We start from the raw sequence: 57,671 nt of genomic DNA, 5'->3' as shown, positions 1-57,671 counted from the left end.
GGTTTCCCACGCCAGCGATCTGTACCCCACTTGCATTTCCACCTACGCCATTGAAAACGCCTGCCATTTGTAGCCCCGTCATTCCTCCGAAATCACGGTTCCCTACACCAGCGAGCTGCACTCCACGCACATTTCCGCCCACCGCATTGAACACCCCAGCCATCTGCATACCCTGCATATCGTATTGATTGATATTAAATACGCCACCGAGTTCCATACCTTTTACGCCCGCCGTAGATCCACCAATGATATTGATGGAAAATTTATTCACAATTTGCGAGCGTATAAAACCATGCGTACTTAATCCTGGTGTCATCGAAATTTGGTATGGACTATACAAAAACATTCCTCCTAAATTCATACTTTGGATCTTCTGGGCAGGCGAGAGAAACACCCGTCCCCAAAACGATCGATAAAGACCATGATCTTCTTCATAACCCTCAAAATAGCCATAATCACGCGTCTTCTTTTCTCCAATTCGCGCTTCTATCGGAAAAATCACCATAACACTGGTATCCCGAAAAGCTTCCTTACTCACATTCACGGCAATGAGATTACTCCTTTTCTTTACATCTAGTTCAAAGTAGCCATTTTGATCCGTCAATGTAGACAGTAAAGCATTTCGATCAAAGATGCTCGCATTGGAAATCGGGCGGTTGGTTCGAATATTCTTGATATAACCTGTTATAACCACTTTATTCTTAGTGGGTGTTTGTACTTCAAAATCTACCGACATCCGTTGTGGTGTATATTGAATGATAATATGTCTGCCTAGTTCTTTAAAAGAATATTCCTTTCCCAAAATCCCATCTAGATAATCGTACAAATTTCCTTTAAAAGGCTTGGTATGAATAACACTGTCTGTCTGTAGGATATTTCCATTGAAGGAGAACAATACATCTTCCTTCTCTTTCAAAAGCTGAAAGATTTCACCTACTGTGGTCTCCGCAAAAGCAGGCATCTGAATCTCTACAGCAAGCTTTTGCTGTGCTCGTCCCGAATGGAACGAACACAGCATTAAAATGAAGAGGTAAAGCTCTATCCTTTTTATAAAAAATAGTATCATGTTGTTTTTATATACAATTTTGTTCCGAAAATATATCTATTTGTTGGCTCATCTCGTCAGATGAATCTCCCTATCTTTCACATGAACTTTTAATCCAAATGTGCTAGAAATGACTTTCAAAATTTCAGTTAAACTATTTTGTTCGAATTTTGCTGTCAATAACAATTTCTGATCAGGAGAATGATCTACAATAATCGTATAATCATAAGCTTGATTGAGCACCTCGACAACACGTTTCAATGGGGTATTCTGAAAATCAAATACACGATCCACATAGTATTTATAAAACTGATCTTTGACAGGTTCCTTTCCTACTTTTATCGTATCCCTGTCCCGGATCGTAATCATTTGTTGTGGCCGCAAAAAGACTTCCTTATTTGCATACCCCACTTTGACCAATCCTGTAGCAACAATAACTTCCGTCGCATCGGGTATCCGTCGCACATTAAAACTTGTGCCCAATACCGTGATTTTGGTTTTACCTGTTTCAATGACAAAGGGGTGCTTTTTATCCTTGTGAACCTGGAAAAACACTTCCCCTCTTTCCAGGGTCACGTTTCTATTTTTATTGGTCCAACGACTTGAATAAGCCAGCGATGTATTTTTATTTAGTGTAACAACCGAGCCATCAGGAAGGGAATCTTGGCGCACTTGATCCCTGCTCGAAAGAAACATTTCTTCACGATGCGACTGATCAAATACATAGAATCCTACTGCACAGAGTATCAAGATACTCGCGGCGAGCCACCAGCTCCATTGCTTCACAGGAGTCATTTTTTGGGGTAACGACGCAGCTTCTGACGCTCTTTTATCTCGTACCACTTTGAAGTCAGCCCAAGCCTTATCCACATCCACATCAGGAACATCTAGGGGTTTCGGCAAACTATCCCACATTTTTTTCATTTTTATGTATTCCTCCTTATTGTTGGCATCTTCTTCCAACCAATTTTTTATCATGGTATTCTCTACCTCGTTGGTCTCACCAACGATATATTTTTCTAACAGTTCCTTATTCATAGCCTATAGATAAGAAAGCAAATAATCAATGTTAAATAATCCACAAGTTCAATACGCAAATGTCGCAGCGCCTTACTCATATGTCCCTCAACAGTCTTTATCGACAGATCCAAGGTTACTGCGATATCCTTATACTTCATTTCCTGAAAACGGCTTAACTCAAAAACCGTCCGACTTTTTTCGGGTAATTCCGCCAAGGCAATCTGGAGCCTTTCGTCCAAATCCCGTGTACTTTCATCAACTGCAGGCGCAAAATCCTGTCTATGCTGCTCATGTGATTGATATTTTAGCTTTCGTTGCTCCTTTTTTAGCACATTCATACTTTCATTATAAATAGCCCGATATAAATAAGCTTTTAATGAAGTATGTATCTGCTCCTCCCAATCGCGTTCCCAAAGCCGCAAAAACACCTGTTGCACAACCTCTTCCGCCGCATCACTATCGCCTAGATACCGGTAGGCATAACGATGTAACTCTTTGTAGTGCGCCCGAAAAAGCTGCTCAAAATTCTTTTCTTTATTTTCCGACATTGATCAAATCTGTCTTATTGTTTAAATAATCCACTTTATTAGTAAGACACCCCAATAGACTATTACCCTTACAAATTTTTCACTTTTTTTTTATATCAACTTCGATACATCCGCCATATAGTTTCAAATCCCTTATTTATACCTATTCGTAATTCTTTTCGTATAGATGCTCAGGCGAGTACATGACATCCTCCCATCGGCCAATGATATTTACCAAAAAAACTTTATAAAAAGGCTTTTGTGACGACTAAAGGTAAGCCATCTATTTTATAAAATATTTTTTTTCTAAGGGTATATGGATTTTCCATTGTCATAAAGGAAAGAACAACATACAATTGATCACAAAAAATAATTTGACAATGAAAACAACATTCAAAGTAGCCCTGTAGGGATTGACATTATTAGGAATTGCAGGTACTACACAAGCGCAAGATATCACTTATGGTTTACAGGTCGGAAGCAACTATCATATGAGTTCCTTTGGCAACAAGTCTGTCAAAGATAATAATGGCAAAGTCGGCGTATCTGTAGCAGGATTTGCCCGTATTGGAGATCGCATTTTCTTCCAGCCCGGAATCGGTGCCAGTCTGTTGCGTAAAGAATATACCTTCGAAAACGGACAGAAAACACCTAAATTCTATCAAATAAATCTACCATTACAGGTCGGTTATAAATTTTTGGAAAATGGCGACTTCAACCTCCGTGGGCTATTGGGACCACAGTTAAACTATGATGTAAAAACAGTGAAGTCCAGCGCAAATACCGATTATAAGAAATTTTCATTTGATGGTAGAGTCGGGATCGGTGTAGATATCAGTCACCTTACATTAGATGCTTATTACAGCCATGGTTTTACGAGTATCGACAAGACCTTAGACGCAAAAAATAAAACAATCGGCATTATGGTCGGTTACAAGTTCTAATCAGCATCTATTAGCGAAGAAAAACGCCATTCTAAATCGGATGGCGTTTTTTCGTATTTACATTTTATTTTTTGTCAATAATTATTATTTTAGCCCTACCAAAAAATTATTCCAGGTAATCGTCCTATTTAAATACGACTTTCAATCAAATTGGAATAAACGGGATGTAGCGTAGCCCGGTATCGCGCCAGCATGGGGTGCTGGAGGTCGTCGGTTCAAATCCGGCCATCCCGACAATTAGACCTCTAAAAGTCGGTAAAACCCCTTAAATCGTATGATTTAAGGGGTTTTTTATTTTATTTCAATCCAAGTTATTCAAGTAAAACCAAAGAAAATGAGACCTATTCGGTTACCCATTTTTATTTCTTAGGTTTGGGTCACCAAAATCGTTGTAACTTACTGATAGTCAATTAATTGATTAATTTATTTTGACTTGTTTTGATACCTTTTGACACCTGTTTTTATCCAAATCGGTGACCCTTTTTTACGGAGCGTATCAAAACCATTCAAAAACATGCTTTTGTAAACATTTAATTGAATAGCTATGAGTAATACAAACAACACCTTTGGCGTTGCTTTTTACCTTAAAAAGCAAAAGACCAACCAAGCGGGAAAATCACCCCTTTACGCCCGTATCACTGTAAACGGCAAGCGGATTGAAATATCCGTTAAACGTTCCATTGAGGAAAGTAATTGGAACCCTGTTAAGGGAATGGCAAAAGGCAGCCGCGAAGAAATTACCAAACTGAATAAATACCTTGACCAATTTAAGGCCAGTGTTGTAGAGGGTTACCAGCAGCTTTTATTGCAAAAGAAATTTATTACCGCCGAACTTTTAAAGCAGAAAGTTACCAGGGAAGATCAGGCAGAATTTACGCTATGTAAACTGATGGAGTACCACAATACCGAGCAGTCCAATGTATTAGAGCCAGGCACCATGAAAAACTACTATACTACCCAAAAGTATATCAAAGAGTTTATCAGGGAACGGTTTAAGACAAGCGATAAATACCTGTCCGAGTTAAGTTATAAGTTTATTACGGACTTTGAGTACTATCTACGAAACAGAACGCCGGAGAAAGGCCAAAAGCCGCTAAATAACAATGGCCTGATGAAACACATCGAAAGATTTTGTAAGATGGTCAACCTTGCTGTTAGGCTGGAATGGATTGATCGCAACCCTTTTCAGGCGTATCAATTGAAATTTGATAAGGTTGAACGCGAGTATTTAACCAAAGATGAACTGGCAAGGATAGAAAACAAGCGTTTTAATATTGTCAGGTTACAGGTTGTGCAAGACCTTTTTATTTTCAGTTGCTACACAGGATTGGCTTATATTGATGTGTTTAATTTAACACCTGCTAACCTGATAGAAAAATCCGAGAATAACATTTGGATTGCCACCAACAGGCAAAAGACAAACGAACCTGTAAGAGTGCCTTTGTTACCAAAAGCTTTAAGGATTATCGAAAAATACAAAGGGCATCCACAAGCAATAGCCGAGGGTAAGGTATTGCCATCATTGAGCAATCAAAAGCTGAACAGCTATTTAAAGGAAATAGCCGATACATGCGACATAACAAAACCGCTAACCTTTCATATTGCCCGGCATACATTCGCCACAACCGTTACCCTCACCAACGGGGTGCCCATTGAAACCGTAAGCAAGTTGTTAGGACATAGTAAGCTAACCACCACGCAGATTTATGCGAAAGTGATAGAAAGTAAATTAGGTGATGACATGGCGCAGCTTAGTAAGCGGTTACGATCATGACAATGAAATATAAGCCCTTTACGGTTTAAAGGGCTTATATTTTTAACATCATTTGTTAACTAAGCCAATATTAGGCAGGACTAACCCAAACGGAATGCTATATAAAAATCAGTTTTATTATACAAAAAAACCCTCCAAAAAATGGAGGGCTTATAAAATCTTAGTCTTTTTTAAATCTAAAAAAATGTATGGATCTGTTTTAAAAATCGATTTCCTATAAATCTAATGTTTACCCATTCGGGTAACGATGCAAATATAAGGAATTTATTATTAGTATAGAACTAACACAAATAAAAATTTATTGTTTGAACTAAAACACTCAATTAGGGTCGAAGCCATTCATCATCAGGTTTAGCAATAAGCCGAGCATTATTGATAGCCATGTCTAAAGTTAAAATCGTCGAAGCGCGATAAATACTGTTTTCCTTTTCCACTACTAAAGCTAAATCTGCTATGCCTTTACTTTGAAGACATAACGGCAGAAGCAGCTGCAATTTGCCATTATAATATTGGGGAATAGCAGTTTTGTAGTTACGTTTAACTCTTTTCTTTGCATCATTAATTGTACCCTGTAGCAAATTACCTAATTGATAGGTATCCATGCTTTGCATACTTGTGGGAAAGCGTAATAAATTATCCTGAATGATATGATCGTAATTTACGCGCAGATCACAACGGGTATCATAAATGAGTTCAGTTGGATTATCAAAGTAGTTTGCCGTATCAGGTAAAACAGAAAAATTCAAAAGCTCTCGATCACTCTCTTTTCGCCAGCCGAAAAAAACCATGGAGATGAAGCGCCGGTACGTTTATTTTTCTGAAAGTAAGCGTATATGCCCTCTTGATTATTGGTTACTAAACCTGTATTAAAAGAACAGCTATCCCCATCTACTAATAGTTTATTTTCATTCTCTAACTTAGCAAATGTGTGATGAATATAATTAAACAAGATGGGATGTCCATTACCCACCGGAGTACTTGTATAATCCCAATTTTCGCTCATGGCTAATACAGCCAGTTCATTTAACCGGGTTTTAAAATCTGGCTGAAAAAAGCCAAAATTGAATAAGGGTAATTTATTTCCTGCCATAATTTATTTCCCACAAAGGTAAAAAGGAATAATTTTGGAGCTTGCACATAACGTTTCGCCGCTAACCGATCGGTGCGGAAAAAGTACCTGAGTACTTTCGGCTAACGTAAACAAAATTAGTAAATTATGACTTTATTTACCTAAAAACCGCACTGGCGATTAGCGGCTGTTAGCGGCTGGCCTTTTAAAAATCACTATTTTAATTTGTACTTTTTAGCTTCTTCATGAAATCTCCAAAGGCTGGAAAAAATTCTTCAAAAAGTGGATTATTTTTATTTTTTAATACTACTTCGCCAAACATTTTAATGCCTATTGCAAATTCTATCGAATGATTTTTTTCTTCAAATAGATTTTTTTCGCGCATAATTTCAATAATTTTAAAAATGTCGTCATGATTGTCAAATTCCACAATTATCGGATCTGATAATTTTGCATCTTCCTTCATTAAAGAAACTTGTTCTAATTTTATTCTGTATTTATTTGATTTTTTTGTCATGTTTGTAAACTTTGTTATTCTTTAAGTTATAATTTGGTTGTTAGCAGTTTTCGGGGCTTGCCGCTAACGTCCTCGCGCTAGGCGACGTTGCCAAGCAAAGCGGGCTGCGTTCTTTCGGTGAATATAAAACTTTCTCGTAATATTAAACTTCATTTTGCCTAACTCCTTGGCAATGATCGCTTAGCGTGTGTTAGCGGCAGGCATTTGGATAATGAGTTTCTTTATTTTACTCAAGGATTAAAATTCTCGGCTGTAATTTTAAGCAAATGCATATCTGGGAAACTGCCAAGCAATGAAAGTGCATGTTTGGCTAATTCTTGAGGAACGCGGCCTACAAGATGCTTTAAACGGCCACCATTGTCAGGAAAAACATCGAAAATGCCGTACTCATCGTTCGGTAGATGGATAGCAAACCAAGCTATTGTATCTTCTTCCGCCATGACCAAAGGCTGAGCATCTTTTAAAAATTGTATCACTTCCTGCTCGTGGCCCTCTTTTGCTTTAAGTGTGAGCAATAGTCCTTTTGTATTAGTTTCTGCTGGCGCTACGGATGGTAATTTGCTGGCGAGAATATCTATTTTTTGAATATCCGGGGAGGTTTCAAATAATTCATCTGCTTTCTGAATTAAAACGGTGGCAACTGCTCCTTTAAGATGTGCATCACGGGATGCTTCATCAGGGAAAAAATCAATGATGCCATATTCGGACCGGCCAAAACGGAGGGCAAACCAAGCTTTTGTTCCAGCCTCTTGCCGTACTAGCGGAAGGGCAGACGAAAGGAAATCTTCCACCTCGTCATCTTTACCATGTTTCGCTTCTAAACGAACTAATAATCCTTTAGTGATTGTCATGATTCATAATATTAAGTTGTTCTTTAAATTTCGCCTATTAAAGGTACGAAAAGAATCATCATAACAATCATCCAATATTGCTTATTGCATCAAACGAAGAAAAAAAGCGTCGAAGATAGACCGCGAGATAACAAACTGACAAAAGCAATGCTCGGAATAGGTAAGGCTTGAGAATTCAATAAACGTCATCCTGCTAATCAAAAAGTATTTTCTTTCACTAATAACTATTAAAAATAACTTAATCATGTCAAATAAATATTTTCAAGCCCTGTAACTTATTCGACCTTTTACTGAAAAATCGTCTATGGCATTCAAATTAAGCCCTTTACGGTATAGCGGGCTTTGTTTTGATTGTCATTTCTGTTAGATTTATACCTTACATTAATATCATGGCCTCAACTAATTTAACATTTACACAACCGGACGTAAATACAGGGCTTTTGTTAAATCAATTGAAAAATGGTAGTGAGCATGGGTATACCGCTGAGATTGATCAGACGTTCCGCGGCAACATGGAAATGTGTCCTGCCGATATTTGACCAGGGCTTTCCGGGAGACCTGATCAGGTATTCCGGGGCAAAACTGACCATGTAACACTCGTATGTAAAGCTCCCTTCCCCGATATTCCTGAGCGCTCTTCTAATACTGACTTACTATGGAGCTAAATTACCGCAGCAATTATTTTCTGACTCAGGTATATCATATCACAAATGGTGAATGCTAAAATAATTGGCATTTTGATTTTTTTTTGTACTTTAGTTTCTCAGTTCAACCTACATTATGACTAGTACTATTGATATTCCAGAGCCTAAGACATTTAAAGTTCTATCCATTGATGGTGGGGGCATTAAAGGGTTATATTCAGCACAAATTCTAAAACATTTCGAGGAACGATTTGCCTGCAAGATATCCGATTACTTTGATATGCTTTGTGGTACATCAACTGGAGGATTGATTGCCTTGGCGCTATCCTTACAGATTCCGGCGGCTGATATTTGTAAGTTTTACGACGAGCAAGGGCCAAAAATATTCCCCAAGTTCAGAAACAATTTGTTCCTCGGTAAGCGCCTTAACAATGGTACAATAAAGCAGTTAGTAAATGGAGGTAAATTCACCGACGCTAATCTGAAGGCCGCTTTAATGGAAATCTTTGGGGAGAAGAAGATTGGCGAAAGTCATAACCTTTTGTGTATTCCTAGTTATAATATTACGGAAGCTCGCCCTTTTATTTTTAAATATGACCACCCGGAGGGGCAATTAAACCGCGACAATAAGGCTTACTACGTAGATGTCGCTTTAGCAACAAGCGCCGCTCCTACATATTTTCCTATGGCACAGATAGATTACTATGATAACAAGCAATTCATTGACGGTGGCGTATGGGGTAATAATCCAACTTTGGTGGGTTATCTGGAAGCACTGCAATACTTTGTAGGTAAAGGTAAAGCTTTTGATAAGCTTAAGATTTTGTCCATCAGTAGCCTATCTCTTACTGGTGGTAAGCCGACAGGGTTGAAACGCAACCGTTCATTTTTGGACTGGAAGGATGAGCTTTTCGAAACATCCTTTACCGGGCAAAACTTTTTTACGCACTTTTTCATGAGCAAAATTGCGGGGTTGAATGATTTGGACGTGGATTACGTCCGAATACCGTCATCTGATATTTCCAGTTCGCAGGAAGAATTAGTGCAATTGGACGTGGCTACGTCTGAGGCTCTAGATCTGATTCGCGGGAAAGGCAACGATATGGGAGATATCTGGCGAAAGAAACCAGAGATTGCCGATTTTTTTAAACACGAGAAACTTTACAAAACTAGATAGATATGGCCAATTGTCACGCCCAATTTGAAGACTTTAATACCACAATTACACTCACGTCTGACCGCAAGCAGAAGCTTAAAACATCAAGAAAAAAATTACGCGATCGGGTAAGAGATGACTTCAAAGAAAATCATTCTGATGAAATTAAACCTAAATTCAGCGCACAAGGGTCTTCAGAAATGAAGACTGGGATTAATCCTATTGTTCGGGTCATTGATGAGGATGGTGAAGAAAAACGCTTAACCAAGTATGACACGGACGATGGAATTTATTTTATTGGACCTATTGATCAGCGCAGAAGTGTTCAGACCTACCACAATTGGATATGCAGCGCAGTAGATGGACATACCAGTATACCGCCGGTAGACAAAAATACTTGTGTCCGGACTCTGTTTTCCGATGGGCACCATATTGACCAACCTATCTATTTTATGGATAAGGATGATGATACCCATCCTTGGTTGGCACATAAGAAAAAGGGATGGATCGCCAGCGATCCTAAGGAGTTTTACAAATGGTTCAATGCGGAGGCTGCTAAGAATGAACAATTGAGAAGGGTGGTAAAGTACTTGAAGGCCTGGTGCGATTACCAAAACTATGAAGATGGTACTAAAAAAATGCCAACCGGCTTTGTGATGACTATTTGGGCGGTTAACCACTTTGTTGCTGATGAAAGGGACGATATTGCCTTGAAAAATTTACTTGAAAAAATATACAACAAGCTTTCATATAACTTTCAGTGTCTGCGTCCGACAACACCGGTAGATGAAGATGTAGTAGATGGATATAGTTATAAAGACTATTTCTTAAATAAATTAAAAAGTTTTCGCGATAGTGCTCAGCAAGCTATTAATGAAACAAACCCGAAAAATGCCTGCTATAAATGGCAAAAACATTTGGGGCCACGCTTCACCTGCTCTACTGCAAAAGACGAGGATGAGGGCGCAAACAGTTATTCTGCACCTGCTGTGATAACAAATAACGCAAAAAGTGCCTAAATAAATAGATGATAGATTTTGGCAAGGCTAGGGCGGCAGCATTTAAGCTCCTTGAAAGTACCAGGACTATTGAGCAAGTAAGTGAAGCGATAAAAAACCGTGTTGGCGGAACTACCACTAAAACCTTTTGGCGGGTAATAGTGGAAGTGCCAGTAGGTGATCGCATCAAGGATTTTACGTTGGAAGTATTTTTAAAGCAAGACTTTCCCCTATCCCTTCCGGAAATTAAACTTGCTGAACGGGACTATGAACAGACAAAGTACCTACCACACGTTGATACCCGTAGAGGTATATGCTTATTCGATCAGGAAAAGATCAAGCAAAATACGGCTGACCCTGCAGGAATCGTTAATGAATGCGTTAACCAAGCAGTCAGAATATTAGCCGATGGTCTTAATAAGTGTCGCACACCAGAGTTTAATGACGAGATTATTGCTTACTGGGAGAATACCTATCATTCCAATGATAGTGTTGCGCCGGCGTACTTAGGCAGCAACATGTCCAGCCTTGTGCCGGGACATGTTGTTGCTTACTACATACAACCGGATCATGGTAATGTTAACTTGTATGTAGGCAATGAAGAAGCGGAAACTGAACAATTACTTGAATTTTTCAAGTTAAGGGGGCACTCAGTTCAGCCTTTAGAAGCATATTATTTAGGGGAAACCGATGACTTAAATCCTCCATTCTATTTTACCAATAAATCTTTAATAGAATTTATTCAGCATCGTTTTAATGGAATTTGGAAAGAAGTCAAAGGTTATTTTAACCGTAGTCTACCTGTAAATAAGTTTGTAATCTTCTCAGTAATTTCTGGCACACAGCCTATTTTTATGGGATTCTACCTAAAGCCTACAAGAACAAAAATAAATGGGTGGAGAACGGGCGGACACCATAGTACGGTTGAGATTATGACAAGAATTAATCCTACACAACCGGTTGCTCGAATTCGCTTTATGGAGTTCCATCCTAGTAGGCTCCGTGCTAGAACCGACGGAGATAGCACGGCCCTGCCTGCTAAAAAGTTCATGTTTGCGGGGTTAGGAAGTATTGGATCTAATCTGCTGGCTTATTTAAATGCTTTTGAGGTTGAAAGATATATCTTAGTTGACCCAGAGGTGCTGGTTTTAGAGAATGTCAACCGGCATCTATTATCCTTTAGTGATGTCGGCCAAACCAAAGTTAGCGGTGTGGCTAGATACTTAAAGTTCCACAATCCTTTTGTTAATATTACAAAACATGCAAGTTCCATAGTTGATGTCATTCAGCGTGACCTCGAAGAAGTCAATGAGATGGATATGGTTTTTTGTGCTATTGGCAAAGACGCGATAGAAACTTATATCTTGCAGCAGCTTGCTGCTGGACAAATCCAGAGACCGGTAATATTTTTTTGGGTGGAACCTTATCTGCTCGGTGCACATGTACTATACATCAAACCCCAAACTACCTTTTATTTGAGTGATTTAGAGAATAACGGCTTTTACAAGTTTAACATTCTGGCTCCTGAAGCCTATCAGGATCCTGCTAAAAAAACGTCTTTACGTGAGGCCGGTTGCCAAGGCTCTTATATGCCTTATGGAAAAGCTGAAATTATACGTTTTATTTCAGCGCTTATGCCTTATTTGTTTGATTTTATACAAAACCCGCCTACGGACAATCTCGCAATTACCTATGCTGGTGACTTGAATACGGCAGCTACGTTAGATTTGCCGATATCTAATTTTGCAAGTACTATGCAATCTCACCAAATCCTTATACAAACTGTTTAATGAACCTTCAACTAGGACCATACACCATTGTGTTGCATGCACAACCGCTCGAGATACTAGAACGGTTTACTCAGCATAGTAAGAAAGCGCCCGAGTCAGGCGGAATAATGCTGGGTAAGCTCATCAATGGTGAGATCAACATTTTAAAGCTTTCTGTACCTACACCACTGGATAAAGCGTCCCGGACAAATTTCGAACGAAGTAAAGTTGGTGCACAGATTATCTTAGATTACGAATTCTATAACAGCAATGGCCAGCTTACTTATTTAGGTGAGTGGCATACACATCCTGAAAGACTCCCTACGCCGTCTTATACGGACCTGTACATGTTAAAAGATCAATTTAAACATAACAAATTACAAGAAGATTTTGTATTGCTATTGATTAAAGGAACAGAGGGGTTATATATCCGCTTAATGGATAAGCAAGGGTATTACGAAGTTAGAGTCTAAAAGGTATTCTCCATGTATATTCTTTTTGCAGAAAATTTCTTTTAATTCCGCCATTAACCCATTAGACAATATAATGATGGCCGCCAAGCCTCTTGATAAGTGGTTTGCTTTTTAGGTCTATATAATGACTATAAACAAACCCAAGGTTCTGTCGTTAAAAGCATAGTATGTTTTTCCACCGGCTACAACATTTCAGTCCGTATTCCGGCCATCTTTATGATGCCCTGAAAGTACCCTTTATCAAAAAGAGGGACGGGGTATATAGCCGTTCTGATAGCCGCTTTGACCTGATGGACAGGGAGGGCTATTTTCCGTTCCGGGAACTGATAAGAGACGGCCACGTGTATTTTATTAGCGACGAAGATTTGTTAGATTTTTTAAAGATCACTGAAGACACGCTTGATCATTATGAGGTGGATTACTGGCCGGGATGGAATATTGAATTTAAAGAGCAATTGGCAAAGTGTTTTACAGATGGCTACGAACAAGATAAAAGCGATTTTGAACAGAATTTAGGCATTACCTATACAGCACTAAAGCCTGAACAGCAACTACCTTACCTACGTGCCTTTTGCCTTTATTGCCTTGATTTTCTTTTTTTTGAGGGCGACCTGGTAGATACGCTTTTTTATAACTTAGGTTACCTGCAAGCAAGTTTATACCGGGGCTTTGTGGAGATCAACCATCTGCTGGCATTGTCGCCGGATGGCAATGCGGCTATACGCTTGCATTTTGATAGCTACAATTTATACCGGGAACTTGCAAAAAGAGATGAACCGCTGACACTCCAAAAGCAGTTGCCAACCAAACCGGAAACAGAAAAACAGCCGCAAAATAGTATTGAACTGCTTTGTGATATTTCAGAAATAAAAAAATTGTGGTCAGTACTTACCGAACCAATTAAAACGAAGAACGGCATAGAGGCAGCCGTATTTAGCAAAACCGAATTGCAGCAATTTTTAGGGTCGGTCTTTTCATCTGGCGCTTTTCCTGACAGCCTTAAAACATCTGATTATACAGCGGCCAAAATCACTTCACGCGGCGATATGCGCAACGTGCTTAACGCCTTGATGTATGCTACTTATAATATCAACCGTGAATTTAACCGCAGTGCTGGCCTAATCCAGTATGTAACTATTCTTAAAAGATACTTTGCTGTTTTTGCATGCTCCGGCACCGATAGTATAAAAAGCGTTATCGCTACCCACGCCCCAAAAGGTCTGGATATTCTTAAAGACAGCATTAGCGATAATCTCCATATCGAAGAAATGCTGCAAATCCTTAAAAAACATAAATTATTACATTAATGTCATTGCGATTTTAAGGGGTTTTGTACTATTCCTTTGTATCCATCAAACGCGAAATGTATGGATACAAAACAAAAAATTCTATTTACTTCCCTTTCAGAAAATGAGCTAAGCAGGCTCATGGAAGCATCCGTCCGTAAAGCATTGGAGACGGACAAAAGACCGCCGGAGCAGGATGTATTACTTACGACCCGGCAGGCATCGGCATTGATATGCTATAAGCCATCCACTATTTACGGACTGGCCAAAGAGAACAAAATTCCCCACGTCAAAGCGCGGGGCAAATTGCTGTTCTCCCGTAATGCGCTGCTCGAATGGATAGCATCCGCAAATCTTAATTATTCCACACCATTAAATTCAAACCAAAGCAAGGAGGCGACCGCATGAATTTCGAGTTAATCACATTACAAGACCTCAACAATTTAAAGAACGAACTATTAGGCGAGATCAGGGGCATCAAGAAAATGATACAGCCGGGAGGCATCGAACCGAAGCAATGGCTGAAAAGCTACGAGGTCAGGAAGCTGCTAAAAATATCTCCTGGTACGCTGCAAAACTTGCGTATCAATGGCACACTTCATTACACAAAAATAGGCGGCCTGCTCTATTACAAGTACGAGGACATCATGAACCTATTGGAACAAAACAATAAGTAAAAGCGGCAGGCTATGGCATATCGGTATATCTGCATAGACGGTAAGCCCATCCTGTGGGCGAAGAAGAAGCAAGTTTGTGTTTTTGGTACCCAAAAACTCCGTCCGCGCCTTCGGCGGGTCGGCAAACTTGCTTTTTGCTCCCGATGGTCGCAAAAAGATTTAAGGAAGTTCAGGCTTTTTAAAGACAGGATTTAAGTATGTCACAGGAACTAAAAGTAGCGATTAAACAGGAAACTGATAAGTCCAAACATAAGGGCGGCAGACCCAAGAGCAGGGTCAGGCGCGAAACGCATGTAAAGGTAAGGCTAACCGCCACCGAACATTTTATGATCAGTACAAAAGCCAGAGAAGCAGGGATGCGGGTAAGCGACTGGATAAGGGCAGCCGCTAAATCCGCGCGGGTAGTCGCCCGGCTAAAGCCGGAAGATTTACAGTTGATGCGGATGCTTTCAGGATTAGCCAATAACCTGAACCAATTAACGAAGCTTGCGCACCGGGACGGCATCCTAAGTATTGCCCGTAAAGCCGACAGCACCCTAACCGAGATTTTTGATGCCCTGAAATATTTCAACAGCCATGATCGCCAAGATACCTAAGCCCGGCAAAAGTTTCGGCGGCTGCATCCAGTACAACGTACTGAAAAAGGATGCAGCCATATTGTACGCGGACGGTGTACGCACCGGGCAGATTGCGCACACCATTGAGGATTTTAACGCGCAGCGTAAAATGAGCCCCGGCTTAGGTCAGGCGGTCGGCCATATTGCGTTAAGCTGGAGCCCGAACGATAAGGACAAGTTAACCGATGAAAAAATGGTCAGTATCGCCCAGGCATATTTGTTACGCATGAAGATACAGGACACGCAGGTTTTAATGGTACGCCATAAAGACCGGGAGCATCCGCATGTGCACATTATTTATAACCGGGTCAACCATAACGGTAAAACCATAGCCGATAACTTTCAACGGCAAAAGAGCATCAAGATTTGTAAGTCGCTCACCTTGCAGCATGGCCTGTTTATCGCGCAAGATAAGCAGCGTATAAGCTACTGTTGCCGTTTTATTCCTTTGATCAAGCCTAAAAGCGATCGCCCGAGATTGCTTATTGGCTGTTGTACTGTCACGCGGAGAAAAATCACCATTGTCAAAAAGCAACAGCTCACCAGTTTTTGTGATATGCGGTGCATGCTGGAAATAAAACAGTTCCTGGTCCTTTAATTTATAATCGCCACCCTTTCCCAATTTCCAGAGAATATCACCAGTTTTGGCATCAATTTTCCAGACCTGATTTTCAATTGGCGAAGAAGTCAAATAATTGTTGTCACGATCGAAGGAAATGGTATTAAAATGAAATCGGTCATGCTTCAGGCTGTCTAATTTTTTATCCTGCTGAATATCCCATTTTTCCCAGGGAGACCATTTCTTCAAGATATTACCTTTCATATCCATCGTCAAAATCGCATCACCCCAAAGGGTATCTTTTGGATGGTTGGGCCGATCGTCGATCCTAAAATCCCGCACGATACCGACAATATTATTGTTGTGATCCATCTGCACGTCATGGTGCATGATGATCCCTTTTTTATCCAAATCGATACGTGCTATTTCTTTACCCGTAAGATCAATTTCAACAAGTACCGTCCCACCGACAAATCCGATACGGCCGCTTCTTAAATAATAGCTTGCATTGGTCGATTTCTTGCTTGGCTGATTGGGTTTGTTGAATTCATCTTTACTCGCTGGAGCCAATAAGGCAAGGATAGTACCCCGTGGAGTCAAAGAAGCAAGACGCACGCCCAGCTTTTCGTCCTGCCAATACCAACGAATCGTCCCCTTACCGTCCACCATGGCCATGTAGCCCGGAAATCCGCGATAACATAATAATACCATGCCATTACCTAGGGCCTTTTCATCATGAGGATGGTCGGCTTTGATCCAGTCGTGCACCATCCATGGCGATTGCGCTCTTGTTTTAAAAGATTGTTCGCTCGATTTTATGGGAATAATCCGGTCTATGATAACCCGAAATTTATAACTCGTATTTGGTTCAAGCGTCATTAACGGAATGTTATGCTGAACAGCAGCATTTGAAACAGTTGTTTTATAAGACTGTTTATCTCCCTCTTTCCAATACTCCACATACACGGCTTCTGCGTTATTTAGTTTCACCTGAATAGCAGCATTGAGCGGCAAATTATTGGGTGAGCTCACTTCAATATTTTCAATGTCAACCTGATGTGCATAATAATAGTAAGCAGCAAATACCGCTATAGCCACCACAATCAGTGCAATAATTGCTTTAATTGGTTTCATCTTTAAATAATTTCAATTCCACTGGTCTATCAACAAAGCGCATTACGGTATATAATGCGCTTTAATTCGGGTTATTTAGGCAATCGCGATGGATTGGCTGTCGTCATTTCTTGATGCAAACGTGCTTCTTCCAATGGATAAGGGAAATAGCGCATGGCTTCAGTGACATTTTCTTTCAGTCCGCGGCCTTTCAAATAAGCATTGCTTACTTTTTCATAGCGGCCCAGGCGGATCAGATCCTGACGTCTTTTGTATTCAAAGACAAGCTCAAAACCACGTTCGTCAACAAGCGCATCAATCATTGCCTCCTTACTTGCAGGACTAGGAAAATCAGGATGCTTACCATATTCAGGTGCCCCAGCTCTCTTCCGGACTTCATTGATATAAGGCAATGCTGCAGCGGGTCCATTCAGTGCATTTTCAATCTCAGCCTTGCATAAAATAACATCCGCCAAACGGAGAACCTGAATCGTGCGCCCATCCAGATAGGAGTTATTGACCATATCATAAGAATACTTTTTCGTCGCAACATTTTGCAGGAATTTTACGGTATCACTTGGCGGAGTAGTCTGTCCTTTAGCAGGCAACATGTAAAAAAATCCATACTTTGTATTTTTGTCCCGTGCAGCCTTTCCGGTGTAATTATAATAGAAAAACTTTTTACGCGGATCGAGATCACTATATTTTCGCCAAAAATCAAGGGAAACACCATAGTACTGCCATCTATCCGGTACTTCAGGGTTGTCGGTCGGACCAAAGTGATTGGTAATCTCGCCTCCATTTAATGTAGGCTCATGCAAGATGCCAAATATCAGCCCCATATCCATTTTATTATTGTCGGACCACTCCTTCTTAAAATCTGGATTCAGCGTGTATACACCTTTATCACGTAACGCTAAAACCTGATCGATATACGTTTTTGCTTTTTCATAATTGTGCGAACGCATATACATCTTTCCCATTAAGGTCAACGCAGCGCCTTTTGTAGCACGGCCAATACCCAGTTCGTCCGACCATTTCTCCGGCAAATTATCGATTGCATACTGACAATCTTCAGCAATCTGTGCATCAATTTTCTCTACAGCAACCAAGGGTTCATTGTAGCTTTCCGTCGGATTCTTGACTGTCGTTATCAGTGGTACCGGTCCCCAGGCATCTGTAAGATCCATATAAGATAATGACCGCAAGAACCTGGCCTGTGCGATAATTTTCTTCTTGCGATCGTCGGGAATAGTTACACTCTCAATACGATCAATCAACATATTGGCATTGCTGATCACCTGGTACATATTCTGATAATTAAATTTAAAATACCTGTTATTATCATCATATGTAAAGTTACTCATCCGTGTAGGATCACCGGCCGCTGTAGAAAAGCCCATATCCGTTGCGTAATCGGTAATCATCACCAAATAACCCGCATAGTATAAATAGGCATCGCCCGGATAAGGCGATAAACTCGTATAGACACCCGTCAGGGCAGCATTGATATCGCTCTCTGTTGAGTAGGCATTTTTTGTCGTCAGATCACTGTATAATTTAGGGTCCAGCTTGGTACAGCTATTCAAGCTGAGGCCCAATACAGCGGCCAAACCCGCCATTCCCAAGATATATTTTATATTATTTTTAAACGTCTTCATGTCATTTCTGATTTAGATATTAGCTATTAAAATGTTGCACTTACACCAAAAGTAAACGAGCGCATCGAAGGATATGAATTAAAATCCAGACCTACCCCAGCATTGGCACTCTGATTATTTCCAGCTCTATTTTTAACCAGCGCATCATTTTCATATCCCTTGGTATCCACCTCAGGATCCCATCCAGAATAATTGCTAATCGTAAATAAGTTTTCCGCCATACCATATACCCGTATCGATTGAACCGCTTTTGTTTTCAATGGAATGGTATAACCCAGTGTCAGATTACGCAGCCGCAAAAAAGAAGCATTCTCAATAAAATGGTCATTGATATAGCCACCATAGTTCATGTAGTAAAATCCGTTTCTTGGAATCTCCGTATTGGTGTTTGTCGGAGTCCATCTATTTAAAGCTTCTGTGGTACGTTTCCACTCCAGATTCATGCGTGTCATATTAAGGAGATCGTTTCCGACATTTCCATAAATGAAGGCCGTCAGATCAAAGTTTTGATACGCGAATGTATTGGTCATACCAAAATTGAACTTCGGATAACCACGACCGATGATCGTCCGGTCCGCTGAATTGATTGTACCATCGCCGTTCACATCCGCGAACTTCGGATCGCCAGGTTTAGAATTTGGCTGTGGCGCATAGTTTTCTCCTTGTTGAATAACTCCCAGGTACCTATACCCAAATAAAGAGCCTAATGATTCCCCAACACGAATAACCGAATAAGCTTCTTCAGAAACATTACCCATTGGTTTTGAGGAAGTCAACAACTGTTCAGGCTCTCCACCCAAGCTTGACACCTTATTGCGGTTCATCGCTAAATTCAATTTTGTCTCCCAGGTAAACGCTCCGGTCATATTCTTACTGGTTACCGAAAACTCCAACCCTTTGTTATTCATCGTACCTAGATTGCGCTGTCCGGAGGTATATCCTGTGTAATAAGGCAATATACTCTTAATCAAAAGATCATTGGTTTTCTTATAATAGGCATCTACGGTAAAGGCTAATCGATTCTTAAAAAATGAAAAATCAAGTCCGACGTTATATTGCGTCGTGGATTCCCATTTTAATTTATCGTTTTCAGGATAAGTTGGGTTTTGTTTAACGCCACCCGAATTGGTCACACCATCAAACGTATAGTGCCCATTATCCATCAATCCATAAGAAGCATAATCCGCAACGCGATCATTACCCGTCTGTCCATAACCCAACCTAAATTTTAGATCCGAAAATAACTGCTGCTCTTTCATGAAATTCTCATTGTTGACCTTCCATGCAAAAGCTGCTGAAGGAAAGGTTCCCCAACGATGGTTGGGACTAAAGCGCGATGATCCATCACGACGTAAGGTTGCAGTCAACAGGTACTTATCAGCATAGGCGTAATTTACCCGCCCGAAAAAAGAGATGACCAAGTTCTCTGCTTTAGCAGAATTTACTCCCGTAATACTAGAGGCCATTCCTAAATTATTGTATTCCAGCAGATCCGTTGAAAAACCTTTCACATTGATCCCCTTATTGTTGCGCACGTATTTCTCATACGAATAGCCCCCCATCACACTCAAATTGTGTTTCTCATTAAACACCTTTGCATAGGTAGCATAAAAATCAATCAGGTTATGGGTTTCATTATAATCGGCCTGACTTGCCACACCATCATCTATCCCACCCTGATAAGAGTCTCTAGTCAGATAACTGCCCAATTGATCATGTGTTATTTCCGTTCCTGCATCCATGCGCAAGGTCAGTTCCTTGATCGGATTTACCTCAAGAAAAATATTTCCATTCAACTTGTCCCTTTGCACATCATTGATCCGTGACATCAGGTTGGCCAAGGGATTATCCCCCTGCCCTCCTGGAGGTCTTCCAAAACTACCGTCTGCATTGTAAACAGGTACCGTCGGATCATAGGTCAATATGCTGTATAAAACATTTGAATTCAGGATATTTCCGTCATACACCTGCATATTCGATTTTTCCCGTTGCGCGGATAGGCTCGCCCCAGTGCGGATATAATCGTTTACCTTTTGATCCACGTTGATACGTCCCGAAATTCGATTAAAGTCTGTCGTCTTCAAAACACCCTTTTGATCAAAATAACCTATGCTCGTCAACACTTTGGTTTTCTCACCACCTCCGGAAAACTGTAAATTATGGTTTTGCAAAATGCCGTTCCGCATGGTCTCCTTTACCCAATCCGTATTGACATCAGACTCGAGCTGTGATTTGGTATAGACTGCATATTCCTGATTTTCCTGCCCCTGAATCTCCTTATAAAGTGCATTGGCAAGATTCATATATTGCTTACCGTTGAGAAAGGTGAACGGTATAATCGGTTTCTGTGTTCCTATATAGCCACTATAGGTAATGTTGTTTTTATCCGTAAGACCACGTTTTGTGGTAATGATAATAACACCATTGGCACCTCTGGAACCGTAGATAGCCGTTGCCGAAGCATCCTTTAAGATATCCATGGAAGCAATATCATCAGGATTGATGTTTATTCCATTATTTGTTGGAAATCCATCGATCACATAGAGTGGATCATTACTTCCACTAATCGAATTGGTTCCGCGAATCCGAATAGACGTGCTACCACCCGGAGCCTTTGAATTCTGGGTTACAACGACACCGGAAGCTTTACCCTGTAGGGCCTGCCCTACATTACTCACCGCTCCTCCTTTCGTTAGTTCGTTGCTGGAAAGTGATGCAATGGCACCTGTCAGATCGCTTTTCTTTTGTTTACCGTATCCGATCACGACAACATCTTCTAGCTGATTCACCTGATCCTCCAAAATAATGGAAAGAGTGGTGGCTCCATCAGCGGAAACCTGCACATTTCGTTCTACATAGCTTTGATACCCGATGTATGAAAAAGTCAGTTCATACCCCTTTCCATTCGGTACATCAGCAAAACGAAAACTCCCATCACTCGCACTGGAAGCTGCTGTTGAAAAACTGCTGCCGGGATTTTTCAAAATTATACTTACCCCTGCCAGCCGTTGCCCCGACGAGTTTTTGATTACACCATTTATTGTTCCCGCTAGACATCGAAAAGATAACAGTGTCAAGACAAGAAAAACAAAAAATGGTTTCTTGGTTAAGTTGAAATTTACCATGATTCTATTTTTTAGGTTTGAGTATATATGTATTATGTTGTTTTTCAAGAATAAACGGATTCACCTCAACAATCAACTGCAGAATAGACGCCGCAAGATCCGTTTTGTCTTTCAGGTCCATTGTTGGATTCTTGCTAAACCGCCCCTTTATCCGATAGTTTTTAACGATTAATGAATCATAAGATATAGGTACATCAAGTTCATGATTGATATATTGAATAATATCGGATACAGCGGTTTCTTCCAATTGGAGCCAATTGGCGCTCTGGTGAATTGTAGCCGGATTGCGGTACGGTTTTTCCGTTGCGGAAAGCATAAGCTGGGCTGGTAGACTTTCCCTCGCGCTCATTTTTGGCGTACCTTTGAAATTTGAAACAAGCATCTTGTTCGCCCCGCCAAAATAAATCTGTTGGCCAGGTTTCAAAATGTTTGTCTCTACTACGGACGGTTCTATAGATTCAACGCGAACTTTCCCCTCAAATAATCGGATCAGAACATGTTCAACTGCCGCATTATAATCCACGATGAATTCTGTTCCCAGCGCTGTGGTCATCAACGTGCCGCTTTCGACGATGAAAGGTTTTGAAGGATCCTTTGCTACTTTAAAATTGACTCTTCCACTGAATAATTTAACCCGCCGAAAGTCAAGATCTGGTTTTATACCTAGCTGAATCAGTGCACCGGGTTCCAAGGTTAAAATAGAATTGTCTGCTGCAATAATTTCTTTAGGCTGAGCAGAAGGGTTGTAGTAAATTTCATGAATGAAACTTGCTGTTTGTATAGGTTTATCGGTTGACGTGCCCAAAAGATTGGATAAAACAAACAGGAAGCCAAACAGGACGAATACAGTAATAATTCTCAACAGGCTATCGCCACCACCTTTTGACTTATTTTCCTGATTGATATAGGATACCCAATCATCTTCCGAAATGAGATCGTCCAATAATGTCGGATCGTCATTCAGCCAGGTGAACACAAGTTTCGCTTCCTCAGCAGAACATTCATTCGCCAGGAATTTATTTAATAAGGATTTGCGATTCATAACAGTTTCTATCCTTTTAGCGGGATAGGTATATAACTGTTATACGAATAGGGATGGGCTTGTCCCCTATGACAACTTAAAAAATTTTTTAATAAATTTCAGGCCAATGCTAACGTGATTTTCTACAGTCTTCGGGGAGATAGACAATTTGACGGCAATTTCTTTATAACTCAATTCCTCAATTTTATGGAGATAAAAGACCTGTTGCCGCATAAAAGGCATTTGTGTAATCAGCTCTTTTACATATTCTAACTCTCCTTTATAGGCAATTTGTCGTTCAAGATCTTCATATTGGGTCAGTACAAATGGTTTCTCAAATGCTACATATTTTCTATTCAATGCACGCCGGCGCAATTCATCAATCAATTTTGTGCGCGCAATTTGGAAGAGCTGGGTACTGAATTGGATTTGCTGATTCGCATTATTTTTGCGTTCCCAAACAATTAAAAAAGTCTGTTGGACGACATCTTCGGCAAGATTCGAACATTGGGTCTTCTGATACAGAAAATAGTATAATTTCCTGTACCAATAACGATAAGCTAGAAAAAACTCTTTTTCGTTAGTAGGTGCCCGCTGTAGGATTTTATTAATCATAATCTACATTTAGATAATCTTGTTTCAATGCTGTTATCCTTTTCACAAAGAACATCGAAATTGGTATCTGACAGAATTTCAATTTGATCCATCAAAATGACCTATGCTTTTTGGCTAGTTATCCAGCTCTAAAGTGATTATTTTTTATCAAAAAAACAAGACAATATTTTTCAATAAAGCAATTGCTTCTATCTCTATTTTAAGCACCTTCTTTCCTAAAAGCTTTTTGGTCTCACAAGAACCAACTGTCATGAAAGTAAACTGCTGGTTCTTTCTGGTCAAAAGAAACGAATTGTAAGAAACGACCTGTTTCAAAAAAAGAAGGTATTTAGCTGATAAGAGTAAGTTCCTATCAGCTAAATACCTTTTAAAATAAAACGAACTTCTTGAAGTTGCTTGTTTTACTGATGCATATATAGCAAATTAATAACCCGTATTTTGCTTCAAATTTGGATTGACGGCAATCTGTTGGCTCGGGATTGGATAAACCAATGTTTTGGGATCGGCATCCGCAGCCTTTTCTTGCCAGGCCAATAAAAATTTACCAAAACGAATTAAATCCTGTCTTCTCCAGCCTTCCCAATATAACTCGCGAGCACGCTCATCCAATAAATTATCGAGCGTCAATGCCGTCAGGTTATTAACACCACGGTTCGTCCGAATAGTATTGACCAAACCGAGTGCCTCTGTTGCTGTTCCTGTTCCACCTCTCAGAATAGCCTCTGCTTGCATCAGCAATACATCGGCATAACGGAAGACTACCCAGTCGTTGTTTCGTTGACCAGTGACAGCATAATCAAAGGCATACTTCATTGGACGGATACCCGCTGTTTCCAATGTAGCTCCAGAGGTCCGGATGGTCACTTCACGCGTGAAGACCAAAGGTGCATTCGCTGGATTTCGCGCCATCAATGGTTTGTTTGTACTCCAATTGTATTGCTGTCCTGCAAAAAAACCTACATTTTGACGTTTGAATTCTTTTGTTCTGTTAGAAGTCGTATCAGCCGGATAATTATAGTAAATTCCTCTTCTTTCATCGGCATCCGAAAATTTATCGTAATAATCTGATAATGTACACCAACCGTTCCAGCCCCCAGGTCTCATATTATAATGCGCAATAGTATTCCAGGTACGATCCACATTTCCACCTCTATCGCCATTTTTATTATATAAAGTGAAAATATTTTCGGTAGACTTTTCGTCGTTATCGGGCGCGAAATTATCAAAGTACTTGCCCTTTGCAGAAACAGTATAGGATCCCGAAGCCGTAATTTCCTTGGCTAAGGCCACCACTTTATTCATATCTTCGGCAGCAAAAGAAGGAGCTTGTCTGTTTAAAAATGTTCCCTTATTCAAATAAATCTTCATCAGCAATGCTTTTGCCGCATTTTTATTGGCTACATAGGCTGCTTTCGGACCGTTTGCAGGCAAACTCGCTATAATTTCGTTGAGATCCTTCACGATATAATCAATAGCCGCCTGTGGCTGTAACACCTCTGGTGCGATTCTAAAATCTTCAAAAGAGGCTCCTTCCCGGACGGGTACTACGCCATAGAGATCCAACATATCGAACATGACCAACGCACGAATAAACTTCGCTTCAGCACCTTGCTGTGCACTCGGATTATACCGCAACACATTACCCGCATTATAGATGGCTGTACCAAGACTTACAAATGTATTGTTCATATAACCATTATCAGCATTCCAGGTATGTAAATGGATCGCACGATGCATCCCATTATCATCCCAGTCACCTCCCCGTGTAGGAGCCATGGCTGCGTCCGTTGATATTTCCTGCATCACCCAGCGCTGTTCCTGCTGATAAGGGGTATTCAATGAATTATAAGCTGTGATCAACAAGCTTCCAGGATCCACATTGGATGTCCCTTCCTCTAATTCTCCTTTAAATTCCTCCTTTAGTTTCGTACAAGAAAATGTACTTGTTACAATGGAGCCAATTATTCCGATATATAATAAAGTTCTTAATTTCATCTTTTTCATCCGTCTAAATTTGATTATTTATTCATCCATTTTGACTGTAAGGCATTCATACTGCCTTTGGTGTTTCATTTGTAATGAGGCGATCAGATTTATTCATTTTTATTCATTCACTAATACGTTTAAATCCATCTTGATGCTCTCCTCTTTTTATTATCTAATGATCTACAGTATACGCTTAAAGTGAGAAGTTAACCCCCAATAGGATATTTCTTGCCGGTGGATAGGGTAAATATTCGATACCCAACGAAGGAATACCATTTGTTGCACCATCTGTATTCACCTCTGGATCAAATCCTGTATACTTCGTGATGATGAAAAGATTCTGTCCAGTAAGGGATACATTTAAGTTCTTAAGTGTTCTACCTACATTTCCAACACGATAGCTTAAAGTAAGATTAGCCATTTTTAGATAATCACCTTTTTCAAGGAATCGCGTCGAAGGCGCAGCCGAATTGGAAGTAGACTCTTTTACAGCTGTATTAAAGAATGCTGAACCGATATTCCGTGATGACAAATTGCTCAATCCCAAAGTCGTCGCTGCCGTATTATTGAATAGATAATGTCCAAAAGCGCCATTCATATTGGCAGCCAAAGAAAACTGTTTATAATTTACATTGGTGGAGATACCCAATAATGTGGTTGGATTTGGACTGTTCATATAAAACTTATTAATTGCAGGATCGTTGGCCGTACTGATACTACCATCCTGTCCACGGTACATGCTCATTCCGGTTTGCGGGTCGATACCTTGGTAATCGGCCAAATACCATACATTCAATGGCTGGCCATTGACCATTCGTTGTCCCAATACACCAGAAAAACCTTGTCCGCGGAGTGCTCCTGTCTCATAATAACCAACAAGGCCACTTACACTATTCTTAAGAAACGTTGCATTACCTGTCAAATCCCAAGTCCAATTGTCATTTTTAATAATTGTACCTGTCAACGCGACCTCTACCCCTTTATTGACAATCTCACCGTCCAAATTTACCCAAATACGTCCCGCAGGAGCTGGCTGTGCAAGCGTTTGCTCAAATAGCGCATCTGTGGTCTTTTTATTAAAATAATCAATGGATCCATATAGACGGTTGCCCCAGATTCCGAAATCTATACCCGCATTGATCGTCGTCGAAGTTTCCCATTTCAAGTCAGGATTTCCATAGTTAGCCTGGCTTACACTCTGATTACCGAAGACCAATCTATTCAATGAGGCACCAGAAGGGAATTCTTGGTTACCTGTTTTTCCCCAACCCAATCGCACTTTCAATTGGTCAAAGATACCGGAAGACTTTAAAAACTCTTCCTGATTAACATTCCAGGCTACGGCCAACGAAGGGAACATGGCGTATTTGTTGTTTGAACCAAATTTCGTTGAACCATCCCTTCGCACTGTTGCAGTGAATAAATAACGGTCTAAGTAATTGAAGCCGCCCCGTAAAAAAAGCGATTGCAATTGGTTTGTTGGACTTCTATACGACGATATTTCACGCGTGGAAACAGGCGTATATTGTAGATAGTCAAAATAATCTAACCCCAGGTAGCGAAATCCACCGCCAAAGGAAATGTTATTATTATAATTATAATCCAAATACTCGTAGCCTGCTACCGCATTGACACTCCAATCTGAATTGATTTGTTTATTGTAAGAGAGCATATGCGTCATTTGCAAGTTGGTTTCTCCGTTATTGGAAATAAAGGCCTGCTCATTGTTCACAGCTGAAGGATCAATAAGTCCTGCGCGGTACATACCTTCACGGTTTCCAGTTTGTCGCATTGCACTATAGATAAAGCGATATTCCAAATCGTCTGTAATTTTATAGTATGGCGCCAAGTTGATTACCATGGTATTTGTTGTCGCCAAATCTTTAAAGGCGTCAATACTTGTCAATGGGTTTCGCGTAGTTGAACTGACAAAGGTTAAATTGCCTTGATCGTCCCGTAATGGTCGTGTCGGATTCCATTGTAAGGCTTGGGAAATCACATTTCCTTCCGAACCTACCATCGCATTGATCGGTGCGTATTTATTATCCATTTGCGTCAAAAAGACTGCAAAATCCAATCCCAATCGTTTGTTTTCCAGAAAACGGAAATTCCCGTTAAAATTGGCTGTGTATTTCTTCAGCTGTGATCCACGAATAATACCGTTTTGGTTTAAATATCCACCTGAAAGGCGATACTTACCATACTCGGTTCCGCCAGCTACATCAGCATAGTAATTTTGCGTGATCGCTTTTCTTGTGATCGCTTTAAAAGCATCCTCATTGCCACCGAAATCAGCATTTGCGACTTCAGATGGTGTATAATATTTCAACGCTTCTCTAAATCGAGCAGCATCTAACACATCAGGATATTCCCGCATGGTAGAAACACCTGCTGAGGCTCCTACAGAAACCTCGGGCTGCCCTACTTTACCTCTTTTCGTCGAAATAATGACAACGCCATTTGCCCCACGTGAACCATAAATTGCCGTAGCCGATGCATCTTTAAGGATGTCCATACTAGCAATGTCACCCGGATTCAAGTAAGTCAAAGGATTTCCTCTGTCGGAAGAAAAGCCTCCTCTTCCTTCAGGCAAAGGCGAATTACCCGACATAGGCACACCATCTAGCACAAATAATGGGTTGTTACTGGCACGGATCGATGAGTTTCCACGGATACGTACTGTGGTTGATCCGCCAGGTTGCCCCGTATTGTTAATCACCATAACCCCTGGTGTCTTTCCCTGTATTAATTGATCGGGGCTCGTCATGATCCCCTTATTGAAGTTTTTCGCTCCAATAGTGACCATAGACCCCGTGAGATCTTTTTTACGGGCGGTACCATAACCGATCACAACGACCTCATCTAGGCCCTGACCGGCACTAGGTTCCAGCGCTACGGTGATATCGTTTCCCACAATGGGTACTTCTTTTAAAGTGTATCCAATAAAGGATACTTCCAGCGTTTTCGCTTCACTGGGAACAGTAAATGTAAAGGAACCTTCCGTGTCTGTTGTTGTAGCCGCGGTTCCCCCTTTTACCTTAATTGTAGCTCCTGCCAATGGACCTTGAGTCTCATCTACAACCTTTCCCTTCAAGACTTTCGTCTGGGCAACTACAATAAAAGATACAAGCAAAAATGTAAGCGTCATTACGCATTGTGCAAGTAGTTTATTTTTCATACGCTTTTTGATTGGTGGTTTAATTGATTTTTATATCATGCATCTAGGATACACAAATGATACTAAGTGATTTTTAATGGTATTTTTTAGGCTCCAAAGCCCTTTTGAAATGCGTATAGTCTTCCCCAATAATGGCAAAGACGTAGCGCTCGGTATCAAGGCCTTTAAAGCCAAAATTCAAAACCAAAGCATCGTGAACATCATGTCTCACATGTAAAAACAAAAACCTAACAAACTGAAAAACAAGGACACAGGACTTACCTGTCATAATTCTAGGGCGAAACATACGTTTATATTTGGTTATTATTGTTTTATAAAAATGCGTAAATCCTTGTAGCTAGTCCAATCAGAGCGTCTCAATTTTATATCAAATCGTATCAGTAAAACTCTTTTTTATCTTTTAATTGACTATTTTTAGTTCAACGTAATCAGTTTTGAAAAGAATAACCACCATACTCCTTTTATATATCTTGCTAGCATGTATTAACGTGCAGGCACAATCGATCTATTTTAAAAATTATCAAACCCACGACGGTCTCTCCAATAGCACGGTCAAATGTATTACACAGGATGTTCAGGGTTTTCTATGGTTAGGGACAAGGAATGGTCTCAATCGCTTTGATGGCAATCAATTTAAGATATTTAGACACAATGCTTCAGACTCTACAAGTATCGGAAGTTCGTCCATTTTAAGTATTCTCACAGACAGTAAAGGAATACTATGGGTGGGAACCACACGCGGCACCTATTGTTACGATCCCATTAAAGAAAATTTTACACCATTCAGGGGTGTACCAATCGGTGAAGTAAATGCCATACACGAATACGCCGGTTTTATCTGGCTGCTTTCGAACGGAAAACTTTATCGCTATAATTCTTACACAACAGAAATAATTCCATTTGATCAGAACAAAAATACCATTGTAGCGATTACCAGCAGCAAGAAAGGCGGGTTGTGGACAACGGACAATAACAGTACCATCCAACGGTATCAGGTTAATACGAGCAAATTTGTCGAAGTTGACCTTAAAAAGATCGATCGAAAAGCATTGGCAAATACAAAAACCGTTTACGCCATCAATGATTCCCTATTGATGGTCGGGACAATCAATTCGGCTTATTTGTTTGATTTCAAAAATGGCCGGTTAAAAAATCTATTTGCAAGTCATTACCCCAATAAAGTCATCCAGGCAAACTGTATTATTCAACAGACGGAGTCAATATACTGGATCGGAACAGAAACTGGAATATATACCTATGATATTCACACGGGTCAGAGCCAGCACATCAAAAAAGATCTGCTCAATCCATTTGCCATATCTGACAATGCTGTCCTGAATTTCTATCGGGACCGTGAAGACAATATCTGGTTTGGAACATTTTTCGGCGGCTTTAACCAATACAGCAACCAATTCGACAATTTCAAAAAGTATCTATCCGGGTTCGGAAAATCGGCCCTATCAGGCAATATTGTACACGATATCAAAAAAGATCGCTATGGAAATTTCTGGATAGGAACAGAAGATGGCGGCCTGAACAAAATAGATGCTCAAACACAACAGATTCAGCATTTCCTTGCCAATGGAAAAAAAGGAAGTATAGCGCATAACAATGTTCATGGCCTGGCAACAATTGGTGACGATCTTTGGGTAGGCTCCACAACACATGGACTAGACATTCTCGACGTAAAAACCGGAAAACTAAAAAAACACTATGACCGTATCGGCAAAGGCCCCTTACAAAGCAGCTTTGCCGTATGCCTCTATAAGTCTAAAGACAACAGCATGTTTGTCGGGACAGACCGCGCACTATACCGCTACAACAAAAATAGCGACAGTTTTGACCTCCTTCCAATTACCGCATGGATACAAGGCATTTATGAAGATCAATATGGTATACTCTGGATCAACACCTACGGTAGCGGGGTCTACCAATATAACCGCAGTTCGGGAGAAATTCAGCATCTGTTATCCGAACAAGGTAAACAAAATACACTCGTCAATAATTACGTCAACGGTCTATTTGAAGACAGCAAAAATAACTTGTGGTTTTGCACCGAAAGCGGCCTCTCAAAATACCGTCGTGATGGGCACTTCACCAATTATCTGACCGAATCCGGTTTACCTTCCAATCAGGTATTCAAGGTCCTGGAAGATGACAACAGGAGCATCTGGATATCTACCGGTGGTGGACTGGTCAGACTGGACGAAGGTGTCCCGCGTAGGGTCATCTATACATCGAGAGACGGGCTTCCCGCAGATCAGTTTAATTATAATTCGGCTTATAAAGATAGCGACGGGACTTTATATTTCGGGACTATCAAAGGGATGGTAAGCTTCAACCCGACAAAATCCATTAAGAACAGCTTTATTCCACCTATGTTCATCAGCGGCATTCAGATTAACAATGTGAGCGTACCGGTTCGTGAAAATGGCATACTGAAAGAATCCATCTCCCTATCAGAAGAGATCCGACTGACCTACGACAATTCCAATATTAGCTTCAATATCGCCGCCTTGAGCTTTGTTTCCCCAAAGAGCAATCCTTATCGTTATATCATGGAAGGTTACGATAAAGACTGGACCGATATTACAGGCAATCAAAAAATCTATTACAATAAACTTCCTCCGGGCACTTATACGTTTAAGTTCAGAGGTGCAAATAACAACAGCGTCTGGAATCCGGATGAAAAAAAACTGCTCATCATCATTTCGCCACCCTGGTGGCAGTCAGGTTGGGCATACTTACTTTATTTTTTGAGCTTCGGCACCATTGCATTGCTCGTATTACGGTATTACTTTCTCCTTATAAAGGCCAACAACGCCCAAAAGATGGATAGTTATGAACGAAAAAAAGAACAGGAAATATATAACCTCAAGCTGGAATTCTTCACCAACCTGGCCCACGAAATTCGTACGCCACTCACGCTGATCAAAATGCCCCTTGAGAAAATAATCAATAACCATAAATTTACCGATCGCGACACAGCCAAAGACCTTGCGCTGATTGAAAAAAACACGGCACGATTAATTCGCCTCACCAACCAATTACTTGATTTTAGAAAAGCAGAAACCAACAATATGAGCCTTATTTTTACTAAAACGGATATTAATGCCCTCCTATCCGAAGTATTTCACGATTTAAATTATCTCGCAAAAGATAAACAGCTGCATTATGAGCTTAGCCTGCCACGTATCAGTCTCGCTGCTTATGTGGATGAGGAAGCCCTCCGAAAAATCTTTACTAATCTTATTCACAACGCCATCAAATATGCAGATGAAGAAGTCTATGTCAGGCTCCTCCCTTTTAATAGCGATGATATTATGTTCAATATCGAATTTAAGAATGATGGTGAGCTTATTCCTTATGAAAAAAGAGAAAAAATATTTGAACCATTTTATCGCTTAAATGAATCCGATAAAGATACGGGGACGGGAATTGGTCTTCCTTTATCCCGCTCCTTGGTCGAATTGCACCAAGGAAACTTATCCCTTGTACATCTGGAGGAAAACCGCAATATATTCCTGCTATCGATCCCAATTTTTCAGGAACAATCGCTCGACATCAAATCTTTTCAGGAAGATAATGACGATCATGTATTGCATGATAGATCCGATGAACAGGAGGAAGAAAAGCCGGTGATTCTACTCGTCGAGGACAATAAAGAAATATTGGCCTACCTCAATAAAGAATTGAAAACCAGCTACACTGTTCTACGGGCAGGGAATGGTGCCGAGGCCCTTGAAATATTAGACCAAGAGAATGTACAACTTGTACTAACAGATATTATGATGCCCATTATGGATGGTCTAGCGCTATGCAAACGCATCAAAACAGATATTCTGTATAGCCATATTCCCGTTATTTTTCTAACGGCAAAAAATGCGCTGGATTCAAAAATTCAGGGATTAAAAAATGGTGCCGATGCCTATATCGAAAAACCTTTTTCGCTTGAATTCCTCATGGTACAGATACGCAACATCCTCAAAAACCGTAAAATTATCAAGAATTACCTGACCAATTCTTCCAATTCCAACTTAATGGATATTAACGTTTCAGCACCCGACAAAGATTTTATCAGTCAGCTGAATACGGTTATTTATGAGAATATTTCAACGATAGATCTCAATGTGGATGAACTCGCCAAATTGATGCATATGAGCCGTCCAACACTTTACCGTAAAATCAAAGGACTCTCCGACCTCACACCCAATGAATTGATCAATATTTCACGGTTGAAAAAGGCGGCAGAACTACTCACCCAAAAAGAATATAACATCACCCAGGTATCAACGATGGTCGGTTATACCGTACAATCCAATTTTTCAAGGGACTTTCATAAGCACTATGGCATGTCGCCAAGCAGCTATATTCTTGAAAACAGCAAGTGATGAACACCAGTTCTAGTACCAGGAAGAATATTATTCCAATGGCGTAAAAACTGTTCCCGAGATGCCAAAAGAATATCGGCACTTGATAAAGAAAGAAACCGTCCCTAGGTAAAGAAAGAATCGGGGACAAATACAAGGAGCTCGAAAATCTTATTGAAAGACGCTAGCGAAGAAAAAAAACGTAGACGTAGAAGGTTTAGCCTACGTCTACGATAATGGCATGCACTTAATTCTTACGCGTTGGAACAAAGAATGCCGCCAGTAACATAAATATGCCGGCCAATAGCAAGCCATAAATGGATTGGCCATGAAAAAAATATTTGATGATCATGCCACCAAAAAATCCACATACAATCTGAGGTAGGGTAATGAAAAAATTAAATAGCCCCATATAGACCCCCATTTTACCCGTAGGTAAATGATCGCTCAAAATTGCATAGGGCATTGCCAAAATGCTTCCCCAAGCGATACCAATACCGATCATAGGAAGAATCAGTAGATTGGCATCTTTGATCAGAAATAATGAAATTAACGAAAGCCCACCAATGGAAAGCCCAAGAGCATGCGTTTTTCCACGCCCAAAATGTTTAGCTATCCGCGGAATAAACAAGGCATACAAGGCCGAGACTCCATTGTAAATGCCAAAAAGCACACCTACCCAATTGGCAGCCTCCATATAGAGATCCTGCCGATTTCCTTCCCGCAGGTAAAAAACCGAATCAGCAATAGCTGGAGTGGTATACACCCACATCATAAAAAGGGCAAACCAGGAGAAAAACTGAACCCAGCCCAACTTGCGCATGATCAATGGCATCTTACCGATATCGCTAAAGATAGAACGCAAGCCAAACTTTGGTGCCGCATCCTGTTCAATAGCAACCGTATCCGAAAAAGTCTGAAGTTCTGTAGGTGAGTACTCTTTTGTTTTGAACACAGACCATAACACCGTTAGAAGCAGGACAAAACCGCCTACATAAAAGGAGTAGATAACATTGCTCGGTACCTGCCCGGCTTCAGAAGTACCTGCTACATGAAAATACTTCGTCAACATAAAGGGAAGTAGCGAGCCAAGGACAGCGCCAATCCCGATTAAAAAGGTCTGTACCGAGAAGCCCAAACTCCGCTGACTGCTCGGCAGATTATCACCGATCAGCGCTCGAAAGGGCTCCATGGTCACATTGATGGAAGCATCCATAAACATCAATAAGCCAGCACCGATCCAAAGTGGCGCCAATAATGTTGTCAATAATGCCGCATTGGGCATTAAAAATAAAGTCAGGGTAGTTAACAGTGCCCCCACCAAAATATAAGGTCGACGCCGGCCTAGTCTATTCCAGGTTCGATCGCTATAATGACCTATAATTGGCTGTACAATCATCCCCGTGATCGGAGCAGCAAGCCAAAAAAGTGAAAGATGTTCCACATCAGCACCAAATGTCTGGAGAATACGGGAGGCGTTGCCATTTTGCAGCGCAAAACCCATTTGTATCCCCAGAAATCCAAAACTCATATTGATGACCTGGCTAATGCTTAATTCAGGTTTATTTCCCATAATAGGCTATCAAAATTTAAGACAAAATACAATTTAATTACCATTTAACCGTTATTTTCAGCAGCATAAGATAGGTTCTTTCACTGCTGAAAACTGGGGTTTATCTCAGCTGAAATACCTGTTTTTTGCTTTGCCCAGGCAGCACGAAAGCTTCGGTTACCGTCTGGATATGGACTGCAGTATCACTGACATTTTCGATCGTATAGCCATCGGCATCTACTGCAATCAGTAAAGTCGCTCCACGAAATAACACCCGGAATTTATAGCCTTCCCATTCTTTGGGCAACATCGGATCTAAATACAATTGTCCTTCCTTAATCCGCATTCCTGCAAAGCCCTCTACGATTGTCATCCAGGTACCCGCCATCGATGTAATATGTAAACCGTCTTCGGTATCGTTATTGTAATCATCCAGATCCAAACGCGAGGTGCGCAGATAGAATTCATACGCTTTTTCCGGCTTGTTCAATTTAGCCGCCAATATCGCATGTACGCAGGGAGAGAGTGAACTTTCATGCACCGTAAAAGGCTCATAGAATTCATAATGTCGAGCTAGGGTGTCCAGGTCAAATTGATCCTCAAGGAAGTAAAAACCTTGCAATACATCGGCCTGTTTGATATAACAGGAACGCAGAATCCTATCCCAACTCCAATGCTGGTTAATAGGGCGTTGAGAGGGATCAAGTTCTGCCACTGGAATCAGCTCTTTATCCAAAAAGCCATCTTGCTGCAAATACACATTGCGTTGCGCATCAAACGGATAATACATGTTATCGACAATGTGCTGCCATTTTTGTTGTTCTTCCGATGCTACGGCCAGCTTCCTTTTCAATACGTCAGCATTCCCGTCGCTCAGCTGCACCAACTTTTTTAAACAGTCCAGTGTATATTGAAGGCACCACGAAGCAATACGATTGGTATACCAGTTATTGTTTACGTTGTTTTCATACTCGTTTGGTCCCGTCACGCCCAACATAACATATTGCTGGCGATCGCCACTCCAATTGACACGCTGTGCCCAGAAACGGCTTATCGCAACCAAAACTTCCAATCCATGTGACCAGATATAATCCTGATCTCCGGTGTAACGGACATAGTTATAGATCGCAAATGCAATGGCTCCATTGCGATGAATCTCCTCAAATGTAATCTCCCATTCATTATGGCATTCCTCACCATTGATCGTCACCATGGGATAGAGTGCTGCGCCCCGATTAAAGCCGAGTTTAGCCGCATTTTCGATTGCCTTTTCCAATTGCTGATGACGATAAATCAACAAATTACGGGCAATCTTTGGTGACTGTGTTGCGAGGTAAAATGGAATACAATATGCTTCGGTATCCCAATACGTGACACCACCATATTTTTCACCTGTGAAACCTTTCGGACCAATATTGAGGCGCTCATCTTCGCCGGTATACGTCTGGTTAAGCTGGAAAATATTGTAGCGTATTGCCTGCTGCGCTGCAACATCGCCACTAATTTCAATATCACTTTCTGCCCAGATCGCTTGCCAGGCTGCTGCCTGTTGAGCCTTTAACTGCTCATAACTCAGCACATCCAATTGGCGTAGATTAGCCGAAGCAGCCTCTTTTAACTGAGCTGGCGGGTGATTCTGCGAGGTGACAATAGCAACACGCTTCTCAACACGACAAATTTGCGATTCGGCAAGATCCGTCTGATAGATCTCCGTCATACAACCCGGACTTGCGACGGTATCTTGCACTTCCACGACCGCTGTTGGACCTGCTACACTCGTTTTAAGCATGGCATAGACCTCAAAACCCGTTTTCTTGGTGCGCGCTACCACAAAGGTATTTTCACCATCCCTACCCTGCGCTTTACTTTCCCAAAATTGCTCGTCATAATTACTATCACGGTTAACGACTTCAGCATTTAACGGCGACCTGATCTCCAATGCAATTGGACCAGAAAGCGCCTGGATGTTGTACTGCAATGAAGCTGTTTCGGAAGCAAACAGATGATACATCCGGCTTGCTTCCACCTTAAGCTGTGCTCCATCGGGCATTTCCACGACAAAACTGCGGTATAAAACGCCATGCTGCATATCCAGTCGGCGTTCAAAAGATTTAACCGTAACTTTATTCAGATCGAGCACCTGCCCATTGACCAGAATATGCAGGCCTATCCAATCGATAGAATTGATGACCTTGGCGAAATATTCCGGATACCCATTTTTCCACCAACCTACACGTGTTTTGTCCGGATAATAAATACCGGCCAAATACGACCCTTGCAAGGATTTCCCGCTGAATTTTTCTTCAAAATTAGCCCTCTGCCCCATCCGACCATTACCAATAGCGAAGATACTTTCCGAAAATTCATTATGTTCGGGGCGAAATGTATCTTCGATAATTTGCCAAGGGTTATGTTTGATATATGTTTTCATCTTTTTATTGTTTTTCACTACATGATGGGAACCGAGGGCAAATAAATGATTGCCCTATTTACCGATACCATCTACATCATGCTTCCCGCTATTGAATTTCTCCTAAATTTTAAAATTTATCGACTAAGATCCCTAAATCCGCGACGACCAAATCCGCTCCCTTGAGATGTTCCTCCAGGCCTACACCTATTACCTGCATACCGGCTGCCCTTGCTGCATCTATTCCAGCCTGAGCATCTTCCAGCACCAGGCAGTGGGTCGGCTCAATCTCCAGCACCGCAGCCCCCTTAAGGAAAACTTCCGGATTGGGTTTAGAAAGCTGCACAACATTGCCATCGATCAGCGCGTCGAAATAGGTTATAATTCCAGTTTTTACAAGGATACCCATTGCATTCTTGCTGGCCGAGCCAAGTCCAATCTTAATTCCCTTTTCCTGTAGCTTTTTTAAAAGTTCCAAACTACCGGAAAGCAGGTCGTCAGGGCTCAGCTGTTCGATTAACTCCAGGTACCATTGGTTTTTAAGCACCAGTAAATCCGCTTTTTCAGCTTCGGACTTTTCCAGCCCAGCCCATTTTAAAATAAGCTCCAGCGATTCAATCCGGCTGACACCTTTCAGCTGTTCGTTGTCAACAATGGAAAACGAATAGCCCAAGTTTTCGGCCAATCTATGCCAAGCTTGAAAATGATAGATTGCCGTATCCACCAACACACCGTCCAAATCAAATATTACGGCTTTTACTGTAGTATAATTAATCATTGAAAAATGAATTCTATAGAATTTTAAATTGTATTAAAACTTAAGCTCCAGCACTTTAGTCTCATAAGCTTCCAATTTCAAGGTATTGTCAGCTGGAGTGGTTTCCTTTTTTTGGATAATATCTACATAGGATTTCACCTTGCTGTTTCTCTCCTTAAAACGATCCAGTTTGATCTCTTTCGCCGAATCGTTGCAATTCATTACGACCATAACCGTCTCTTGTTCATTGTAGCGGAAATACACATACACGCCATCTTCGGGCACATACTGCATCGTTTTACCAGTTTGTAATACAGCATGTTGTTTACGATAATTGGCTAGCGTTTGAACAAAAGTCCACATATCCTGCTCTGCCTTAGTCCTCCCGTCTGCGGTAAACTTATTCAGTTTGTCACCCGCGAAACCACCTTGAAAGTCTTCCCGTAGCAAGCCATCTGGATTGGAGAAATTCTTCATCAGAATTTCCGCTCCATAGTATAATTGTGGGATGCCCCTTGTTGTCATAAGCCAAGCCATTGCCGATTTATATTTCTGCATATTTTCACCGACAACGGAGAAAAAACGATCTTTATCATGGTTATCCAAAAAAAGCACATTTTGCTCGGGATGTGGGTACAGAAAGTCAGAAGCGAGGGTTGAATACAATTTGTTCGCTCCGGCGGTCCACTCAGTCTTTTGGTTGAGTGCATCACCTATGGCATAATTAAGCTGAAAATCCGTGACACCCATCAGCTTGGAATCGACCTCCTGGCCAACTCGTTTTCCGCCCAGAAAATAGGCCTGGTTCCCTACACCATGTACCCATGTTTCACCAAAAAAGGTGAATTTTGGATACTCCTGCAGAATGCGATCTGTCCATTTGGCCATAAAATCCAGATCATTGTACGGATAGGTATCAATTCGGAATCCATCTATTGCTGCGGTCTCGATCCACCAGATATGGCTTTGGGTCAAATAATTTTGAACGTATGGGTTTTGTTCGTTCATATCGGGCATTGTGGGAACAAACCAGCCTTTGACCATTTTCTTTTTGTCGTCTGCAGAGGCATAAGGATCAAAAACTGTCTGGTCTTTGTAAGATGTCTGTGTATAGGTAGGCCATTCATTGAGCCAGTCGGCCATCGGCTTGTCTTTCACCGTCCAATGATAACTTCCGATATGATTGGGCACCACATCAAAAATCAATTTCATCTGACGTTTATGCAGCTGTTCACCCAATTGGACATAGGTATCGTTGCTACCAAAACGGGGATCAATATGATAGGTTTCGGTGTTGGCATAACCATGATATGAAGCCTGCGGCATGTCATTGGTCAACACAGGAGTCAACCACAAGGATGTCACCCCAAGATCTTGTAGGTAATCCAGCTTTCCGATAATACCTTCCAGATCACCGCCATGACGCAGATACATCGAGTCTCGGTTTAAACTCATATCCAACATACCTTTCACCTGATCATTTTCTCTATTTCCATTGGCAAAACGGTCCGGCATGATGAGGTAGATTAAATCGGCACTATTAACCCCTTGAGCTTTTACTTTTTGGTCTCTTTGTTTTAACTCATAGCGATAGCTCAGTTTTTTCTTTCCCTGACGAAAGGTAAAAGTCGACCAACCAGGTTGAGCCGCAGCAGCAACCTTGACATCCAAAAATAGATAGTTAGGATTTTCTACACGATTGATTTTGACTAGTTCGATGTTCTTATCTTCGATCTGAACTTCACTTTTTCCTATCTCAGGTCCATAAACCACAAGTTGTAGCGTCGGATTTTCCATTCCGACCCACCAGTTTAAGGGTTCGACACGTTGAATGGATTGCCCCATCAAGGGGCTCCATCCAAGCACAGTTAGCGCCACCAATAGGGTGGTGATCTTCATATTTCTTTTTAACATAATCTGCTATTTCTTCGTCAACGTATAAGTATTTGCATTGAAATCCACGACAATATCATAGGTACCGGCATTGGCAACGGCGATATTTGCACCGCCAGCAGCCAAGGTGCCATTAGTCCCGCCAAAATTGGTTCCCCAATCGTGGTTTTTACGGAATTTGATCTCGCCTGCAGTCAAGCTCACTGTGAGCTTCCATACCTGATTGGCATTGTCGAATTTCATATCCGTATCGGCATCCCAGCCCTTAGGCGTGGCGCTACCAATAATGCCCCAATTGTGATCTTTAAATGAAATGGTATTTGCCGTCGTATTGACTTCTATTTCCAGATTTCCTGCACGGGGAGCTTTTATATTTCCACCGCCATTAAAAGCGAGTTTACCATCTGCAGTCTGTCCATAGGAATTTGCCCAATTGCGCTCAGGAGTCAGTTTAAAGGTCAATTTTTCTTCTGGAAAATTGATGATACCGGTATAGATCCCATTACTCGTCGGCGAAATCAACGATTCAGCATTGGCTTCAACCCAGTCCTCATAAGCCCCTATGGCATATAAATAACTTGTTGAAGCGAAGGGGATCGCCTTCAGACCAGCTAAAGCAGAATACACCACCGTAATTTTAGCGTTGATACTTGACTTTATGCGCACGTCAAATTCAGAAGTGGTCCCTGTTGACACACCCAAAGCAAGTAAATAGCTATTCAGCTCATAACCCGTAAAACCTACGGTGCTCCGACCACTAGGAATAACCACTTCCTTTACAGTTTTAAAATTGTCACCTTTAAGCCCAAACTGAAGGACATTGGTCACTGCAGCCTGAAAACCAAAGTCAGGCTGAATCATATTGAGGTGCAGTACCGTATCCTCTGCGTTATCTTTTGACAAGGTTACATTCGTTTTATCGAGGCTTAAAGTCGCCGGCTTTATGTCCTCCCCGCTAGCCAATATAGCGCGCGTCTCGTCTTTTTTACAACTTTGGAACGCCACGATAAATAGCAGCATGATTCCGATATAGTGTCTAATTTTCATCTGTTTAATTTTTGTTTTCAATAGCTGATGAAAGCCCGGGTAACTGACCATTCGCCAATGCGTCGAACAATAGATATTGCCCGGTTTCATCTGTCAACAATTGTCTTATTACAGGTAAGGCTACATTGACCGGAAGAGACTCGCCGTCTTCCTGTCCGATGCTGATTAATTATAGCCTGGATTCTGTACAAGATTGGAGTTCGCAATAATATCCGAAGCAGGAAGTGGGAACAGCGTCCTATACCCGGCAACTGCCTGACCTGCAAGCACACCACCTTTAAAAGGCCAGAGGTAATTATCACCCGTAAATTTGCCATAGCGGATTAAATCCGAACGTCTAAATCCTTCCCAGTATAATTCTTTCACACGCTCATTGAGAATATCATCCAAAGAAAGATTCATTAAGTTCCCACTGTTGTTTCCATAGGCACGTACACGCAGTTTATTGACATAGTCCAGCGCCTTGGCCAAGCTTCCGCCAGAGCCGCCACGCAATGTCGCCTCAGCATAGATCAAGTTCATCTCTGCCAGACGGATCAACGGGAAATCCACCGAAGCAACGAAACCTTCAGCTGCCGGAGGAGCAGTTTTTCCGTCCTTGTTCACATTGCGGAATTTGGTAACCGCCAGTCCTTGCTTATAGACGGCGATATCTTCAATTTTAACGCTCGTATTTAAGTGAAACATTGCCCTCTTGTCCGTTGCTCCGCTGTAGTCTCCGAAAATCGTTGCGATATTATCGCGTGTCCGATTTCCGGCCCAACCGCCGCCCGGTACACCAAATGAAGTGGGATCCATCGTTGCATCAATAGCTGCATTGATCAGATAAGTTGTACCACCCTTGCTCTGTGTTTTGGTTCCATCATAAGGTAGATAGAAAATAAATTCGGGGTTGTTCACATCATTATCCGCGTAAAAGAGCTCCCGATAATTTGTCCCCAAACTATAGCTCGAGTTCAGTACTTTTTCTGCGTATGTAATCGCTTCGGTATATTTCTTATTACCGGCACCCAGGTAAACTTCAGCGTTGAGGTATAAACGAGCCAACAGCCCCCATGCCGCAACTTGATCGACACGACCATATACATTCTGTTTGGCACCTTTTAGCTGGCCTGCAACTTCCAACAGCTCTTTCTCTACATACGCAAAAAGTTCAGGTCGTTTGATCTGAGGCGGCGATACTTTTCCGACAGGAGTTTCTTCGGTTACAAATGGTGGATTTCCAAACAAATCAAGCAGCACCCAATAATTATAAGCACGTAAGAATCTTGCTTCGGCACGATAATAAGCGATTTCTTTTTTATCGGCATCTGAAATACCGCGTTCGGCCAATTTAGCATCTGTACTTTCTCTTAAAAATTCATTGACAAGTGTGGCACTATAGACACAGCGGGTATAAAGACCACGGAGCATGGGATTGCTATCGTCAAAATCGAGGTAATCCAGTCCGCTAATCCCCGAATCATTGAGCCAGGCACAGGCGGCCTCATCGGTTGTAAGTTCCTGTGCGTTCCAAAAGAGGCGTAAAAAATCCGATGTACCGGCATCCAATCCTCCCAGATCAGAGTTATTCGGCCCCGATGTACTGGTTAAGGTCAATGATCCATATAATCTTGCGAAAGAGGAGGTATAGCCTTTAAAATCACTGTAGGCTACATCTGCAGTTACGTCGTTGGTCGGTTTTAGATCCAAATCCTTATGGCAGCTGCTCAGTGCTATAGCCAGCAAGCATACACCTATATATTTATTTAATTTTTTCATTGTTATATCGTTTAAAAACTCACATTTACACCCAATACATAAGTCCTTGGCCTCGGATAAAAGCGATCGTCTATACCGTTAGATATCTCTGGGTCAACACCTTTATAATTGGTGATCGTAAATACATTTTGTACAGTTGCAGAAATCGACATTGAAGCGTTACTATTCCGGATAAATTTTCCAAGGTTATAACTTAGGTTAACATTATCCATTTTCAAAAACGAAGCGTTCTTAATGTAGTAATCACTTCGGAGCTGTTTGAGCAGAAAATTGGTATTTAAAAAATCTACCGGCGCATTATTAATCACCAGAACGGCCTGATCGTTGATATTAGCTCCACTTCCCAAATTAGAGGAAACATTGTCGTAGACATAATTATCCAAATTTGCGCGCAATACCGTTGTTGCCGACCATTTTTTATAGCTGTATGCCGCCGTAAAACCCAAAAGATATTTCGGTAACGGTGATTTATACAGATAGCGATCGTTATCGCTGATAACGCCATCTCCATTACGGTCAACATAGACACCTTCGACAGGATGCCCCTGTTCATCATATACCTGTTGGAAAACATTGAAACTGTTTGGCATGAAATTAACCTTATGCGCCTGGATATTTCCGCCTGTTCCACCACGGATACCACCGGTCTCTACAATAAAGTTCGGATCATCACTCTGTGTCAGATTGGTTACTTTACTCTTATTATAAGTTAGGTTAAAACCGATGTCCAAGGTCGAATTATCCGTTCTTAGCGGGACGAAGTGTACATTAAACTCCAGCCCCTCGTTTTCCATGTTACCCACGTTGGTCAATAGGAAATTGCTAAAGTTAGAGCCTACAGGAACGGGAATCGTGCTGAGCAGGTCTTTGGTCTTTTTCGAGTAATAATCCACGCTACCATAGACCCGATTGTTGCTAAAGCCAAAATCAACTCCGGCATTATAGGTTGTTGTATTTTCCCAACGAATGTCTTTATCGTAGGCCACAGGTGAATTTAAATAGTAGTATTCATCACCAAAGCGATACATCGACTCGTTGCCGCTGATGGTATAATTAGGCAAATAAGAGTAGTTGGCGATGCCATCTTGCTGCCCGGTTTTTCCATAACTTAAACGGAGCTTCAGTTCGGACACTGCAGCTATATCTTTTAAAAAGCCTTCATTTTTGGCGCGCCAGGTGAATCCTACAGAAGGAAAATATCCCCAACGGTTATCAGGACTAAAACGGGAAGAACCATCCGACCGCAAGGTTCCCGACAGAACATACCGGTTGTCATAGGTATAAATCAGACGCCCATAATAAGAGATCAACAGATTTTCGGGTTTATCAAAAGGTCGCGTTGGCTCATTTAGGATCTTATCACCTTCCGCATTTGTACGGTTAAAATTATAAACCTTACTGCTATTTTTATAGTAGCCATAGCCCAACGTCGCGTCTATCGTACTTTTGATTGTAGGTAATTCCTTATCATACTTTAAATAAAACTCCAGCGTTTTATTGTTGATATCGGTTTTATATTGGGTTCTTTCACCCCCTTCATTAAAATTACGTGCAGCTATCGCTGGTGTAAATGTGTTCCCTTTCGAACGCGCCAGATCGTATCCAACGTTTAAGTTGGCATGCAGCTCCGGCAGGAAATGAAAACTATAATCCACCTTTGCATTTCCAATACTTCTAAACACATCGCCATTATCTTTGCGTAAATCCAACAAGGCTAAAGGATTTCGTGGTGCATTGGGATTAGGTTTCCCCCCTTGAATCCACTCATAATACCCGCCAAAACTATTTTTATCATCCACATAGACAGGTTGGGTCGGGTCGAACTGAATGGCTGCTCCGATTGCGTCTTGTGTCGCAAATTTCGATTTTGACCAGGTACCACGGACATTTACATCCAATGAAAGATGATTGTCCAGAAATTTAGGCGTTAATGCCAATGCAGCAGTAGTTCGTTTTAAGTTATCATTTTTCAATACCCCATCCTGGTTCATATAGCCCGCAGATATACGGTAAGGCATATTGCCCGCTTTGGAAGCAATATTAACGTTATTATCCGTTGTAAATGCATTGCCATAAATCACATCCTGCCAGTCGCTATTTGCTGTTCCCAACAACTTTTTCATGGCATCACTACCATTTGTATTGACATAATCGCGGATTTGATCGGCGTTGAGCAACTTTACTTTATTGGCTACGGTAGCCAATGAATTCTGTGTAGAGAAGTTGATTTGTGTTCCTGAGCGACTGCCTTTTTTTGTCGTGATCAAAATAACCCCATTCGACGCCCGCGAACCATAAATGGCTGTTGCATTGGCATCTTTCAAAATTGTAAATGTCTCGATATCATTTGGGTTAATCAAACTTAATGGGTTAGCTACCCCGGATACAGAACCACCTGCCAATGGAATTCCATCTACGACAATTAACGGATCGTTACTGGCATTCAATGAAGCTCCGGTACGGATACGGATGGTGCTTCCTGCGCCCGGCTGCCCCCCACTTGTTGTAATCTGTACGCCCGGAACTTTCCCCATAATGAGTTGCTCTGGCGAAGAGATCTGTCCTTTTTGAAAATCTTTTGCAGATACTGTGCTGATTGAACCCGTCAGGTCACTTTTCTTTTGTGTACCATAACCAATCACAACAACCTCTTCCAGTGTACTGCTATTGGATTTAAGGTAAAGGTTTAACGGATTCTGTCCATCGTTGACCTGGATCAAGGTATCCAGGGGCGCGTATCCGACCATACTTACTTTCAGACGTAATTTCCCTGTTTGTAGTCTATCCAAGCTAAAATCCCCATTCGCATTGGTAGACAGTGATTTTTGAATATCCTCGAAGCGCAGTGTAGCACCGACCAAGGAACTCCCCTTCTGGTCCATTACTCGCCCTTTTAGCGTTGCCTGTTGCGCGAATGCCGAAGCACTTACACCGAGTAGCATGCTCAGAGCCCAAAATGGACGTGATAGCTGTTTGTTCATAAAATAACTGTTTATTTATTTATTTAGTTTTGTTTTGCTTATTAATTGGTACTGCCCAGGTAGGAGACTCAATTTTGACTGGCCTGACCAATTGAGCTCTTTTCCCGTAAAATTATCGACCCACTGCCCCTGCAACGCTGCCGGCAAGGCAAAGTCCACACTTTCTACCCCAAAATTGCCAAGTACCCCTACTTGTTGTCCCTCCTTTTCGAGAACAAAATATTTAACGGCATCTTTCATAGCCGATGTGATAATCGTCCCGTTTTGGAAAATGCTATTTTTGGTTTTGAAACGTGTAAGTTTGGCATAGGTCTCAAAGAGCTTTTTGCGATCATTTTGTTGTAGATAGCTCCACAACAATGGTTTTTCGCCTGTGCGCCCATTTTCATCGATAGATACATCATAACCGTATTCACCAAACTGCCAGATCATCTTAGGTCCAGGCGAAGCCAATAAAAACACGGCGGCCTGTTCCATACGTTTTAATGCCGTACTGAGGTTCTTGACGTTATAGCTACCTGATGAATTGCCGTAATTCAGGCATTTGAACAGCAGCCGCTGTTCGTCATGGCTTTCCATATAAGACACAAACGAAGGTTGTGTCATGCCATGGCCCGAAGGGAATAATCTGCCTAAATCCGAGCCGTTGTTGGCATTCCAGCCCATTGCCGCCTCATTGAAGACCGCATTCATGTTGTTCCATAGCAACATCCCCGATTGCGCAAGTTCGGCCTCTTCCTGATCTCCGCCAAGATGTTCGAGAATAATATAACACGAGGGATCGATGCTGCGAATATGCTGCTGGTATTGCTTCAAGATAGCCACACGTGACGCATCGTAAGCATTCCATGCACTTAAATCACTTTCTGAGGTACCCGAATTTTTCTGTGTAAACCCTTTAGACAAGTCAAATCGGAACCCATCAATCTTGTACTCCTGCATCCAATAGGTCAAAACATCCTTAACAAAAGTCTGTGTATAGCTACTTTCGTGGTTAAAGTCAAAGCCAACATTGAACGGATGCTTGGCTACTGTATTGAACCAAGGACTATTGCTCGCAACGTTGCCCTGCTCAAAATAAAGCTGTACTAGCGGGGACTGACCAAAAGCATGATTAAAAACAACATCCAAAATCACGGCAATACCATTTTCATGACAAGCATCTACGTAGGCTTTCAAGTCGTTTTTTAAGCCGTAATATTTATCCAAAGCGCGGTGGAAAGAAGGATTATAACCCCAGGTCGAATTCCCCTCCGATTCCTGTACAGGCATAAGCTCTACCGCATTTACACCCAGCCTTTTTAAATAAGACAAAGAGTCTTGCAATGTGGTATATTGATGTTGTTTGACAAAATCACGGACCAAGAGTTCGTAAATAACTAAATCACCTTGAGCTGGCTTATTAAATAGCGTGGTTTTCCATGAGTAAGACTTGGCTGGGAGATCCAATACGCCAACCACTCCCTGCGCAGCAGCGGGATAAGCGGGTACAGCCGCCGCGGTCAGTCCGAGTACGGCATCGTTTTGCGGATCAAGAATCAGCTCAGCATAGGGGTCTGCGATATTCAGCTGACCGTCCACCAAAAACTGATAAGTCTGTTTTTTAGAGAAATCCAGATTCGATACGGTAACCCACCAGGTTTTGCCATCTGGTGTCTGGCTCATCGCATAGGCCGGTAACGCTTTATAGTTATTAAAATCGCCCAAGACATACACACTCGTTTTTAATGGTGCTGTGAGCGCAAAACTGACCTCTCCTTTTTCTCTGTTTATGGTTGTTCCGTTTGGATTGATGCCGATCGGGAGTGCGGCGATGGTAGGTTTTGATTGCACAAATAACTGTGCTTTACTGAAATATATTTTGCCCCCAGCCTCAAGACGTGCTTCAAGCTCGTGCAGGCCATTGCTCTGTAGGCTGAGCGATTTTTCTAATGACGGTACCGCAGAAGATTCAGCAAGCAATAAACCATTATCCCAGATACTGATTTTCCCGGACTGCGTTGCCTGTACTTTTAGCTTCAGATTATCTCCAACAGTGTACATCTGTTCCAGGGTAATTGGATCTGTGGGTTGCAGCGTAGGCGAAACAAAACGAATGGCCTGTGTATTGCTCGTTACAAGAGGAAGAAATAGATCTGAATTATTTTTGTTTCGTTGGACCAGCGACCCATCTCCATTGCGGACTAAAAGTGCCATCTGACCAAATTCTCCGCCATTAGTCAGGTTAAAAAATTTGGAGGGGGTAAATGTGAATGAATATAAACCAGCAGAAACAAATTTAAGTTTATAAGCATTGTCATTCTTTGACCAATCTGTTGCTACATGTTGCCAGCTGCCCCCATTGACAGGAATCAATCCGGCGTGTAGGTAAAGGTCGGTAGTGCTACCTTTTAAAGCCGCATTTCCTTTCGAAAGATCAAATTGCAAGGTGATTTCCTGATCCCAATAAATAAATGGGGCGGAAAGATTGAGCAAACCAGAACCCTGCTGTTCAATAACAGGAGGTTGCTCGACATCCACGATATCTTTCTTATTTGCACATGATGATAATAGGACAATCACCCAGAGATACCCTATTAAACGAGAGATATGCTTCCCCATCGATAATTAGCTTTACTTGGAATCTGAAATTGGGAACGTTCCCGAAATCAAGGTAAAAAGAAATCGCTTGTGGCGATTTGCTGGATTTCCCTATCCAATATTTTATACAAATTGATTATTTAAATACTTTCGGGAATGTTCCCGAAAGTATTCAAAGCTAAATAATGGGATTACAAAAAACAAATATTTTTTTCTTATTTCAGGCTAGATTTTTGAAAAATAAGCTTGGAATCAAGGTAAACCGAATTAGCAAACTTACTATTTTCAGGGTCTTCCATCTTATCCAATAGGTATTTTGTTACTAATTGGCCCATTTCATAAGCTGGTTGTTTCACTACGCTCAGTGCCGGGTCAATCAGATCGGCGATATCCAAACAAGAAAAACAAATGATTTTAAGATCTTCAGGAATCCGAATTGCAAGCTGCTTGGCAACCCGTATACTCGAAATAGCAAGACGCTCTACCGAAGCAAATATGGCATCGGGTTTCTCCTGCTCGATCAAGTCGGCAATATCTTTCATATTCTGATCAGCATCATTCACCGTATCCAAAATAAGCGCTGGTCTGATCGGAATTCCCACTTCCTGCAGCGCCTTTTCGTAGCCATCTTTACGCACCTTACCAATGGAGACATTCGGATTGATTGCAAGATAAGCGATCCGTTTACAGGCATTATCGATCAGGTGTTTGGTTGCCAGGTAAGCCGAATCAAAGTCATTACCCGTAATGTAGCCCCCCTTCCAATCGTCATAAGCACGGTCAAAAAACATGACCGGAATGCCGCGCTCTGCCAAAAGTTGTAAATGCGAATGGTCTTTACCCTCACCCGAAGCCGAAATGATAACGCCATCCACTCGTCCATTGGCCAGTGAACGTACGATTGAGGCTTCATTTTGCACCTGATGATCCGTCACATAAATCAAGGTATGATAGCCCTTGGAGCGCGCCACAGCCTCAATTCCTTTGATGGCCTGCGAGAAAAACTTATTGCCAAATTCGGGAATAATAATCGCAATGGTCAGACTTTTATTTGCCTTTAGACTACTCGCATAAACATTCGGCGAAAAACCGATTTCTTCGGCCATAGCCAAAATCCGAGCTTTTGTCGCTGGATTAATGTCCACGTTATCCCGAAATGCACGGGAAACGGTCGATTTTGATAAGCCGAGTTTTTTGGCCAGATCTATTATTGTTAATTGCGACATATCAAGAGTCCCTTTGTTGTTCGAATGTAATAATTGCTGGATACAAATAAAGCAATTATCTGTCCAGAATAGCAAATTTTCTTTTTGTCCTCTTTGTTTTAAATCAGCAGGCCATGTTTTTTTTATCTCCCGATAAGAAAAGCGATCTAGTGATCAAATCCTGTAAAAGATCATTCCAATATGCTTGCTTTCATCCGCTTTCTGTTAACAGAAAAACTTGTTTTATATGGCCTTTTGTGTCTACAGCGCTAATGCTGTCTTCGGGTTGTCTTCGTATTGTGTTCGTACCACCTTCGGATGTGGAGAGTCTTGCTACGGCTATTGATCGAAAGTTGACCAAGTAATTCCTGTTCAGGGTCTGGTCAATATCTGTTCAGCACCTGTACAATATCTGTATCCCATCCGAATAAGGTACGAAGCAGGTACGAATCTTTCCCCACTATTTGATCAAAAAATTGTGAGCAGGTGCTTAACAGGCTTAGCGTATTTTGCTAAGCCTGTCTACAATTAATCGCCCATTTTCTTTATTAGAACTTTCTAAAATCCCATTCCCCGCGATAAGGGCGACTGCGCATGAGATTAGCATAGTCATTGTCGAACTGTTCTTTTTGTGGATTCCATTTTAAATCCTTTTGAAGTTCATACGCAATATTGATGGCATTGCACACTGAGCTCGTCCGGTGACCTATTTCAACATCACAGATAGGCTTACTTCTTTTTTTGATCGCATCAACCCAGTCCTGATAGTGATTATCACTATAATACAAACGACGATCAGAAGCAGTCAGTTTAAGATTTGCCAAATTTTCCGGGTTCGATCGGATAAATTCCCGGCTTACTTCAATCTTACCTTTTTCACCGATAAATTGGATCGCATTATGTACTCCCCACTGCACATGGTTTACGCGAACGCCATTGGCATAGCTAAACGAGAGCCCGCTATTGCTGTTGGCCTCCTTGGGTGGATTAAACTGAACAGGGCCCGATTCATCCATACCCAAGGCCCATTGCACGATGTCAAACATATGTGCACCCCAATCGGTGATGTAACCGCCACCAAAATCGCGGTAACCACGCCACCAAGCCCATTTATCGTCCTCTAAAGGTGGGCTTAATATCGGATTATAACCCCGATACGGTGAAGGTCCTACCCACATATCCCAATCGAGATAATCGGGGGCTGGCATGGAGGGAAGGTCACATTGTTTGACCGGTTCGCCCACAGAAACATTGATTTCCTCGATTTTGCCGATATAGCCATTGAGAACCAGTTCTGCTGCCTGTCTAAAATTATAGGAAGAACGCTGCATGCTACCCGTCTGAAATACACGTTTATATTTTCGGGTTGCATCGACCATGGCACGACCTTCGGCAATGGTCAATGCAAGGGGTTTCTCACAATAAATATCTTTGCCAGCTTTAGCCGCATCAACTGCAATCTGCGCATGCCAATGATCGGGTGTAGCAATGACAACAGCATCAATATCTTTCCGATCCAATAGTTCCCGATAATGATGATAGGCCTTGATGTCGGTCTGTGCTTTTGACAATTCCGTTTGTTTTTTCGTTGTCGCAGCAATAAATGCTGCCAACTTATTACGGTCTACATCACAGGCAGCCAGACTTGCAATTTCCTTGCAGCGATTGAGGCCATTCATCAAGGTATAGGATTGTTTTCCGACACCAATAAATCCAAGATTGATACGATCACTTGGCGCAAGAAATCCATTGCCTCCCAACACAACGCGCGGGACAATTGTAAAAGCCAAAGAGGATACAATTCCCTTGGCTATAAATTCTCTTCTTTTCATTCTTTATGGATAGTTTATTTTTCTGCTCGTCTTTATTGGTACTTCCTCAGTCCTTGACGGCAAAATGGTTTATGTATGGATGATTTGTTCAGTTTTTCTTCTAAAAAGTTTATTCTTGAATCGGCACCAAAGTAATCGAAGCAATCTCTGGCAAAGTATCACCTTCGATGGCTGTAGCCTGCAAAATCACCTTGGTACTAGGCTCACCAATTACTTGCTGGGATACCTCAATGTTCCCCATAGCCACCTCCTTAAATTTAGCTTCCTTTTCAGCTACGAATGTCCATGGGAGCTGCTGTCCGAGTATCGAGAGTACAATTTTTCCGTGCTGATTGCTATTCGCCAGATAATTGACGAGCACACGATACTTCCCTGGTTTTTGAATTTTGATATCCCAAAAAACTTTATCCGCAAGGTCTTTCCATTGACCAATGGCGTTCGGGCGGTTTGGATCATGGGTATGTGCACCAATAATTTTTAATCCCTTTCCTTCCTGTAATTTTGCATTATTTGCGTTCATCACGATGCGTCCATCTGCCTGTGTTTGGGTCAGGCTTTCCTCAACAATTGGTTTTCCCTGGATTTCGACCACAATAACCTTCGGTCCCTTCTTACTGTCGAAGATATCAACAGGAATTGCTGGTCTTCCGTTTTCTAAAGTGGATTTTAACTTCATTGTAGGTGAAGCTAGGGCGTAGACAGCCGTCACTTTATTTTTGATGGGCAGATTTATTTTTCCATCGGCCGGACGATCAAAAACATGCAGATACAGCTTCCCATTTTTTTGGGTACAATACCCCCAATCCAAGGCCTGAAAAGGGCTCGCGGTGGTACCGTAAATAGATTCGCCATTGACCTTCATCCAATCCCCGATTTGCTCCATAATCCGCACCGCAGGTTCAGGAATGGCTCCGTCACCATCGGGTCCAACATTTAACAGGAAATTGCCCCCTTTACTCACCGTTTCCACAAATAATTGCATGATCTTGGGAAAACTTTTCCAATTTTGATCATGGGCGCTATAGCCATAACTTTCATTCATAGTATGGCTTACCTCCCAGTACATGCCCGGCAAACCTGTTGGTGGAATATATTTTTCGGGAGTTCCGATATCTCCGTTCTTATTTTCGAGTCCGTTCCAAAATCGATTATTGATAATAATATTGGGCTGCCATTTGATCAGATCTGTCAAGATATGCTTTGTGCCCCAGGCTTCTCCCTCCTGCTGTTTACTGCTGAAATCGGGCCACAGCATGTCCAGCCGCCCGTAATTTTGTGCAAGTTCTTTAATTTGGCCATAGAGATAGGCTTTGTAACGTTCATGATCTGGCTGATGCTTATCCACATTCGGGTTCAGCTGAAAGGCCTCATAAGAATCGGGATGTTGCCAATCCAGGAGCGAATAATAAGCTCCTACTTTCATTCCCTCCTGACGGAAAGCATCCATAATTTCGCGGTAAAGATCTCTTCCTTTCGGCGATAAATTTGCCGTACCCGTAACATCATTTTTCAAGGCATAAGGCTGTTGGCTATTGAACAGGCTAAAGCCTTCGTGGTGTCGAGAAGTCAGCACCATATACTTCATTCCAGTTTTTTTTGCAAGGCGTGCCCAGGATTGTGGATCAAAAGAACCTAAAGTAAATTTTGGTTTCAGTACCCCAGCATAGTGCTTACTGGGAATTTTCCCCCAGGTTTGTATCCATTCGGCATAATGCTGTGGATATTGTTTCCCTTCAAAAGAACCACCTGCTGCACTGTACAATCCCCAATGGATAAACAGTCCAAAACGGGCCTCTTTAAACCATTCCATACGTTTATCTTGCGTCTCCTGCCAACCTGCAACACCTTCATACGGTGGCGATTTGGTCTGTGAAATAGCAACATCGGTCATGCACAGCAACATTCCCACTGCTGCTGCACACTTCCACTTAAAAAAATTGATTTTCATCATGATATAGATTTATACATAAAAGTTCATTTATTCGGATTACAAGCTATCACCGATCAGAAACCCAACGCTTGAATTTCATCTTGAATAGCATCATATGCTTTGCTTGTATCTTCTATTGGAATTCCCTTGGATAGTCCAGGTCGTTTATGACCTGTATAGGTTAGCCATGCGTCTTTCATCATCGTCTGCCTTTGCAAAACAAGCGTATATAACTGGCGAAGTTTTGGCTGACTGTTCAAATTGTCATCCCATGCGCTTTCAATCGGGAAATCAGGCATCAAGTGCTGTACAATTTCCTTTGCCATTAGCCAATGCCCGAACTCTCCAGGGTGCACTCCATCCGCGGCCAGCTTAAACTGAGCATCTTTCTCGATTCTAGCTTCCAAGTAGCGACGCATGGGAAAATGCAGATCTATGACTTCCCAGGACTGCATTTTGGCATAGTCGATAAGCCATTCGGCATAGCGATCTAATACTTTATTGTAGCCATTGAGCCGAAGCTGCGGATCATCATGTACTGGAGGTGTCATCCATAGGATGCGTTTGACGCCCTGATCGACCAAACGTTTGTGCAGACGGATAATTCCATTTTTATAGGCTTCAAAACGGATAGCATCAAAAGGGAGGTAAATGCCGTCATTCATGCCATAACAGACGAAAACCACTTCAGGTTTGATTTTATCAAGCACATTGTCCAGTCGATCAAATAGACAGGGGCGTGGAAATTTTCCATCGGCATGATTCGGTTCACTGAGTCCAGAAACGGTCTCACTTGGTAACCCCGAATTAATAAACTGAGGTTTCCTTTTCGGGTGACTGCTCAGGAATAGACTTTCGGTCATGGCGACATATTGCCCCGCGTAAGTAATACTATTGCCTAAAAAAAGCACTTTTTGTCCATCACTCAAACTAAAGTCCTTAACATGACTTTGCCCCTTTACTTGCCTAGACAAAAGGCCTAAGCACAATAGCAATACAAAAAAACGAAGTTCGTTTCTACGAAATGATAAATTTAACATTGTGTAATATTGGATCAGTTGGACAAGTACCAAACCTTACATATCTCATTGGTTTAGGTTGATACCAATATGCGCAAAAGACTTATTAGATAACTATTGAGCGCTGTCCATAATTGATTATTTTGGTCATTAAATTAATCAATAAGCACATGAATTCAAATTAAATTACTGAAAGACAGAAGATTGTTACATTTACATCTTCTATTAGTTAGTTAAGAACTCTTGTTGATAACAAAAGGGCTGTCCAAAGGGCAAAAAAAAGCCTGTCCAACCAAGTCGGACAGGCTTATATTCTTAAGCAATTAAGTCTTATTGCATATTGAATTTGGAGATACTCAGTTCTTTAAACTCCAACTTTTTATCGCCCACGATACGCAGCTTGGTTATTGGCGTTTTTGGAAAAAATAAACCAGTCATTACCGTTAGCCCCTCGTCTGCAAAAAGTTCCACAGAGCTCACATCAACATACAAACTGAAAGAAAGTGCTCCCTTATTTAGCAGCCTTTGTGCCAAAGCCGTCTTTGGAAATTCTCCATTAAAAGACACTTCACCGGACTTAGAACGATCGATATAATAGGCATTTTGGTCTTCACGATAACCAATAACCAATTCGTCACCAGATTCATTCGATAAGATGACTTTAAAAGCCTGCCGTTTCAAATCTTTAAGGTCCAAACGGTACGCTTGTGGGAGATGTTGCTCGAACGAAACTTCCTTCGTTCCACCGCCATGGTATTTTTTTAGCGGACGAAATGCGGTTTCAATTTCTTTGGGAACAGTACTCGCAACGTAGAACGACTGTCCAACTTTTCCTAAAGATAAAACACGAGGTATGGTTGAGGAAGAACGCCATTTTGTGGTAGGAACCACATTGGCATATTGCCAGTTGCTCATCCAGCCAATCATCAGGTGCCTATCCCTTAGGTTACTCCAGGTTACTCCGGCATAGTTATCGGGTCCCCAATCCAACCATTTTATTTTAGTATCCGCTGTTCGGAACTGATGCCCATCAAAGTCACCCACAAAATATTGTGTTACGGAACCACCGTTGGGCCCACCTGGATTGATACTGACCAACAAGACCCACTTTGTAACTCCTTTGTAGTCCATGGGAATAAGATCGGGGCATTCCCAGACGCCTCCATGGGCTCCCACCTCTTTACCAAACTCACTTTCCTTCTGCCATGTTTTCAAATCTTTGGAAGAATAGAAAGTAATACAATCTTTTGTAGCTAAGGTCATAATCCAACGTTGGCTATGCGCATGCCACATCACCTTTGGATCCCTGAAATCCCATATGCCAGGGTTTGGTAATACTGGATTGCCTTTATATTTTGTCCAGGTAAGACCCTTATCTAAACTATAAGCCAAACTTTGATTTTGATGCAATCCCGTTTTCCGATCCTCTTCCTGATGATTGTGATGGGTAAAAATGGCGACCATAGCATCTTTCCCAAAACCTGCGGTGTTGTCTTTATCGATCACAGCGCTACCTGAGAAAATAGTTCCCAAACTGTCGGGGTACAATGCGATCTTCTGCTCGTCCCAATGGATCAAATCTTTACTGATCGCATGGCCCCAATGCATTGGTCCCCAAACGGGCTTTTCGGGATTATGCTGAAAAAAAAGATGGTAATTACCGTTCAAATAGACCAGCCCATTGGGGTCGTTCATCCAGCCCTGCTGTGGAGTAAAATGGTAAAGTGGGCGATATTTTTCTTCAGCATCCCGTTGTTTTTGCTGTCCCATCTGGGCCAGACTTGTACCGACAATACTTAGCAAGAACATCGTAAGTCCGTATTTTTTTAATCTTATCATTTTTCTTTTGTTTACGTTTATAATCCGATTATTGTTCGCTTCAATAAGCAAATATCTTATAAATTATCAGGAAGATTTTTCAACTTTCAACCCATTCACTGTAACAGTTCCCTGATCCACAAAAATAGTCCATGGATTTTGATCCATTTTATAGATCCGGTTGGTAAAAGCAACACGATCATTCACATACACGACACAGATAGACTTTTCAATACTAATTTTCAGATTAAAAATCCGATTGGTCGGTACGGTGAGTGGTGTAAAATTGAGTGCTGTTTTACTTCCGCCACCATTTCGAGCCTCCTTATTCATAAACAGGGCCGGCATATTCCAACGATTGGATGAAGTCAGGTCAAAAGCAATGCTATACACTTCGGTCGGATCATCACATGCACCAAATGAAAAACCAAATTTGCTGGATTGAGAAGCATCAATGGTCATTGTCATTTTAACAGATGAAGTATTCCGGTTAAATTGTGCATAACTTCTTCCGCCCGATTGCGCTGTCAAACTATAGGTTTTATTCGATTCGGAAACTTGACCAACATTGCTCAGTTTTTCAAAGGCGACTTCCTTATTGAATTTACTGTTTAGGGCTTCCGGAATTTTAGGATATAAACGTCCTGAAGCTCCCTGAACCAACTGGTGTGAAATTAAATTTCCAGCCCAGGGCAGTTCGTTGTTATTATTTACTGTTTGCCCGGTTGAACACCATCCCGAAAGATAACGTGTCGTACCGTCGCTAGCCGTCTTGCCAGCATAGAGATAAAGTCCATCAAAGGTTTCATGATGTCCTTCGGCATCCCGACAGATCATCCAGGGACCATCCGGAGAATCCGCAATACGATAAAATGTCTTGCGATGTTCATCCCGGTTGATCCGCGAAAACAACAGATACCACTTATTGCCCATTTTAAATAGATCCGGGCATTCCAATAGTTCAGCATCTGTTTCGATGCCATATTTTTCCACTGTCCCTGTCGTCGCAACGAGCGGTTCAATCATCGACCAACTGCTTAAATCGGTTGACTGATAACGTGCAAGGATTCCTTTTCCGTCTTTTCGCGTCGTGACTAGCATCACGTAGGCATTACGGCTTTCATCCCAATAAACGTGCGGATCCCGAAAATTATTTCGATCATAGCCCACCGCAGCCTGCAGTGCCATAACTGGTTGCTTGGTCCAATTCATTAAATCAGTGGAGGTAGCCAACATGATCTTTTCTGCTGGAGTAAAAACACTGTTATGACCTGTATAGAAACAGTAATACACTGTTCCTTTTTTGATAAAACTTCCTGTTCCGATCCATTCATCCTGACTCCCCACAGCGCCCGACGACAATACTTCGGTATAGCCCTCAAATGTTCCAAAGTCACTTGTTCGCGTGCTATAAATCGGGTGCCTGTTGGCGTTCTCATAGAGATAAAACAAGTAGAACTTTTTATCGCTGGCATTGTAATAAGGCATGGGATCGCCCACAAACCCCTGCTGAGGCCTATAGAATCGTTGATATGGGCCAGCCTCCTGCCCCGAAATACAAGCCGTAGAACTGTCCACAGGTTGTATTGTTATGGGCTTATCTACCACTGTCGAACGCTCGTCGCTATTCTTGCAACTTGTCAACAAGCTGAGCAAGAATACTGTCGGAAGCAAATACATTTTTGGTCTCATGATTTAAATCTTTCTATTAATCCCTTATAATCTATCATCGCTTGTTTTATTTGTATTCGATCATTCTTTAGGTAATGCTTTCAATTCGTCCCAGTACATCCGTTGGGTAGGAAATGCCACGGGCTGTCCATTAGGATGCTCATGCGGCATCACAAGTATATTGTTGATGATCGCCTTTCTTCCAGCAGGAATCTGAAAA

38 protein-coding genes, 1 tRNA gene and 3 pseudogenes (2 of these 42 only partly in view) are annotated in these 57,671 nt (G+C 41.6%); 13 read left to right on the top strand and 29 right to left on the bottom strand.

The annotated features are described in order from the left end of the window. The 3 genes in view from B4Z90_RS12440 to B4Z90_RS12430 are tightly spaced (at most 48 nt apart) and all read right to left on the bottom strand, a layout consistent with a single transcriptional unit that may run on beyond the window. On the bottom strand, positions 1-1,066 hold the 5' portion of the coding sequence (locus B4Z90_RS12440; RefSeq protein WP_147282011.1) for a carboxypeptidase-like regulatory domain-containing protein. The gene continues 725 nt to the left of window position 1, outside the view; only the first 1,066 of its 1,791 coding nucleotides appear in the window; it begins with the start codon at positions 1,064-1,066; its stop codon lies beyond the left edge, outside the window. Positions 1,067-1,114: 48 nt separating this feature from the next. Further along, entirely contained in the window at positions 1,115-2,083 is a 969-nt protein-coding gene (locus B4Z90_RS12435) for a FecR family protein (protein ID WP_286769294.1), read from the bottom strand. Next, a complete protein-coding gene (locus B4Z90_RS12430) occupies positions 2,080-2,613 on the bottom strand; it encodes an RNA polymerase sigma-70 factor (protein ID WP_286802404.1) in 534 nt (177 codons plus the stop codon). The genes B4Z90_RS12435 and B4Z90_RS12430 overlap by 4 nt, the downstream gene beginning before the upstream one ends. 392 nt (positions 2,614-3,005) lie before the next feature. On the opposite strand from B4Z90_RS12430, the gene B4Z90_RS12425 reads away from it, so the two are divergent. The 3 genes from B4Z90_RS12425 to B4Z90_RS12415 all read left to right on the top strand — a co-directional run bounded on the left by B4Z90_RS12425 (position 3,006) and on the right by B4Z90_RS12415 (position 5,310). Continuing rightward, positions 3,006-3,536: a porin family protein gene (locus B4Z90_RS12425; RefSeq protein ID WP_286802403.1), complete on the top strand. Its 531-nt coding sequence runs from the start codon at positions 3,006-3,008 to the stop codon at positions 3,534-3,536. Between the two features lie 160 nt (positions 3,537-3,696). Next, a tRNA-Pro gene (locus B4Z90_RS12420) sits at positions 3,697-3,770 on the top strand. A gap of 310 nt (positions 3,771-4,080) precedes the next feature. Next, positions 4,081-5,310, top strand: coding sequence for a site-specific integrase (locus B4Z90_RS12415; protein ID WP_286802402.1), 1,230 nt, complete (start codon positions 4,081-4,083; stop codon positions 5,308-5,310). A gap of 323 nt (positions 5,311-5,633) precedes the next feature. Here B4Z90_RS12415 and B4Z90_RS12410 read toward each other — a convergent pair. The 4 genes and pseudogenes from B4Z90_RS12410 to B4Z90_RS12395 all read right to left on the bottom strand — a co-directional run bounded on the left by B4Z90_RS12410 (position 5,634) and on the right by B4Z90_RS12395 (position 8,337). Continuing rightward, positions 5,634-6,313 (bottom strand): annotated as a pseudogene (locus B4Z90_RS12410) (DUF3825 domain-containing protein). 286 nt (positions 6,314-6,599) lie between these two features. Then, the gene (locus B4Z90_RS12405) at positions 6,600-6,896 is read right to left on the bottom strand and encodes a DUF3861 domain-containing protein (protein WP_123865849.1); all 297 of its coding nucleotides are present in this window, start codon (positions 6,894-6,896) and stop codon (positions 6,600-6,602) included. Positions 6,897-7,444: 548 nt separating this feature from the next. Beyond that, positions 7,445-7,747 (bottom strand): annotated as a pseudogene (locus tag B4Z90_RS25065) (putative quinol monooxygenase); the annotation flags it as partial. 443 nt (positions 7,748-8,190) lie between these two features. Then, positions 8,191-8,337, bottom strand: a complete 147-nt coding sequence (locus B4Z90_RS12395; RefSeq protein WP_286802398.1) for a hypothetical protein — start codon at positions 8,335-8,337, stop codon at positions 8,191-8,193. 190 nt (positions 8,338-8,527) lie between these two features. Here B4Z90_RS12395 and B4Z90_RS12390 point away from each other — a divergent pair, with 190 nt between their 5' ends. From B4Z90_RS12390 to B4Z90_RS12350, 9 genes and pseudogenes are all read left to right on the top strand, one after another. Beyond that, on the top strand, positions 8,528-9,568 hold the full coding sequence (locus B4Z90_RS12390) for a CBASS cGAMP-activated phospholipase (protein WP_286802397.1): 1,041 nt from the start codon (positions 8,528-8,530) through the stop codon (positions 9,566-9,568). A gap of 2 nt (positions 9,569-9,570) precedes the next feature. Beyond that, the gene (locus B4Z90_RS12385; protein WP_286802396.1) at positions 9,571-10,566 is read left to right on the top strand and encodes a CBASS cGAMP synthase; all 996 of its coding nucleotides are present in this window, start codon (positions 9,571-9,573) and stop codon (positions 10,564-10,566) included. Between the two features lie 8 nt (positions 10,567-10,574). Continuing rightward, positions 10,575-12,335 (top strand): ThiF family adenylyltransferase, encoded by a 1,761-nt coding sequence (locus B4Z90_RS12380; protein ID WP_286802394.1) that lies wholly within the window; start codon positions 10,575-10,577, stop codon positions 12,333-12,335. Next, complete coding sequence (locus B4Z90_RS12375) at positions 12,335-12,787, top strand: Mov34/MPN/PAD-1 family protein (RefSeq protein ID WP_286802393.1); 453 nt, start codon at positions 12,335-12,337, stop codon at positions 12,785-12,787. Before B4Z90_RS12380 ends, B4Z90_RS12375 begins: the two co-directional genes overlap by 1 nt. A gap of 167 nt (positions 12,788-12,954) precedes the next feature. Further along, entirely contained in the window at positions 12,955-14,094 is a 1,140-nt protein-coding gene (locus B4Z90_RS12370; protein ID WP_286802392.1) for a hypothetical protein, read from the top strand. Between the two features lie 60 nt (positions 14,095-14,154). Next, positions 14,155-14,481: a helix-turn-helix domain-containing protein gene (locus B4Z90_RS12365; RefSeq protein ID WP_286802390.1), complete on the top strand. Its 327-nt coding sequence runs from the start codon at positions 14,155-14,157 to the stop codon at positions 14,479-14,481. Continuing rightward, complete coding sequence (locus B4Z90_RS12360; RefSeq protein WP_286802389.1) at positions 14,478-14,750, top strand: helix-turn-helix domain-containing protein; 273 nt, start codon at positions 14,478-14,480, stop codon at positions 14,748-14,750. Before B4Z90_RS12365 ends, B4Z90_RS12360 begins: the two co-directional genes overlap by 4 nt. A gap of 197 nt (positions 14,751-14,947) precedes the next feature. Next, positions 14,948-15,346, top strand: a complete 399-nt coding sequence (locus B4Z90_RS12355; protein ID WP_286802387.1) for a plasmid mobilization protein — start codon at positions 14,948-14,950, stop codon at positions 15,344-15,346. Beyond that, positions 15,327-15,704: pseudogene (locus B4Z90_RS12350) on the top strand (relaxase/mobilization nuclease domain-containing protein); the annotation flags it as partial. The gene B4Z90_RS12355 and the pseudogene B4Z90_RS12350, both read left to right, overlap by 20 nt. On the opposite strand, the gene B4Z90_RS12345 reads toward B4Z90_RS12350, so the two are convergent. The 7 genes from B4Z90_RS12345 to B4Z90_RS12315 all read right to left on the bottom strand — a co-directional run bounded on the left by B4Z90_RS12345 (position 15,618) and on the right by B4Z90_RS12315 (position 28,625). Beyond that, complete coding sequence (locus B4Z90_RS12345; protein WP_286802416.1) at positions 15,618-16,697, bottom strand: aryl-sulfate sulfotransferase; 1,080 nt, start codon at positions 16,695-16,697, stop codon at positions 15,618-15,620. The pseudogene B4Z90_RS12350 and the gene B4Z90_RS12345 overlap by 87 nt on opposite strands. 434 nt (positions 16,698-17,131) lie before the next feature. Further along, positions 17,132-18,700 (bottom strand): RagB/SusD family nutrient uptake outer membrane protein, encoded by a 1,569-nt coding sequence (locus tag B4Z90_RS12340; RefSeq protein ID WP_286802386.1) that lies wholly within the window; start codon positions 18,698-18,700, stop codon positions 17,132-17,134. 26 nt (positions 18,701-18,726) lie between these two features. Beyond that, positions 18,727-21,825: a SusC/RagA family TonB-linked outer membrane protein gene (locus B4Z90_RS12335; protein ID WP_286802384.1), complete on the bottom strand. Its 3,099-nt coding sequence runs from the start codon at positions 21,823-21,825 to the stop codon at positions 18,727-18,729. 4 nt (positions 21,826-21,829) lie between these two features. Next, positions 21,830-22,867 (bottom strand): FecR family protein, encoded by a 1,038-nt coding sequence (locus tag B4Z90_RS12330; RefSeq protein ID WP_286802382.1) that lies wholly within the window; start codon positions 22,865-22,867, stop codon positions 21,830-21,832. 66 nt (positions 22,868-22,933) lie between these two features. Continuing rightward, positions 22,934-23,461, bottom strand: a complete 528-nt coding sequence (locus B4Z90_RS12325) for an RNA polymerase sigma factor (RefSeq protein WP_075991636.1) — start codon at positions 23,459-23,461, stop codon at positions 22,934-22,936. A gap of 423 nt (positions 23,462-23,884) precedes the next feature. After that, positions 23,885-25,456, bottom strand: coding sequence for a RagB/SusD family nutrient uptake outer membrane protein (locus B4Z90_RS12320; RefSeq protein WP_286802381.1), 1,572 nt, complete (start codon positions 25,454-25,456; stop codon positions 23,885-23,887). Positions 25,457-25,640: 184 nt separating this feature from the next. After that, positions 25,641-28,625, bottom strand: a complete 2,985-nt coding sequence (locus B4Z90_RS12315; protein ID WP_145327654.1) for a SusC/RagA family TonB-linked outer membrane protein — start codon at positions 28,623-28,625, stop codon at positions 25,641-25,643. 434 nt (positions 28,626-29,059) lie between these two features. Here B4Z90_RS12315 and B4Z90_RS12310 point away from each other — a divergent pair, with 434 nt between their 5' ends. After that, on the top strand, positions 29,060-33,016 hold the full coding sequence (locus B4Z90_RS12310; RefSeq protein ID WP_286802380.1) for a hybrid sensor histidine kinase/response regulator transcription factor: 3,957 nt from the start codon (positions 29,060-29,062) through the stop codon (positions 33,014-33,016). A 226-nt stretch (positions 33,017-33,242) separates the two neighbouring features. On the opposite strand, the gene B4Z90_RS12305 is transcribed toward B4Z90_RS12310, so the two are convergent. From B4Z90_RS12305 to B4Z90_RS12235, 15 genes are all read right to left on the bottom strand, one after another. Next, positions 33,243-34,568, bottom strand: coding sequence for an MFS transporter (locus tag B4Z90_RS12305; protein WP_286802379.1), 1,326 nt, complete (start codon positions 34,566-34,568; stop codon positions 33,243-33,245). A gap of 100 nt (positions 34,569-34,668) precedes the next feature. Then, the gene (locus tag B4Z90_RS12300; RefSeq protein WP_286727900.1) at positions 34,669-36,978 is read right to left on the bottom strand and encodes a family 65 glycosyl hydrolase domain-containing protein; all 2,310 of its coding nucleotides are present in this window, start codon (positions 36,976-36,978) and stop codon (positions 34,669-34,671) included. Between the two features lie 109 nt (positions 36,979-37,087). Next, positions 37,088-37,735 carry a beta-phosphoglucomutase gene (pgmB, locus tag B4Z90_RS12295; RefSeq protein WP_286802378.1) on the bottom strand — a complete coding sequence of 216 codons (648 nt, stop codon included), beginning with the start codon at positions 37,733-37,735 and terminating at the stop codon, positions 37,088-37,090. Positions 37,736-37,768: 33 nt separating this feature from the next. Then, positions 37,769-39,628 (bottom strand): glycoside hydrolase family 13 protein, encoded by a 1,860-nt coding sequence (locus B4Z90_RS12290; RefSeq protein ID WP_286802377.1) that lies wholly within the window; start codon positions 39,626-39,628, stop codon positions 37,769-37,771. A gap of 6 nt (positions 39,629-39,634) precedes the next feature. Then, positions 39,635-40,654 carry a SusE domain-containing protein gene (locus B4Z90_RS12285; RefSeq protein WP_286802375.1) on the bottom strand — a complete coding sequence of 340 codons (1,020 nt, stop codon included), beginning with the start codon at positions 40,652-40,654 and terminating at the stop codon, positions 39,635-39,637. A gap of 165 nt (positions 40,655-40,819) precedes the next feature. Continuing rightward, positions 40,820-42,415 (bottom strand): RagB/SusD family nutrient uptake outer membrane protein, encoded by a 1,596-nt coding sequence (locus B4Z90_RS12280; RefSeq protein ID WP_286727903.1) that lies wholly within the window; start codon positions 42,413-42,415, stop codon positions 40,820-40,822. 11 nt (positions 42,416-42,426) lie between these two features. Further along, on the bottom strand, positions 42,427-45,396 hold the full coding sequence (locus B4Z90_RS12275) for a SusC/RagA family TonB-linked outer membrane protein (RefSeq protein WP_286727904.1): 2,970 nt from the start codon (positions 45,394-45,396) through the stop codon (positions 42,427-42,429). Between the two features lie 15 nt (positions 45,397-45,411). Next, positions 45,412-47,997, bottom strand: coding sequence for an alpha-amylase family glycosyl hydrolase (locus tag B4Z90_RS12270; protein ID WP_286802374.1), 2,586 nt, complete (start codon positions 47,995-47,997; stop codon positions 45,412-45,414). Between the two features lie 194 nt (positions 47,998-48,191). Next, on the bottom strand, positions 48,192-49,202 hold the full coding sequence (locus B4Z90_RS12265) for a LacI family DNA-binding transcriptional regulator (protein ID WP_286727906.1): 1,011 nt from the start codon (positions 49,200-49,202) through the stop codon (positions 48,192-48,194). A 527-nt stretch (positions 49,203-49,729) separates the two neighbouring features. Continuing rightward, positions 49,730-51,013, bottom strand: coding sequence for a Gfo/Idh/MocA family protein (locus B4Z90_RS12260; RefSeq protein ID WP_075991625.1), 1,284 nt, complete (start codon positions 51,011-51,013; stop codon positions 49,730-49,732). 109 nt (positions 51,014-51,122) lie between these two features. Next, on the bottom strand, positions 51,123-52,964 hold the full coding sequence (locus tag B4Z90_RS12255) for an alpha-L-fucosidase (RefSeq protein WP_286727908.1): 1,842 nt from the start codon (positions 52,962-52,964) through the stop codon (positions 51,123-51,125). 53 nt (positions 52,965-53,017) lie between these two features. Next, positions 53,018-53,983 carry an SGNH/GDSL hydrolase family protein gene (locus B4Z90_RS12250; RefSeq protein WP_286727909.1) on the bottom strand — a complete coding sequence of 322 codons (966 nt, stop codon included), beginning with the start codon at positions 53,981-53,983 and terminating at the stop codon, positions 53,018-53,020. Positions 53,984-54,292: 309 nt separating this feature from the next. After that, entirely contained in the window at positions 54,293-55,801 is a 1,509-nt protein-coding gene (locus B4Z90_RS12245) for a glycoside hydrolase family 32 protein (protein WP_286802373.1), read from the bottom strand. 66 nt (positions 55,802-55,867) lie between these two features. Then, positions 55,868-57,472: a glycoside hydrolase family 32 protein gene (locus B4Z90_RS12240; protein ID WP_286802371.1), complete on the bottom strand. Its 1,605-nt coding sequence runs from the start codon at positions 57,470-57,472 to the stop codon at positions 55,868-55,870. A gap of 60 nt (positions 57,473-57,532) precedes the next feature. Beyond that, a protein-coding gene (locus B4Z90_RS12235; protein ID WP_070567410.1) for a hypothetical protein crosses the window boundary here: on the bottom strand, positions 57,533-57,671 show its 3' end. It continues 974 nt past the right edge of the window; the window shows 139 of its 1,113 coding nt (coding positions 975-1,113); its start codon lies beyond the right edge, outside the window; the stop codon is at positions 57,533-57,535.

The sequence above is a fragment of the Sphingobacterium sp. UBA5639 genome, assembly GCF_002421245.1.
GTDB lineage: Bacteria > Bacteroidota > Bacteroidia > Sphingobacteriales > Sphingobacteriaceae > Sphingobacterium > Sphingobacterium multivorum.
This window is presented reverse-complemented; position numbering and strand designations above follow the sequence as displayed.

Excerpts from the sequence above, each read along its gene's own strand:
- B4Z90_RS12355 (WP_286802387.1), top strand. The coding sequence starts at position 14,948 with ATGTCACAGGAACTAAAAGTAGCGATTAAACAGGAAACTGATAAGTCC.
- B4Z90_RS12340 (WP_286802386.1), bottom strand. The coding sequence starts at position 18,700 with ATGAAGACGTTTAAAAATAATATAAAATATATCTTGGGAATGGCGGGT.
- B4Z90_RS12315 (WP_145327654.1), bottom strand. The coding sequence starts at position 28,625 with ATGAAAAATAAACTACTTGCACAATGCGTAATGACGCTTACATTTTTG.
- B4Z90_RS12275 (WP_286727904.1), bottom strand. The coding sequence starts at position 45,396 with ATGAACAAACAGCTATCACGTCCATTTTGGGCTCTGAGCATGCTACTC.
- pgmB (WP_286802378.1), bottom strand. The coding sequence starts at position 37,735 with ATGATTAATTATACTACAGTAAAAGCCGTAATATTTGATTTGGACGGT.
- B4Z90_RS12290 (WP_286802377.1), bottom strand. The coding sequence starts at position 39,628 with ATGTTAAAAAGAAATATGAAGATCACCACCCTATTGGTGGCGCTAACT.
- B4Z90_RS12285 (WP_286802375.1), bottom strand. The coding sequence starts at position 40,654 with ATGAAAATTAGACACTATATCGGAATCATGCTGCTATTTATCGTGGCG.
- B4Z90_RS12380 (WP_286802394.1), top strand. The coding sequence starts at position 10,575 with ATGATAGATTTTGGCAAGGCTAGGGCGGCAGCATTTAAGCTCCTTGAA.
- B4Z90_RS12260 (WP_075991625.1), bottom strand. The coding sequence starts at position 51,013 with ATGAAAAGAAGAGAATTTATAGCCAAGGGAATTGTATCCTCTTTGGCT.
- B4Z90_RS12320 (WP_286802381.1), bottom strand. The coding sequence starts at position 25,456 with ATGAAATTAAGAACTTTATTATATATCGGAATAATTGGCTCCATTGTA.
- B4Z90_RS12365 (WP_286802390.1), top strand. The coding sequence starts at position 14,155 with ATGGATACAAAACAAAAAATTCTATTTACTTCCCTTTCAGAAAATGAG.
- B4Z90_RS12280 (WP_286727903.1), bottom strand. The coding sequence starts at position 42,415 with ATGAAAAAATTAAATAAATATATAGGTGTATGCTTGCTGGCTATAGCA.
- B4Z90_RS12360 (WP_286802389.1), top strand. The coding sequence starts at position 14,478 with ATGAATTTCGAGTTAATCACATTACAAGACCTCAACAATTTAAAGAAC.
- B4Z90_RS12375 (WP_286802393.1), top strand. The coding sequence starts at position 12,335 with ATGAACCTTCAACTAGGACCATACACCATTGTGTTGCATGCACAACCG.
- B4Z90_RS12395 (WP_286802398.1), bottom strand. The coding sequence starts at position 8,337 with ATGGTCAGTTTTGCCCCGGAATACCTGATCAGGTCTCCCGGAAAGCCC.
- B4Z90_RS12335 (WP_286802384.1), bottom strand. The coding sequence starts at position 21,825 with ATGGTAAATTTCAACTTAACCAAGAAACCATTTTTTGTTTTTCTTGTC.
- B4Z90_RS12255 (WP_286727908.1), bottom strand. The coding sequence starts at position 52,964 with ATGATGAAAATCAATTTTTTTAAGTGGAAGTGTGCAGCAGCAGTGGGA.
- B4Z90_RS12430 (WP_286802404.1), bottom strand. The coding sequence starts at position 2,613 with ATGTCGGAAAATAAAGAAAAGAATTTTGAGCAGCTTTTTCGGGCGCAC.
- B4Z90_RS12300 (WP_286727900.1), bottom strand. The coding sequence starts at position 36,978 with ATGAAAACATATATCAAACATAACCCTTGGCAAATTATCGAAGATACA.
- B4Z90_RS12405 (WP_123865849.1), bottom strand. The coding sequence starts at position 6,896 with ATGACAAAAAAATCAAATAAATACAGAATAAAATTAGAACAAGTTTCT.
- B4Z90_RS12325 (WP_075991636.1), bottom strand. The coding sequence starts at position 23,461 with ATGATTAATAAAATCCTACAGCGGGCACCTACTAACGAAAAAGAGTTT.
- B4Z90_RS12385 (WP_286802396.1), top strand. The coding sequence starts at position 9,571 with ATGGCCAATTGTCACGCCCAATTTGAAGACTTTAATACCACAATTACA.
- B4Z90_RS12250 (WP_286727909.1), bottom strand. The coding sequence starts at position 53,983 with ATGTTAAATTTATCATTTCGTAGAAACGAACTTCGTTTTTTTGTATTG.
- B4Z90_RS12270 (WP_286802374.1), bottom strand. The coding sequence starts at position 47,997 with ATGGGGAAGCATATCTCTCGTTTAATAGGGTATCTCTGGGTGATTGTC.
- B4Z90_RS12390 (WP_286802397.1), top strand. The coding sequence starts at position 8,528 with ATGACTAGTACTATTGATATTCCAGAGCCTAAGACATTTAAAGTTCTA.
- B4Z90_RS12245 (WP_286802373.1), bottom strand. The coding sequence starts at position 55,801 with ATGATAAGATTAAAAAAATACGGACTTACGATGTTCTTGCTAAGTATT.
- B4Z90_RS12435 (WP_286769294.1), bottom strand. The coding sequence starts at position 2,083 with ATGAATAAGGAACTGTTAGAAAAATATATCGTTGGTGAGACCAACGAG.
- B4Z90_RS12305 (WP_286802379.1), bottom strand. The coding sequence starts at position 34,568 with ATGGGAAATAAACCTGAATTAAGCATTAGCCAGGTCATCAATATGAGT.
- B4Z90_RS12265 (WP_286727906.1), bottom strand. The coding sequence starts at position 49,202 with ATGTCGCAATTAACAATAATAGATCTGGCCAAAAAACTCGGCTTATCA.
- B4Z90_RS12415 (WP_286802402.1), top strand. The coding sequence starts at position 4,081 with ATGAGTAATACAAACAACACCTTTGGCGTTGCTTTTTACCTTAAAAAG.
- B4Z90_RS12370 (WP_286802392.1), top strand. The coding sequence starts at position 12,955 with ATGTTTTTCCACCGGCTACAACATTTCAGTCCGTATTCCGGCCATCTT.
- B4Z90_RS12345 (WP_286802416.1), bottom strand. The coding sequence starts at position 16,697 with ATGGTGCACGACTGGATCAAAGCCGACCATCCTCATGATGAAAAGGCC.
- B4Z90_RS12330 (WP_286802382.1), bottom strand. The coding sequence starts at position 22,867 with ATGAATCGCAAATCCTTATTAAATAAATTCCTGGCGAATGAATGTTCT.
- B4Z90_RS12240 (WP_286802371.1), bottom strand. The coding sequence starts at position 57,472 with ATGAGACCAAAAATGTATTTGCTTCCGACAGTATTCTTGCTCAGCTTG.